Origin of the sequence: Sinorhizobium garamanticum (assembly GCF_029892065.1) — a bacterium.
Taxonomy (GTDB): Bacteria; Pseudomonadota; Alphaproteobacteria; order Rhizobiales; family Rhizobiaceae; genus Sinorhizobium; species Sinorhizobium garamanticum.
Genome location: NZ_CP120373.1, coordinates 391,153 through 448,823, shown reverse-complemented (window position 1 = coordinate 448,823; position 57,671 = coordinate 391,153). Strand labels below are relative to the sequence as shown.

Here is a 57,671-nt window from a genome sequence, read left to right as displayed (position 1 = left end):
TCGTCTACTCCATCGCCGTTCAGTCGATTGCGCCGCTTCAGGCCAGCGCGCGAAATCGCCAGAACTTCACGCGCGATGTCGAAGAGGGAGGTCGTGCCGAGCTTCGCGGAAAGCGCCTGGGCGGGCACGGCATCGCGCAACGCCTGAACGTTCTCGTAGCTCCAGCTACGGGTCAGTCCCTCGGCCGCGGCAAGCGCCTCGTCATCATAGAGCAGGCCGACCCAGAAGGCCGGCAGCGCGCAGATCCGGCGCCAGGGGCCGCCATCGGCGCCGCGCATCTCGAGGAAGCGCTTCAGCCGGACATCGGGGAAGAGCGTCGAGAGGTGATTTGCCCAGTCGCCCATATTGGGCTGCCATTCGGCGATCTCGCCCTTGAGCGCACCGGCCATGAATTGCCGGAACGTCACGTGGGTACAGTCATGGTAGTGCCCATCGCGTACGACGAAATACATCGGTACGTCGAGCGCCCATTCGACATAATCGGCAAAGCCGAATTCCGGCCTGAAGGCAGCTGGCAGCAGACCGGCGCGCTGATTATCGGTATCGCGCCAGATGTCGCCCCGCCAGGAAAGCAGGCCGTTGGGCTTGCCGTCGGTGAAGGGAGAGCTTGCGAAAAGGGCAGTCGCGAGTGGCTGCAGTTTCATCGATACCTGCATCTTGCGCCGCATGTCCTCCTCGGAGGAGAAGTCGAGATTCACCTGGATGGTGCAGGTGCGATACATCATGTCGAGGCCCTTGGTACCGACCTTCGGCATGTAGCGCGTCATGATGCCATATCGCGATTTCGGCATGCGCGGCGTCTCGGCAAATGTCCATTTCGGACTGCCGCCGATGCCGAGGAAGCGAATGCCGAGTGGTTCGGCAATTTCCCGAAGAACGGCCAGGTGCTGGTTGGATTCCTTGCAGGTCTGATGCAGGTTCTCGAGCGGCGCGCCGGAGAGCTCGAACTGCCCGCCAGGTTCCAGAGAAATGGCGCCATTGCCAGAATGCTCGGCGAGTCCGATGATGTTGCCCTCGTCGAGGATCGCTTCCCAGCCGCTTTTCTCGGCCATCCCGTTCAGAAGCGCCTGAATGCTGGCTTCGCCGAAATAGGGCACGGGACTGTTGTCCGCCTTGAAGAAGGCGAATTTCTCGTGCTCCGTACCGATCCGAAACTTCTCCTTCGGCTTCGATCCGGACTCCAGGTAGGCGGTCAGTTCAGCGACAGAGGTAACCGGCGTCTGGTCGGTGGTATCTCGGGCCATATGCGTCTTCTTTGTTTGAGCGGCGCCCGCCGGGCAGCAGGGGCAATGATGGGTGCTTGAACCGTAATTACGTGCGGCGCAAGTGAATTTCTTTCAAGATCTCCTCAAAAAAACTCCGTGCTGCGGGATTCCTTAAATCGGAGTCGACTTAAGGGCAAATCATGCAGCAATTCAAAGAGCTACAGCGTGCTTTGCGCATCTGGTTGGACGCGCGGCGCTACTGCATGCTTTCTTAAATCGTAGTCGATTTAAGGGTGAAAACATGCAGCAAATTCAAAGTGCTACAGCGTCCTTTGCGCGTCTGATTGGACACGCGGCGCTGTAGAGAGCGTGCGAGAGGGCGACGGATCATCGCCAGTCGCCGACCGCCGCCTGGATGACGGCCATTGCCGCGACGGCCGCCGTATCCGCCCGCAGGATCCGCGGTCCGAGCGGGATCGCCGTCACGAAGTCGAGGCTGCGCAGCAGCGTCCGCTCGGCTTCGGAAAAGCCGCCTTCGGGGCCGATCAGCAGGGCGAGCTTGCGCTCGGTAATTGCTTGCAGGATCGGCAGCGGATTCTGGCTTTCGTTGCCTTCGTCGCAGTAGACGATGCGGCGATCACGCGGCCAGGTCTGAAGAAGATCTTCGAGTTTTCTCGGGGTGTCGACCGGAGGAATGCCAAGCACGCCGCATTGTTCGGCCGCTTCGATCACATTCGCACGCACCCGGTCGAGGCTGCCGATCTTGCCTTGAACGTGCTGCGTCATCACCGGCTGCAGTCGGCCGGCCCCCATTTCGACGGCCTTCTGGACCAGATAGTCGAGCCGGCCGACTTTGAGCGGCGCGAAGAGATAGACGAGGTCGCAAGGAGCGGGCTGCGGACGCGTCTGTTCGACCGCGGTAAGCAGGAGACGCTTCTTGGACGGCAGCGAAAGCTCCGCCCGCCATTCGCCGTCGCGACCATTGAAGACTAGCAGCGACGCGCCTTCGTCGAAGCGCAACACATTGACGAGGTAGTTGTACTGTTCCTTGCTGGCCTCGTGTATCGAACCGGCATGAAGCGGGCTTTCCAAGAACAGGCGCTGCATACGGAAATTGGCACGCAATTCGGTCACCTTCAGAGGAAAAAGCCGGAAAGGATGAGATAGACGAATGCGGAGAGCAGGGCGGACGCCGGCACGGTGATGACCCAGGCCGCAATGATGGTCAGGAAATGGGAGCGGCGCACCAGCCGGCGTCGACGCACCTCGGCGAAGTTGGCTTCCGCCGCGCCCATGAAATCTTCCTGCCCCGTCTTTCGTCGAACGTACTCGAGCCGGCGCCTGGAGCGGCGCGTGTACCACTCGCGGAAGAAGCCGACGCCGAAGACCGCGCCGACCGCCGTGTGCGTAGAACTGATCGGCAGGCCGAGTGCGGATGCAAGCAACACGGTGACTGCTGTGGCAAGCGCAACGCAGAAGGCGCGCATGGGATTGAGACGGGTGATGTCTTCGCCGACGACCCGGATCAGAAGCGGCCCGTAGAGCAGCAGGCCGAGCGAGATACCGAGCGCGCCGATCAGCAGCACCCAAAAGGGCGCCCTCGCGCTTTCGGTTGATACGGCGCCATCGACAGCGGACACGATCGCGGACAGCGGACCAATCGCGTTGGAAACGTCATTGGCACCGTGCGCAAAGGAAAGCAGCGCCGCTGAAAATATCAACGGCATGCGGAACAGCTTGCGCAGCGACTGATTGCGGTTGTCGAGACCCTCCGACTGGCGGTGGATCCACGGCTTGCTCGACACATAGCAGACGATGCCCATGAACAGGCCGATCAGAAGACAGGTCGAAAGCGAAATGACGGCCACATGAACGAGCGCGAAAACCGCCACGTAGGCGGTGAAGGCGCCCGCCGTCACACCCAGGACGATCGGCATCCAGCGTCGCGCGGCCTCGATCTTGTCCTCGCGATAGATGATGAATTCCTTGAGGAAGGCCAGGAAAATCGCTGCGATGGCGCCGCCAAGCAGCGGCGATATCGACCAGCTTGCCGTAATGCCGGCGAGCGCCCACCATTTGACACTGGAAAGACCGGCGGCGGTCATGCCGGCGCCGGCGATGCCGCCGATGATCGAGTGGGTGGTAGATACCGGCGCGCGCGAATAGGTGGCGATGTTGATCCAGGCTGCGGACGAGATCAGCGCGGACATCATCACCCACACGAGCGTGTGAGGATCGACGAGCCCGCCGTCGACGATGCCCGCCTCGATCGTAAGCGTGACCTTCCGCCCCGCGATCAAAGCACCGGCGATTTCGAAGACGGCGGCGATCGCCAAGGCCGTCGCCATCGTCATCGCCTTTGCGCCGACGGCGGCGCCGACGTTGTTCGTCACGTCGTTGGCGCCGATGTTCATGGCCATGTAGCCGGCCATCGCCGCTGCCGCGACGACGATGGCGGCACCCGACGAGCCGACCACATAGATTGCCGCGAACGCCATGCTGAGAAGGAGGAAGAGCAGCGCCAGGCCGGGGGCCGCCAACCTGCGCCTCACGTGATGTGACGCTTCCTCGGCAAGACTGAGCTTGTCGAGGTCCTTGTCCAGGGTCAGCTTTTCCAGGCGCGGACGCGGCACGGGTCGATCTCCATTGTCATAATCGCCAGTAGCGGTACGGGCGAGCGCGTTCAAGCGGAATTGAAGGGAGAACGGCCGCAATGGCCGATGGCCGGTTTTTCAAGTACGGCCGATGCCGTCCGCCGACGTCCTGCGTCAGCCGTTTGCGCTCTTGGGAAGGGATGTAGGCGCCGCCATCCGTTCGCCGAACGCCAGTATGAGGCTCTTCAGCGAGGGTTCGGCAACACGGCTTGCCGCTTCCTTGTAGTCGACCCATTCAAGGCGCCGCGTGCCCTTTTCGGGGAAGTTCTTGCAGAAGTCATCGAATTCGAGCGCGTGCACCTGGACCTTGCAGGAGATCTTGAGCCCGTGGTTCATGCGCTTCTGGTAGACATAGGCGCCGATTGCGGCCCTCTGCGCCTTGCCTTTCACTCCGGCCTCTTCATAGGCCTCGCGTTCCGCGACCTCATGGGCCCGCTTGCCTTGCATCGGCCAGCCCTTGGGAATGACCCAGCGGCCGGTATCGCGGCTGGTGATCAGGAGGATCTCCAGCGCACCCGTCTTCTTGCGGATCCGGTAGCAGAGCGCAGCATATTGCATGCGCGCCGGGCGACGCAGCATCAGATGCACATCAGCAGCTAACCGGTTCAAAAAGTTCAAGGGGATCAATACTCCTTATGCGAATCAACAGGCATTAGCAGTTTCGCAAGTATGACTCGTCCAGCTTGCCTGTAAATGACGTTTGTACACCCCATAACCGGCGAGATGACGGCGAAGTTCCGACACGTCATCACTCGTTGCGACTATACATAACGCAAAGGCCCCGGTCCCGTTCCCGGCGAATGCGTTTCCATGAAATTCTGATGACAGGCCTACAGCGCCGCGCGTCTAATCAGACGCGCAAAGGTCGCTGTAGAACTTTGAATTGCTGCATGATTTTGTCCTTAAATCGACTCCGATTTGAGGACTCATGCAGTAGAGCGCCGCACGTTCAAATGAACGCACAAAGGACGCTCCTATCCGCTTTCAGTGATGCCACTTGAAAGCGGGATGCTCTAGGATCGGGCGCGGTCCCGCTGCTGAAGCCGCAGCCGGGCGATGCGCGCCCATTCGCCCGTGCGCTCTGCTTCGTATGCCGCAGCGGCGACGAAATCGATATGGCTTTGCGCCGCAATCTTGGCGGCCTCCGGGTCGCGGGCCATGATGGCGTCGTAGATTGCCTCGTGCTGCGCGAGAAGCCGGTCGCGCGCGCCGGGAGCGCCGAACACCGAAGTGCGGTGGAAGAATATCCCTTGGGTCAGAAGCCGGTAGCAGGCGCGCAGCGTATGCAGCAGGATGATGTTGTGCGCACTCTCGCCAATCGCGTTGTGCAGCTCAATGTCGGCCGCGAGCTCCTCGTCGAAATCGCCGTTGCGGTGGGCCGCCCGCATCCGCTCGATGACGCGCGTGAGGATGTCGCGGTCGAAATCGGTGGCGCGGCTTGCCGCCAGCCCCGCCGTCAGGCCCTCGAGTTCCCGCCGGTATTCCAGGTAGTCCTGCGTCGCCTTGTGGTGGCGCCCGATGAGCTCGATCAGCGGTTTCGAGAAGATCTGGCCGACCACGTCGGCGACGAATGTGCCGCCGCCATGCCGGCTTTCCAAGAGTCCACGTGCCTCCAGCTCCTTGAGGGCTTCGCGCAGGATCGGTCTCGATACGTCGAAACGCTTCGACAGTTCCCGCTCGCCCGGCAACCGGTCACCGTCGCGCAAAACGCCTTCGAGGATCAGAAGCTCGATCTGCTGCACGACCTCGTCCGCCGTGCGGCTGTGGCTGATGCGCGCATAGAGGTCGAGCTGGTCTTCAGTCACGGCAATTTCTCCTGATGGAGCAAGACGCTTCCCGCCTTCTCCTCCATGCCGGCTGCAATCTAGCAGGCTGGGAAAAGTGGTCAAATTGATTGTCCACTTTGTCACGGTCGGGACTGACAAAAGTCAAACTGCGTCAATGCGTCCTGTTCAATTTGCCCGACTGGTTGATAAGAAGGTGGTGATGAACGCGTGAGGGGGATGAAGCGCTTCATGGCAAAGGGCAGTTTCGCATTTCCGTCCGCGCCGCTGCGAGCGCAGGTTCTCGGTGAGGTTCACTCGCGGCCCTATGCACTGGTGACGACGCCTCGTGTCATCTTTCAGCTTGCCTTCATGACTGACGGCGGCGCGATCGTCGACCACGCAGTATTGTCCGAGCTGTCGCGCTCACGCGGCATCGCGCCGCCCGGCCGTGATGCCAATCACCATGCCCTTCCTTGGGGGAAAGGCACGTTGCGCTGGGAACGCCACACGGAATTCTCCACCTATTTCTTTGACGCCCCGGCGCCCGACCATTTCGGCGGCGAGGTGCCCATCCACCCGTTCGGTGACGGGTTTTCGCCGCCGGGCACATTGATTTCCGGTATTCGGCTCGAAATCCGGCCGGACGCGCCGGAGACGCGTGAGGCGATCAAGGTCTTCGACCCGACCAGCCTCTGCTGCAGCGAAACCAAGAACGGCCAGGCCGTACTGGTGACGGATTTTCGCCAGAACGGCGACGGGCTGACGCAGATTCTCGTCATTGACCGTGGTCTGACGGAGGCGGGCACGGGCGCGCTCGTGCAGCGCCTGCTCGATATCGAAACCTATCGCACCCTCGCCATGCTCGGCTTGCCGCTGGCGCAATCGCTGTCGCCTGAAATCCGCCGGACGGAGGACGGCCTGACCGGGGTTACCCAGCGGATGAAGGAAAACGTCCGCGAAGAGGCCGACGATATGCTCTCCGAAATCACCCGGCTTGCCGCCGACGTCGAGGCCGGTGCCGCCCTCAGCCTCTATCGTTTCGGTGCCAGCCGCGCCTATTACGGTATCGTGCAGGAGCGCATCCGCACGCTGTCCGAGACGGCCGTGCCCGGCTACGAGACGATCGGCACGTTTCTCGAACGCCGGTTGGCGCCGGCGATGCGAACCTGCCAGTCGGTCGAGGAGCGCCAGGCGAACCTCTCGCGCAAGCTCGCGCGCGCCACGGCGCTTCTCAGAAGCTGGATCGATGTTGAGCTGGAAAAGCAGAACAGCGCCCTGCTGAATTCGATGGACCGTCGGGCCAAGCTGCAGTTGCGCCTCCAACAGACCGTCGAAGGCCTGTCGGTTGCCGCCATTTCCTATTATGTCGTCGGGCTGTTCGGCTATCTCGCCAAGGCCGTGAGCTACGAACTGCCGGTCGATCCCAACCTTTTGACCGGCCTTGCGGTCCCTTTTGCCGTCATAGGCGTCTGGCTCGTCGTCCGGCGCATCCGTCGCCACCACGAAGAGAGCGTGCAGAAATAACATTCGGGTCGCCGCGCGGCTATTGCTCCCAATAGGGCACCGGCCCGTAAAGTGCCGCAAGATAATCGATAAAGAGACGGACCTTGGCCGGCAGGAATTGACGGCTTGGATAAACGGCCGAGAGCGCCAGGTTGCGGGAACCTTCCCATTGCGGCAGCACCTGGACCAACTGTCCGGCGCGCAGTTCCTTGCCGACGTCCCACGTCGAGCGCAGGGCGATGCCGGCCCCGGCGATCACCGCCTCGCGGATGATCTCCGATGAGTTGGTGACGAGAGGTCCCTCCGGGCGATAGGTCAGGCTGCCGCCGGGACCTTCCAGCTTCCAGTTGTCGTTGTTGTGGGCCGGTAGGCATACATGGTTCGCGAGATCGTCGATCTCACGCGGGAGACCGTGGCGGGCGACATAGCTCGGCGCGGCGCAGAGGAGGCGGCGGACAGGCGCAAGCTTGCGCGCGACGAGGCTCGAATCGGTGAGTTCGCCGATCCGGACGGCAAGATCGAAGCCATCAGCGACAATGTCGGCGAAATCGTCGCTGAGAACAATGTGGAGTTTCAGGTCCGGATGATCCTTCATGAAGCCGGTCAGATGTGGTGCGATGTGCATGCGCCCGAAGGACGTTGGCGCGCTGATCCTCAGCGTGCCCTGCGCCTGCGACGAGCGGCCGGATGCGTAGGCTTCCGCATCCTCGATACCGGCGAGGATGCCGAGGACGCGGTCGTAAAAGCCCTGTCCGGCCTCCGTCAGCGAAATTTGCCGCGTGGTGCGCTGGAGAAGCCGCGTGCCGAGTCTATCCTCCAGCCGCTTGACGCGCTTGGAGATCACCGCGGGAGACAGGCTGAGGAGGCGTCCTGCGGCCGACATGCTGCCGGATGAGACGACCCGCGCAAAGATCTCGAGATCGCCGAGATTTGTCATCAATCTTGACCATTATTGCCAAAACGAAAAGGTCACTAGCATTTGCCGCGTGCCGATCCTACTGCAAGTTTCCTTAAATCGTCGCCGGTTTAAGAAAAACATGCAGCAATTCAAAGTGCTACAGCGTCCTTTGCGCGTATGATAAGACGCGCTGCGCTGTAGTGCATTCCGCTTTCACAAAGCGAATGAGATGCTCTAGATTCGTATTGCTTTACACGTGCATTTGAACGCGTGGTGCGCTGGTGGTAAACAAAAAATACCACTTGGTTGCGGTTTGTTTGGGAGGATCCTATGCCGGAGATGATCGGGTTTCTAAAACCGAAACAAGCCGTTCTGGATCGCCGGCAGGAAATTGTTGCCGATCTCAAGGACCTCTTGCCCGAGGGCTGCCTGATCAGCAAGGAGCGAGAGCTGAAGCCCTTCGAGACCGATGCGTTCCTCGCCTATCGGCGGTTGCCCCTTGCCGTCGCTCTGCCGGAAACGACCGAACAGGTGGCTGCCGTGCTCAAATATTGCAGCCGCTACGGCGTTCCCGTCGTGCCGCGCGGCGCCGGCACGTCGCTCTCGGGCGGCGCCATCCCGCAGGAGGATGCCGTCGTCATCGGTCTTTCGAAAATGTCGCGCATCCTCGACATCGACCTCTTCAACAGAACGGCCACGGTTCAGGCGGGCGTCACCAACCTCAATATCTCCGAGGCGGTCTCCGCCGATGGCTTCTTCTATGCGCCCGACCCGAGCTCGCAGCTTGCCTGCACCATCGGCGGCAATATCGGCATGAACTCCGGCGGCGCCCATTGCCTGAAATACGGAGTCACCACCAATAACCTCTTGGGCGTGAAGATGGTGCTTTTCGACGGCACCGTGGTCGAACTCGGCGGCAAGGCCCTGGACGCGGCCGGATACGATCTGCTTGGGCTCGTCTGCGGTTCGGAAGGCCAGCTCGGCATCGTCACGGAAGCAACGGTGCGATTGATCGCCAAACCGGAAGGTGCGCGGCCGGTGCTCTTCGGCTTCGCCTCGTCCGAGGCGGCCGGTGCCTGCGTCGCCGATGTCATCGGAGCGGGCATCATTCCAGTTGCGATCGAATTCATGGACAAGCCGGCGATCGAGATTTGCGAAGCCTTCGCGCATGCCGGTTATCCGCTCGACGTCGAGGCTTTGCTGATCGTCGAGGTCGAGGGATCCGAGGCGGAGATGGACGCGATGCTTCAACGCATCGTCGAGGTCGCCCGCCGCCATGGCGTCACCACGATCCGGGAGAGCCAATCCGCGTTGGAGGCGGCGCTGATCTGGAAGGGGCGGAAATCGGCTTTTGGCGCAACGGGCCGAATTGCGGACTATATCTGCATGGATGGTACCGTGCCGCTAAGCCAGCTTTCGTATGTGTTGCGCAAGACCGGCGAGATCGTCGCCGGCTATGGCCTGCGGGTGGCGAATGTCTTCCATGCCGGCGACGGCAACATGCATCCGCTCATCCTCTACAACATAAACGATCCGGAGGATGCGGCGCGAGCCGAAGCGGCCGGCAACGATATCCTCAAGCTCTGCGTCGATGCCGGCGGCTGCCTGACGGGCGAACATGGCGTCGGCATAGAGAAGCGCGATCTGATGTTGCACCAGTACAGCCGGACCGATCTCAACCAGCAGATGGCCGCGCGCGCGGCCTTCGATCCCGAGTGGATTCTCAATCCGTCGAAAGTCTTTCCGCTCGAAGGGCGGCCGGCAGCATGATCGTCCATTTCGAGCCGGCCAGCGAGGAGGGGATCGCCTCCGTGGTGCGCTCCGCTGCAGCAGAGCGCGTCACTCTGGCAATCGTCGGCGGTGGCACGCGCGCGGGCCTCGGCAATCCGGTGCGGGCCGACCGGACGCTCTCGACGCGTCGCCTCTCCGGCATCGTCACTTACAATCCGGCAGAAATGACCATGAGCGCACTCGCCGGAACGCCGCTTGCCGAGGTGGAAGCCGCGCTTCGAGCCAAAGGCCAGATGCTTTCCTTCGAACCGATGGATCATAGGCCGATCTTCGCCACGTCGGGCGAACCGACGATCGGTGGGGTGTTCGCGGCGAATGTTTCTGGACCGCGGCGCTACGTCGCCGGTGCCGCGCGCGACAGCCTGCTCGGCGTGCGCTTCGTCAATGGCGCCGGCGAGATGATCAAGGCCGGCGGCCGGGTCATGAAGAACGTCACCGGGCTCGACCTCGTCAAGCTCATGGCGGGCTCCTACGGCACGCTCGGGATCCTGACGGAAGTCACCTTCAAGGTGCTGCCCGTTCCGCCGGCGGCCGCGACGGTGGTCGTTTCGGGCCTCAACGACGCGGAAGCTGCCGCGGTCATGGCCGAGACGATGGCGCAGCCGGTGGAAGCTTCGGGCGCGGCGCATCTGCCAGAGAGTGTGCGCGGACGATTCCTGGATGGCGCACTTCCCGACGGCGCCGCAACCGTGCTGAGGCTGGAAGGCTTGGCAGATTCCGTCGACCTGCGTGCTGAGAAACTCACCGCGGCGCTTTCCCGCTTCGGGCCGGTCTCACGCCTCGACGCCGAGGCGACGCATCTATTGTGGGCGGAAATTCGCGACGTGAAACCCTACGCCGATGGTACGAGGCGGCCATTGTGGCGGGTTTCGGTCGCGCCGTCCGCTGGGCACCAGCTCATCGCTGCGCTGCGTCTTCAAACAGGTGTCGATGCTTTTTATGATTGGCAGGGCGGGCTCGTCTGGCTGCGGATGGAGGCGGATGCCGAGGCGGCACTCGTGCGTCGCTATGTCGGCGCGCTCGGTGGGGGCCACGCAAGCCTCGTGAGGGCTGGCGACGACGTGCGGGCCGGCGTTCCGGCCTTCGAACCGCAGGCACCGGCCGTCGCGCAACTGACGGAGCGCATCCGCGCTCGGTTCGATCCAGCGCGGATTTTCAATCCGGGGCGGATGGCAGCAAGGCCTACTGCATGATTCCTTAAATCGGAATCGATTTGAGGACAAAATCACGCAGAAACTCAAAGCTCTACAGCGATCTTTGCGCGTCTGATTAGATGCGTGGCGCTGTAGGCGCCACCGCGATCCGTTCGAAACATGCCAAGGGGGAACTCGATGAGCGATACCGGTCCACGGACACCGCTTTCCCGCCAGACCGATCGCTGGCTGGAGCCGGGCAAGGTCAATATTCAGATCATCTACGTGCTCTACCTGATCGCATTTGTCATCGGTATCACCGCGCTCATCGGGATCGTGCTCGCCTATCTCAACCGCGACAAGGCGGAGCCATGGGCAAGGACCCATTATATATGGGCGATCCGTACCTTCTGGATCGCCTTGCTTTTCTGCATCGTTTCGGCGCTGCTCACTGTTATGATCATTGGCGTTCTAGGCTTTGTCGTCACGGCGGTGTGGATTGTCGTCAGATGCGTAATCGGTCTCCAGAGGGCGGCCCGGGAGGAGCCGATCACCAATCCCGAGAGCTGGCTGGTCTAGCTTGGGAACCCAGGGCGAAATGCGGCGCGCTGATGTCTTCGCCTGCATTCCGCCCTACAGCGCCGCGCGTCTTATCCGACGCGCAAGGGACGCTGTAGCACTTTGAATTGCTGCATGTTTTTATCCTTAAATCGAGTACGATTTAAGGAAACATGCAGTAGGTTATAGGAATGGTTCGACGGCCATGGATCGGTCCGATCCGAATCGTCGCGGCCTACAGCGCCGCGCGTCTTATCAGACGCGCAAAAGGACGCTGTAGCACTTTGAATTGCTGCACGTTTTGTCCTTAAATCGGCTACGATTTAAGGAAACATGCAGTAGGCTCGCAAGGCCTGCCAATTGGAGTATTCGGTTGCAGACCAATTTCTCACCCGCGCAACTCGCCGATCCGCATGTCGCCGAATCCGAAAAGATCCTGCACAGATGCGTTCACTGCGGTTTCTGCACGGCCACCTGTCCCACCTACGTTGTCCTCGGCGACGAACTCGACAGTCCCCGCGGGCGGATCTACCTGATCAAGGACATGCTCGAAAACGGCCGGGCGGCGGACCGGGAAACCGTTACGCATATCGACCGCTGTCTTTCCTGTCTTTCCTGTCTCACCACCTGTCCGTCGGGCGTCGACTACATGCATCTGGTCGACCATGCCCGCATCCACATCGAGAAGACCTACAAAAGACCGTTGAAGGATCGCTTCGCGCGCTCCGTTCTCGCCGCGGTGCTACCCTATCCCAGACGGTTCCGCTTCGCGTTGCGCGCGGCCGGCGTTGCCCGCCCGTTGGCGGGGCTGGCGAAGCGGATCGCGTGGCTGAAGACCTTTGGTGTCATGCTCGACCTTGCTCCGAAGGCGGTGCCGCCAGTGTCTGCAGGGACAAGGCCCGCCACTTACGCGACGAAGGGCGAGCGCCGCGGCCGGGTCGCGATCCTGACCGGCTGTGCGCAGCCGGTCTTGAAGCCCGAGATCAACGAAGCGGCGATCCGGCTGCTGACCGGACAGGGGATCGAGGTTGTCGTCTCCGCCGGCGAGGGCTGCTGCGGCGCGCTGGTCCACCACATGGGACGGGAGGAGCAGGCGCTCAAGGCTGCGCGCCGTAACGTCGATATCTGGCTGAAGGCAGCCGAAGAAGACGGTCTCGACGCGATCATCATTACCGCCTCAGGCTGCGGCACCACGATCAAGGATTACGGCCATATGCTGAGGCTGGATCCGGGATATGCGGAAAAGGCCGCGAAAGTGTCCGCATTGGCAAAAGACGTCACCGAATACCTGGCTGGGCTCGAACTGCCGCAGCGGGAGGCGCGGGGGATGACGGTTGCCTATCATTCCGCCTGCTCGATGCAGCATGGCCAGAAGATTACGACAGTGCCGAAGGAGCTCTTGAAACGAGCGGGTTTCACAGTTCGCGAGCCGGCGGAGGGTCATCTTTGCTGCGGATCGGCCGGCACCTACAACATCCTGCAGTCGGAGATATCGGCGAAACTCAAGGCGCGCAAAGTCCGAAACATCGAAGCGACGAAACCGGACGTGATTGCGACGGGCAATATCGGTTGCATCACCCAGATCGCGACCGGGACGACGCTTCCGATCGTGCATACCGTCGAACTGCTGGATTGGGCCTATGGAGGGCCGAAGCCCGCGGGGTTGTGAAGCCTGAAGAGTGATCGCGTCTGCCCCTCATCCAGCCTGCCGGCCACCTTCTCCCCGCAGGCGGGGCGAAGGGGACTTGCGGCGTCCGCTCAAAACCCCCTCTCCCCGCGTGCGGGGAGAGGGCTGGGGAGAGGGGGCAAACTACCCGCCTATCCCATCAGCCGCCGAAGATCTGGCGGAAAATGTCGACGCCGCGGTCATCATAGTGGACATCGCCGGGTTTGCTGCCAGGCCCGATGACGATTACTTTCGTACCGATGCCGGCACGATCGTAAAGGTGCTCGACATCCTCGTTCATCATCCGGATGCATCCCGACGACATGTTCTGGCCAATGGTCCAGGGCTGGTTCGTTCCGTGGATGCGGAAGATGGTGTCGCGGCCACCCTTGTAGAGATAAAGGGCGCGAGCGCCGAGCGGATTGTCGATGCCGCCTTCCTGGGTGATCGGCAGGATGCGGCCCTTCGCCCGTTCGCGCACGCGCATTTCCGCCGGCGGCGTCCAGGCTGGCCACTCGGCCTTGCGGCCGACCTTGACGACGCCGGACCAGCCGAAGCCTTCGCGGCCGACGCCGATGCCGTAGCGCGTCGCGCGGTTCGGGCCGTCGATGTAATAGAGATACTTGTTGTTCGTATCGACGATAATGGTACCGGGAGCCTCATTCGTCCGGAAACGGACCTTGGTGCGCCAATATTTTTGCGGCGGCCGCTTTTGATGGGCGACCAACAGAACGTCGGAACGCTTGGCGGCGGGCTCCGGTGCGTTCGCCGGCGTGAACGCCGATGCATTTGTCACGGCAAACAGCACCGTCGCCGCGGCAGCGAACGCCACCACCTTCTTGGCATGAAATTTCATTAATGATTCCCTCTCAACCCTTGATCGCGTGCAGGTTCGGTAAATTACCTGCAAGGTCAAGCCTGCGCCATATCAGATAGAGCACAGCCGATGGCGTAACTTGTATCTATCGGAACAGCTGTTGCGTTTGCACCACTGTTCCCCAGTGCAAACGCAAACCGCGCGCGGGTTATTCAGCGCACAAGCGCATTTATATCACGATAACCTTGGTGCCGACATTCACCCGTTCATAGAGATCGACGACATCCTCGTTGCGCATGCGGATGCAGCCGGACGAAACGCCGTAGCCGATCGTCCAGGGCGCGTTGGTGCCGTGAATGCGGTAGAGCGTCGAGCCGAGATACATGGCCCGGGCGCCGAGCGGATTTGCCGGGCCGCCGTCCATGCGGGCCGGCAGATAGTGTCCCTTCGCAGCTTCCCGCGCGATCATTTCCTGTGGCGGCGTCCAGCTCGGCCACTCTGCCTTCCGCGTAATCCGGTGCGCGCCGGCCCATTCGAAGCCCGGCTTGCCGACACCCACGCCATAGCGACGGGCCTCACCTTTGCCGGTGACGAGATAGAGAAAACGATTGTTGGTGTCGATCACGATCGTGCCGGGTTTTTCCGGACCGTCATAGGCCACGGTTTGCGGCAGGAACTGCGGATCGAGCTTCGTCTTTACCGGCTTTTGCGCGCGCACTGCCGCAACCGGCTGAACCAGTGCCGGCCCGGACCTGCGGTTTACCTGGCGTCTTTCGAACTGTTTCCGGGTGGCCGCCGGCATCTGCGGACGGTAAGCGACCGGACGCGCCTGTTGGCCGCCGAGCCGCGTCACCCCAAGCTGCATCAACCAAGGGGCCGTCAGGTCCGGGCTGACGATGACCGGCGGACGATTGTGATACCGGTCGCGCGCTCCGGCCTCAGCGGCAACGACACACAGGAGGGATAGGGCAAGAAAAAGGGATTTCTTCATCATGGGGCGGACTCGCTACATTACGCCAAAATTTTCAAAGAAGGGCTCCATGGGCGGAAAAGGCACCTTTGCGGGCCAGGAGCGCTTGACAATGGCCTGATCGTGGCACCGCGTTGCCACCGAAAGGTAAACGGCCGTTCATTAAAAGGCCGGCGGGTGGATAAAGCTCCGGGTAGGGTTATCGGCCACTTTATGAAAGTGGTTTCAGAGTGGTAAACAGAACAAAAGAGCAACTGAAGCGAGAAAGAGACAATGGCCGCGAAAGGCTTGATTACCGGAGATGATGGACGTGATCGTTGCGCCTGGCACGGCAATCTCGAAGACTACCGGCGCTACCATGACGAGGAGTGGGGCCGCCCGGTCACGGACGATCACCGGCTGTTCGAGAAGATCTGCCTGGAAGGCTTTCAGTCCGGCCTGTCGTGGTTGACAATCTTGCGGAAGCGCGAAGCGTTTCGCGCTGCATTCGCCGGTTTCGATTTCGACCGGGTTGCCGAATTCGGCGAGGCCGATATCGAGCGTTGCCTCGCCGACACCGGTATTGTGCGCCACCGCGGCAAGATCGTCTCGACCATCAACAACGCGCGGCGGGCCAAGGAACTGCGCGCGGAGTTCGGATCGCTTGCCTCCTATTTCTGGTCCCACGAGCCGGATGAGAGCGAGCGTCCGCAGATTGTGAGCTACGAAGCCTTGATCGCTAATCCGACGACCGCCACGTCGACTCGCATTTCGAAGGACCTGAAGAAACGTGGCTGGACCTTTGTCGGACCGACGACGATCTACGCTTTCATGCAGGCCATGGGCCTCGTCAACGACCATATCGAAGGCTGTTTTTGCCGCGCGAACATCGAGGATATGCGGCAACAATTCAAAAGGCCGGCGCGCGGGTCCGCGTGAACCGACGCGCCGGCCGAAAAATCTCTCCCGCGGGCGTCCTGCTTTGTTCAAGAGTAGAATGCCTTGATGGGACAGAAGGTCTCGTTCGTTAGCCGCCGTTCTTGGCGAGCCATTCCTTCATCATCTTGATCTCGCCTTCCTGGGCCTTGATGATGTTTTCCGCCAGCTTGCGGATCTCTTCATCCGTGCCGTGCTCCAGCTCGATCTTGGCCATGTCGATCGCTCCCTGGTGGTGGGCGATCATGCCGCGCACGAAGTCGAGGTCGGTTTTGCCGGTGAAGACGATGTCCATGTCTTTGTGCATCTTGGCGTTTGCCACGGCGAAGGCCTTGGTGGAAGGCGATGTGTCGCCCGCAGGGTCTGCCGCTTGCTTTGAGCCATGCGTATGGCCGCTTTCCTGTGCGAACGAAGGGGCGGTGGCAAGTGCTGCCAACATCAAGGCGGCGGCGATGGTTTTCAGGGACATGATGTTTTCCTTTCGAAATCTATCCGTCATTCGCGCGTGCTTATCGCGATGTGTGGGACTGGTCCGTTTCCGGGCGGAGGCACCGAAAAGCGGAGAGATGTTTCAGACGTTCGGAACGTTCCTCGCGGGTTCGAACAACCGCGGCGTCCTAGATCGAAAGGAAGGGCTTGGGAGGCGGAACCGGCGGTCTCACCTTCACGTCGTCGGGCGCCGTGTAGTGCCGCAATGAAAGGCGGCTGGACGGGGTTACCGGCGGCGTCACCTTGGACTGTGCGGGACTGATTGCCAGACACGCCGCGCAAAGCACGGGATGCAGCAGCTTTGTTGGAAGGTCGCAGCGCTCCCTCGTCTCGCAACGCTCGTCATGGCCTGAAGCATGATGCTCCTCGGCAACGGCCGCCAGATGATGATGTTCCATGCCTGTGGCGGCGACATCCCGCGCCTGTGTCGCGGCTGGCAGGGCGCCGACCACGGGCGCGGACAGGAACAGCAGTACGAGGGCGAGGCGGCGCAGCATGCATGTAAGATAGGTTAAGTTGGCGCGGGTGGAAGAGGTGTTGGCGGCCGCGTCGCGTCGCCTACGGTTCCGCGTGCCGGGGAAAAGCAAATACGCCCTGCAGCGTGCCGTCTCCAACGTCACCGGCAAGCGTCGAATTTCCGACGCAACAGAGCGGCGAGGACTGTCCAGATGGACCACGCACGAGCGTGGAAAAGCAGAAGGAGGATGGCGCCCCGGTCGCCTGCTCCAGAATGTTCAGAATTATCGATCTGTCGTCTCCGTCGTGGGCGCGCAACAGGTCGACGATGCCGCAGGGGTTCCGCGACGTGCCGAGAAGTGCGAGCGTTCGCGGTCCCAGAAGGAAGGTGCCGCTGGCAAGGTGGCAGCGCCACGGCTCGACGAGATAATCCTCTCGCTCCAGATCGCGCGTCCAGCCTTCATGCGCCAGCAGATAGGCGGGCTTGATGGCGCCGTCACCGGAATTCACAAATTTCAGCATGCCGCCAAAATCTCCGCTGAACCCTTGCGTCGTTGACGGGCTCTTCCTCCGCGTCGACTTAACCTATAGGAGAGTGCCGCAATAAGTACAATCACGGATTTGTTATTGACGGGCCGTGCAGTGCGACAGAGCGCCGGAGAGCGCGGGCACGCATCAAGAGGATCTCTCGTTTCCGGTATGTGCGCCCTTTATGCCCGCTGCCCTTGCCGCCCTTGACGTGATCCGGTAGGGAAAGCACCGACCGAATTTGACAGTCCGGAACACTCTTTATGAACGAAAAACAGAAGAAACCGCAGAAGCTCAAGGCGCGCCTGCCGCGCGGCTTTGTCGATCGTTCGGCGGCGGATATCCGCGCCGTCGACGAAATGCTCGCGAAGATCCAGGAGGTCTACGAGCGCTACGGTTTCGATCCGGTGGAAACGCCGTTGTTCGAATATACCGACGCGCTGGGAAAGTTCCTTCCCGACAGCGATCGGCCGAACGAGGGCGTCTTCTCGCTGACGGACGACGACGACCAGTGGATGAGCCTGCGCTACGACCTGACCGCACCGCTTGCGCGGCACGTGGCGGAGAACTTCAACGAGATCCAGCTTCCCTACCGGACTTATCGGGCGGGCTACGTCTTCCGCAACGAGAAGCCGGGCCCCGGCCGCTTCCGCCAGTTCATGCAGTTCGACGCGGATACGGTCGGCGCGGCGGGCGTCCAGGCCGATGCCGAGATGTGCATGATGATGGCCGACACCATGGAAGCGCTCGGCATTCAGCGCGGCGACTATGTCATCCGTGTCAACAATCGCAAGGTTCTCGACGGTGTGCTCGAGGCGATCGGTCTCGGTGGCGACGAGCACGCGAATGCGCGTCTGGCGGTTCTGCGTGCAATCGACAAGCTCGACAAGTTCGGCCCGGAAGGCGTGCGACTGCTGCTGGGCGAAGGCCGCAAGGATGAAAGCGGCGACTTCACCAAGGGTGCGGGCCTGAACGACGAGCAGATCCGCAAGATCCTGTTTTTCGTCGGCATCGCCGACTATGCAAAGAGCGCTGCGGAGCTCGCCGAGCTCGTTGCCGGAACCGCCAAGGGCGGGGAGGGCGTCGGGGAACTCAATACGATCCGCAGCCTCGTGCTCAGCGCGGGCTATGAAGCGGACCGCATCAAGATCGACCCCTCGGTCGTGCGCGGCCTTGAATACTACACTGGCCCGGTCTTCGAGGCCGAATTGCAGTTTGCGGTGACGAACGAGAAGGGCGAGAAGGTCGTCTTCGGCTCCGTCGGCGGTGGCGGCCGCTATGATGGCCTCGTCTCGCGCTTCATGGGGCAGCCGGTCCCGGCAACCGGCTTCTCGATCGGCGTGTCGCGACTGATGACGGCGCTGAAAAACCTTGGCAAGCTCGGGACCGAGGAGGTGATCGCGCCGGTGGTCGTCTGCGTCATGGACCGTGACATCGAAAGCATGGGCCGTTATCAGCGCTTCGTCCAGGAACTGCGCCACTCCGGCATCCGGGCCGAGATGTACCAGGGCAACAAGAAGAATTTCGGCGATCAGCTCAAATATGCCGACCGCCGCGGTTCCCCGCTGGCGATCATCCAGGGCGGCGATGAACGCGCCTCGGGGGTCGTGCAGATCAAGGACCTGATCGAGGGCAAGCGTCTCTCGGGTGAAATCCAGGACAATGTTGCCTGGCGCGAGGCGCGCGTTGCCCAGATTTCTGTGCCGGAAAGCGATCTGATCGAGAAAGTCCGTGAGATGCTGGCGGCACAGGCTGAGGACCGAACGAAGGCGAACTGACGGCGATGCCTCTGATCAACCTCCCCGCCTTTGCTGGCGACCTGCTTGCCGATTTCGAGCGGATGGAGACGCTGCGTGTCGATACGCCGGTGATCCAGCCGGCCGAGCCCTTTCTCGATATGGCAGGCGAAGACCTGCGGCGGCGCATTTTCCTGACGCAGAGCGAGACGGGCGAGAGCCTTTGCCTTCGTCCTGAATTCACGATTCCGGTTTGCCTTCGCCATATCGAAACGGCGACCGGTACGCCGCAGCGCTATGCCTACCTCGGTGAAGTGTTCCGCCAGCGGCGCGAAGGTTCGAGCGAGTTCTATCAGGCCGGCATCGAGGATCTCGGCGAGCCGGACACCGCGCGGGCGGACGCGAGAGCCGTCGGCGACGCGATGCAGGTTCTTGCGAACAGATTGCCGGGACGGCGGCTGAAGGTGACGCTGGGCGACCAATCGGTGTTCGAAGCGGTGATTGCCGCCTGCGGGCTGCCTGCCGGCTGGCAGAAGCGGCTGATCCATGCCTTCGGCGACCCGAAGCAGCTGCAGAAACTTCTGGCAGAGCTCGCCGATCCGAAATCGGCGGGCGTCTTCGGCCATGAGGTCGAGCGGCTCGCCATCACGGGCATGCTGGAGGACGAGGGCCGGCTCGTTGCCCATATCGGCCAGATCATGGAGGCAACCGGCTACTCCACCAATGCCAGCCGGTCGCCGCGCGACATCGCTCGCCGTCTCAAGGAAAAAATGGAGCTGGTAAACACGCGGCTGGACAAGGCCACGCTCGCCGTCATGCGCGAATTCCTGACGCTGGACTTGCCGCTTGCCGATGCGCCAGCCGCACTTTTCCGCTTCGCCGCGAAGTCCGGGTTGAAAATCGAAGCCGCATTGTCGCTCTTCGATGAACGCGTCGTTGCCCTTTCTCGCGCAGGCGCCGACATAAGTCTCATCCGCTATCGCGCCGCCTTCGGTCGTCCGCTCGACTATTATACCGGCCTCGTCTTCGAGATAGAGGCCGACGGGACGGCGGCCGTTCTCGCCGGTGGCGGACGCTTCGACCGGCTGCTGACGCTTCTGGGCGCCCGCGAACATATTCCGGCGGTCGGCTTCTCCCTCTGGCTTGACCGGATCGAGCAGGCGGTTTCTGCCGCAGGGGGCGCGAAATGACGATCACGATTGCACTGCCTTCGAAGGGGCGGATGAAGGACGATGCTTCGGTGATCTTCGAACGGGCCGGGATGAAGATCGTCGCGGTCGGCAACGACCGCTCCTACCGCGGCCGCGTCGAGGGCTGGGACGACGTCGAGATCGCCTTTCTCTCGGCCTCGGAAATCTCCCGCGAGATCGGCAGCGGCTCTGTCGATTTCGGCGTCACCGGCGAAGATCTCGTTCGCGAGGGCCTGGCCGATGCGGATGCGCGCGTAGAATTCTGCGCGCGGCTAGGCTTCGGCCATGCCGATGTCGTCGTGGCCGTGCCGGAAATCTGGTATGACGTCGACACCATGGCGGACCTCGGCGACGTTGCTGCCGATTTCCGTGCCCGTCATGGCCGCAGGCTGGCGATCGCCACCAAATACTGGCGCTTGACCCAGCAGTTCTTCTCCGGAAGCCATGGCATCCAGCTCTATCGCATTGTCGAAAGCCTGGGCGCGACCGAAGGCGCACCGGCGTCCGGTTCCGCCGACATCATCGTCGACATCACCTCGACCGGCTCGACGCTGAAGGCTAACCACCTCAAGATCCTCTCGGACGGTGTAATCCTGCGGTCGGAAGCCTGCCTCGTCAGGGCTAGGAAGGCTGCCCATGCGGGCGATCCTGTCGTCGACCGGATCATGGCAGCGGTGCGCGCAGCGCTGTGAAAGCCCGCGGCAGGCCTGAGGTGGCACGCAGGAAATTTTGCCACGGGTGCTGACAAATGGAATCGTGACGACCTATGTAGGGGCGGCACATCCCACCTTGGCCCACCCACCTCGAGGCATCCTTATGGCTGATCTTTCCTCTTTCCCGATCACGACCCGCTGGCCGGCGACCAACCCGGACATCATCCAGCTCTATTCGCTGCCGACCCCGAACGGCGTGAAGATCTCTATTGCCCTGGAAGAACTGGGCCTGCCCTATGAGCCGCATCGCATTGCGTTCGATGCCAACGAACAGAAGTCGCCCGAATTCCTGTCGCTCAACCCGAACGGCCGCATCCCGGCGATCATCGACCCGAACGGACCAGGCGGAAAGCCGATCGGTCTTTTCGAATCCGGTGCGATCCTGGTTTATCTGGCAGAAAAGACGGGAAAGCTCATCCCGACGGATGCCGCCGGCCGCTACGAGACGCTTTGCTGGGTGATGTTCCAAATGGGCGGCGTTGGCCCGATGCTCGGTCAGTTCGGGCATTTCTTCAAGTTCGCGGCCGAAAGGGTTGCCAACAACTCCTATCCCGTTGAGCGCTACCGGGACGAATCGAAGCGCCTTCTCGGCGTTCTCGAGACGCGACTGAAAGGCCGGCAATGGCTGATGGGCGACGAATACACGATCGCCGACATTGCCACTTACCCGTGGGTGGAAGGCGCGCGCAGATTCTATGGCGGTGCCGAAGTGCTCGACTACGAGGGCTTCCCGAACGTCATGGCCTGGGTCGATCGCGGTCTCGCCCGACCGGCTGCGCAAAAGGGGATGGAAATCCCGCGGAAGCCCTGATCCTGCGGGCGGTGTTGCCGTTCCGTCCGAGTTGACGAAGCTCGGGCGGAGAGGGTACGGCTGGCGGAACGCGAGCATCAAGAGACGGGTGGAGCAGGTGTCGGGAAGACTTGTTGTTGTCGGCGGCGGTCAGGCCGCGTTCGCCTTGGTTGCCAAACTTCGCGCTTTGAAGGACGAGCGGCCGGTGGCGATCGTGTCTTCGGAGTCAAGCCTTCCCTACCAACGGCCGCCTCTTTCCAAAAAATATCTGCTTCGCGAAATGACGCTCGATCGGCTGCTCTATCGGCCAGAGGCCTGGTATTCGGAGCACGACATCGACATTCGCCTTTCGACGACCGTCACACGCCTCGATCGCCGGCAAAAACAGGTCAATTTGAGCGACGGATCGGTGCTCGACTACGAGACGCTTGCCTTCGCGACCGGGGCGACGCCGCGCCGATTGCCCGCCTCTATCGGTGGCGATCTTGCTGGCGTCTATGTCGTGCGCGATTTCAAGGATGCCGACCTGCTCGCCGAGGAAATGCAGCCCGGGCGCCGGGCATTGGTGGTGGGTGGGGGCTATATCGGTCTCGAGGCCGCGGCGGTCGCCCGGACGTGCGGCATGGAAGTAACCGTCATCGAAATGGCGGATCGCATCCTGCAGCGCGTGGCCTCGGCCGCGACGTCTGCGATCGTCCGCGAGATTCATCGCTCCCGCGGCGTCGATATCCGCGAAGGCATGGGGCTCCACCGCCTGGTTGGCGACAACGGGCGCGTTACAGCCGCGGAGCTCGCGGACGGCTCGACGATCCCCGTCGACGTGGTGATCGTCGGCATCGGCATTATCGCCAACGATGCTCTGGCGCATGAGGCAGGCCTGGAGACCGCCAACGGCATCATTGTCGACAGCTACGGCCGAACGTCCGATCCCGCGATCTTTGCCATGGGCGACTGCGCGGTCCTGCCGTGGCAAGGCATGCGGATCCGCCTGGAATCGGTTCAGAACGCCGTTGACCAGGCGGAGGCAATTGCTGCCATCCTCACGGGTAGCTCCGAGCCCTACGATCCGAAGCCCTGGTTCTGGTCGGACCAGTACGACGTGAAGCTCCAGATCGCCGGCTTCGGTCTCGGCCATGACGAAACACTTGTCCGTCCGGGCCAGCGTGAAGGCAGCATATCGGTCTGGTATTTCCGCCAGGGCAAGTTCATCGCCGTCGATGCGATCAACGATGCCAAGGCCTATGTGACGGGAAAGAAGCTGCTCGAGGCGGGGGCGACACCGGATCGAGCGAAACTTGCCGATCCTGACACCGATCTCAAGTCGCTGCTCGTATAGGCGGCGGCATCGCTCGGATTTCGGAATCCGTTAACGAAGAAAGCACTGTTCCGTTTCGGAGCGGTGGCCTTCAACCGATCTTCACGCTTCCTTAAAGGACGAAACGTCAACAGATACGACCGAGGCGGCGCGGGTGACCTGCGTCCGCGCACTGCTTTATTTAGGCGATCTGTGATGTTCAAGATCCTGACATGCCTCGTGGTGGAACACGATCCGCGAATGGTCGTACTGGCGGCGTTGATTTGCTTCCTGTCGAGTTTCGGCGCGATTACCTTGCTTCAGCATGCGCGCGCTGCGGTCGGCAGACCACGCGCAGTCTGGGTCGCCGCTGCCGGCATCGCCAGCGGCTTCGGGATATGGGCGACCCACTTCATCGCCATGCTTGCCTATGATCCGGGTGTTGTGGTCGGCTATCAGATGAACCTCACGACACTGTCGCTGGCGGTCGCAATTGTCCTGACGACATCGGCCCTCGGCATCGCAACCTATGTGACGGGACGTGGCGGCTGGTTGTTCGGCGGGCTGGTGCTTTGTGCCGGCGTCGCCTCGATGCATTTCCTCGGCATGGCGGCGCTTGACGTCGCCGGCTCCATCCGCTGGGACGGGATGCTCGTCGTCCTTTCGATCCTTGCCGGATCGCTGTTCGATGTGGCCGCGCTCTTTGCGGTCGCCCGCAGTGATCAGCCGCTGCGGGCCAAGTTGCTTGCGACGTCCGCAATGACGCTCGGCATCGTGGTGTTGCATTTTACCGCGATGGGAGCGGTGACGATCGAAGCCGGCCCGGTCGCCCAAGCGGGCGCAGGCATGATGCAGCCGCATCTCTTGGCCTTCGTCATTGCCGGAACGGCATTCTTCCTGCTGTCGATCGTTCTGATTGCCGCTGGTTTCGCCCGTCAGGCGGAAGTCCTGGCTGCCGCCTCGCAGAAGGAGTTTTCCCGCTTCGTCCGGAGCGTCAAGGACTACGCAATCTGCATGCTCGACATTGATGGTCACGTGACCAGTTGGAACGCCGGCGCCGAGGCGAACAAGGGGTACATTGCCGACGAGATCATCGGCAAGAATTTTGCCTGCTTCTACGCACCGGATGAAAGGCAGGCCAACCTGCCGCAAAAGGCGCTGCGCCTCGCCCTTCTCGACGGAAAATACGAGGCGGAAGGCTGGCGCTATCGCAAGGACGGCACGCGCTTCTGGGCGCATATGGTGATCGAACCGATCATCGATGAAGCCGGACGGCACGCCGGCTTCATCAAGATTGCCAAGGACATCTCCAAGGAAAAGGCGAATGCCGATCGTATCGCCGAAGTCAGCAAGAATCTCGACATCGCGCTGGAGAACATGACGCAGGGCATATGCCTGTTCGACAAGGCCGACCGCCTGCTGATCTCGAACGGGCGTTGCCTGGAGATCTTCAATCTCTCGGAATCGATGGCCGGCAGGGGACTGACATTCCGGCAAATTCTAGCGCGGGCCTTTGCCAGCGCCTATCCTGATCCGGCAGTCGCCAAGGCCAAGGCTGATGCGGCCTATCAGAAACACCGCATCGACATTGTTGGCACGGGCGGAGCCGATCTTGTCGAGAAGCTGCCGAACGGGCGTTCGATCCTGACGAAGCACCGCATGTTGCCGGACGGCGGCTGGGTTTCCACCTATGAGGACATCACCGAGCGACTGGACTCCGAGGAGCAGATTTCGTTCCTCGCCCGACACGACAGCCTGACGGGTTTGCCCAATCGGTTGCAGTTCAACAGCTACCTCGAGGAGGAGCTCGATGCCGCTGCCTGGTTCTCGCGCAAGGTGGCCGTCATCGGCATAGACCTGAACAAGTTCAAGGAAGTCAACGATTTGCATGGGCACGCTGCAGGCGACTTCGTGCTGGTCACGATCGCGCAGCGGATGAAGGCGCTTCTTCAGGAGGGCGAGTTCGTTGCCCGTTTCGGCGGCGACGAATTTGCGGCGGTGAAGCGTTTCGAGCAGCTTGCTGAACTCCATGATTTCCTGCGGCGCATTGAAAATTGCCTGCATGAGGAAATGCGCTTCGGCGATTTCGAGCTGAAATCCGGCGGTAGCATGGGTGTCGCGATCTATCCGCAGGACGCCGAAACCGCCGACATGCTGATCAACAATGCCGATCTCGCCATGTATCGCGCCAAGGCGGCATTGAACCAGGCGGTCTGCTTCTACGAGGTCTCGATGGACGAGGCGGCGCGCAAGCGCCGGGCTCTCGCCAACGACCTATGGGATGCGATCAAGAAGAGGCAATTGGCGCTTCACTATCAGGTGCAGAAGTCGGTGATGACCGGCGACGTCACCGGCTATGAAGTGCTGCTGCGCTGGCACCATCCCGAGCGCGGCATGGTCCCGCCGAACGAATTCATCCCGCTGGCCGAAGAATGCGGGGCGATCCTGCCGATCGGTGAATGGGTCCTGCGCGAGGCCTGTCGCGAGGCGGCCGGATGGGACAGCCAACATAAGATTGCTGTCAATATTTCGCCCGTGCAGTTGGCCAATGGCGACATCGTCAGCCTTGTCCAGCAGGTGCTCATGGAGACCGGACTCAGCCCGAAGCGGCTCGAATTGGAAATCACCGAGTCCACCATTATCGACGACAAGGAGCGCGCGCTGCTGACGCTCCGCCGGATCAAGGAACTTGGCGTCACCATCGCCATCGATGACTTCGGCACCGGTTACTCGTCGCTCGAGACATTGCGGTCGTTTCCCTTCGACAAGATCAAGCTCGACAAGAGCTTCATGTGGGAGGTCGAAGGCAGCCCCCAAGCCAAGGCGATTGTCCGGGCCATCCTCGCCCTTGGACAAAGCCTTTCCGTGCCGGTCCTGGCCGAGGGCGTCGAAACGCAGAAACAGCTCGACATCCTTCAAGCGGAGGGTTGTGACGAGGCACAGGGATACCTGCTTGGGCGACCTGCGCCCATCGGCGCAGTCGCGGGCACTCGGGTACAAGCCGCCGTCGCTTGACGCGCCTGCGGCGGTGGGGCCAGAGACCCAAGGCCAGAGACCCAAGGAAAGTGCGTGACGTCAGGAGTTGCGCAGTTTCATGGAGCTAGGTCACTGCCGATGAAACCATGAAATGGCCTATTGCCTAACCATCGCCTGCGCACCCTCGATCAGAAAGCGCGGGAAGAAGAAGACGCCCAGCATCGAGCCTGAATAGCGCTCTTCCAGGCCGGACGACTCGCCGATGCAGAAGAGGGGCTGCCTCTGCCCCGTTTCGAGGATGATCGTCGTGGAAAAGCAGAAGGTTGAGGAGGACGTTGCCGCCTGCTCGAAGAGTTCGAGCACGTGATTGCGATCGGCCGGATCGTAACAGCGGACGAAATTGAGCAATCCGCACTCGTTTTCACGCAGGCCGTGAATCGCTGCGGCGTTGTCACCGAGGACGAAGAGGCCTGTGGTGAGATCGCCGGACCAGGCCTCGGAAACGCAGAATTGCGCAGGTATTTCCTGATGCGGCAGGCCGTGAATGCCGGAAGATAGGGGAGTTGTTCTTGCGATCTTAAACACGGCTTGCCCCAGTAGCGAACGTCCGCATCTAATTCCGGACAGACGCATTCCAAAAAAGACCGCTCGCTGCTGCTTATCCGAGGGCCAAGCCACTCGTGGGCATACTGATCTCTTGTCGATAGGTCCGACGCAGAAATGACAGCCCGCCAAGCGAAGTCATTTCGCAAGAAGGTCGGCTATACTGGCGATCAAATATCTATACGCTTTTGTGTATTATGTTCTCTGCGAGGACCAGGTACACAAGCCAGCATCGAAACTCGAGCAAATGCTCGTTCAGTTTGTGTCTGCTTTCCGGTCTCGCGTGAATCTGGCGTTCACTTGGGGCGTTGTTATAGTTCGTTTTTTTCCAACTTCAACGGTTTTTTGCACCAATTTGAGGCGGCGCTTACTTTTACGTGCGCCTTGTTTCGGGATTCGGTCTCTTGGTTTGACAAAAAGCAAAGAGGGCGGCTCGAAGGCCGCCCTCAGATCCGGATGGATCTCTCTGTGCTAAGGCCTTCGCCTTATCACATCATGTCCATGCCGCCCCGTTCAGCGCTCTTGACGCGCTGAACTCTCTTAAAGAGCATGGGCGAAGCTTTACGGACCTGCTGTGTTAAGGCTGTTGCCTTATCACATCATGTCCATGCCGCCCATGCCGCCCATGCCGCCAGGCATTGCCGGAGCGTCCTTCTTCGGCAGCTCGGCGATCATGGCTTCGGTGGTGACGAGGAGGCCAGCAACCGAGGCTGCGTCCTGCAGGGCGGTGCGAACGACCTTGACCGGGTCGATGATGCCCATGGCGATCATGTCGCCATATTCACCGGTCTGCGCGTTGTAGCCGAAGTCGTCGGTGTTCTTCTCGAGGATCTTGCCGACAACGATGGAGGCTTCATCACCAGCGTTTTCAGCGATCTGGCGGGCCGGAGCCTGCAGAGCGCGGCGAACGATGTTGATGCCGGCGTCCTGATCGTCGTTTTCACCCTTGACGGTGATCTTGACGGAAGAGCGCAGCAGGGCAACGCCGCCGCCCGGTACGATGCCTTCCTGAACGGCAGCGCGCGTCGCGTTGAGAGCGTCGTCGATGCGGTCCTTCTTTTCCTTCACTTCGACTTCGGTCGAACCGCCGACGCGGATGACGGCAACACCGCCAGCGAGCTTTGCAAGACGTTCCTGCAGCTTTTCGCGGTCGTAGTCGGACGTGGTTTCTTCGATCTGGGCCTTGATCTGGGCAACGCGGCCTTCGATGTCCGACTTCTGGCCGGCACCGTCGACGATCGTCGTGTTTTCCTTGGAGATCGAGACCTTCTTCGCACGGCCGAGCATGTCGAGCGTGACGTTTTCGAGCTTGATGCCGAGGTCTTCGGAGATCACCGTGCCGCCCGTCAGGATGGCGATGTCTTCGAGCATGGCCTTGCGGCGGTCACCGAAGCCAGGAGCCTTGACGGCAGCGATCTTCAGGCCGCCGCGCAGCTTGTTGACGACGAGCGTTGCAAGCGCTTCGCCCTCGACGTCTTCAGCGATGATGAGGAGCGGCTTGCCGTTCTGGACGACAGCTTCAAGAACCGGGAGCATGGCCTGGAGGTTCGAGAGCTTCTTCTCGTGCAGGAGAACGAAGACATCATCGAGATCGGCGATCATCTTTTCCGGGTTGGTGACGAAGTAGGGCGACAGGTAGCCGCGGTCGAACTGCATGCCTTCGACGACTTCGAGTTCGGTCTCGGCGGTCTTGGCTTCCTCAACCGTGATAACGCCTTCGTTGCCGACCTTCTGCATCGCTTCTGCGATGTCGAGGCCTACCTGCTTTTCACCGTTAGCCGAAATCGTACCGACCTGGGCAACCTCTTCCGAGGTGTTGATCTTCTTGGCCTTGGCCTGGAGATCCTTGACGACTTCCGTGACAGCGAGATCGATGCCGCGCTTCAGGTCCATCGGGTTCATGCCGGCAGCAACTGCCTTGGCGCCTTCGCGAACGATCGCCTGGGCGAGAACCGTTGCGGTCGTCGTGCCGTCGCCGGCGATGTCGTTGGTCTTCGAAGCGACTTCGCGGACCATCTGGGCGCCCATGTTCTCGAACTTGTCTTCGAGTTCGATTTCCTTGGCGACGGAAACGCCATCCTTGGTGATGCGCGGAGCGCCGAAGGACTTGTCGATGATGACGTTACGGCCCTTCGGGCCAAGTGTTACCTTGACGGCATCAGCGAGGATGTCGACGCCGCGAAGCATCTTCTCGCGCGCGGTACGGCCAAATTTGATCTCTTTAGCAGCCATGTGAGAAAACTCCCGGGCTCATTGCCCATTGGTTGTCATGAATGTGGGAAGTGGGTCGACCAGTCAGCCGATGATGCCCATGATGTCGGCTTCCTTCATGATCAGAAGGTCTTCGCCGTTGATCTTGACTTCGGTGCCGGACCACTTGCCGAACAGGACACGGTCGCCAGCCTTGACATCGAGCGGAACAACCTTGCCGCTTTCGTCACGGGCACCCGAACCGACAGCCACGATTTCGCCTTCTTGCGGCTTTTCCTTAGCGGTGTCCGGAATGATGATGCCGCCCTTGGTCTTTTCCTCAGACTCGACGCGGCGGACGACAACGCGGTCGTGCAGCGGACGGAAGTTGGTGCTTGCCATTGTCTAATCCCTCGATCAAATGACATTGCGGATCGTTCATCGACCCGGTGGATGGGTGTTAGCACTCATATCTTGCGAGTGCTAGCGTCGCCGAAATAGGACCGTGCGCTGAACGAGTCAAGGATCGGTCGACAGATTTTTTGTCGGCTGCGATCGTTGACAGGCCGCGAGCTTTTTTGTTTAACAACGGCATGGGGCGAGCGAATGCCCCACGAGGCGTCATGCCGGAATTTCGCGTCCAATAGCAATCATCTAAAGGACGTAAACGATGGCCTCGTTCAATTCCATTTCCACAGACAAACTTGCCAAACTTCTCGGAACCGAGAAGGCACCGGTGATCATCGACGTACGCGATGACGACGACTTCGCCGCCGATCCCTATCTTGTGCCCGCCTCCTTCCATCGCTCTCATGCCGGCGTCCGGCAGTGGGCGGAGCTTTATCGCGGGCAACACGTCGTCGCGCTCTGTCAGCATGGCGGCAAGCTCAGCGAGGGTGTTGCCGCGTGGATGCGGCACGCCGGCGGCACTGCCGAAATACTGGAGGGCGGTATCGATGCATGGCGCGAGGCAGAGCTGCCACTCGTTCCGGTCGCGAGCCTGCCGAACGCCGATCCGTCGGGCGGCTCGGTGTGGGTCACCCGATCCCGGCCGAAGATCGATCGTATCGCCTGCCCCTGGTTGATCCGCCGTTTCATCGATCCGCGTGCCACCTTTCTCTACGTCACGGCGGCCGAGGTCGAGGCGGTGGGCGAGCGTTTCGGCGCGACGCCCTTCGATATCGAAGGGGTCTTCTGGAGCCATCGCGGGGAGGACTGCACCTTCGATACGATGGTCAAGGAGTTCCGACTTTCCTTCCCAGCCCTCGAACATGTCGCGCGGATCGTGCGGGCAGCGGATACCGACAGGTGCGACCTCGAACCGGAGGCAGCCGGCCTTCTGGCAGTCTCCCTGGGGCTCTCCCGGATGTATTCCGACGACCTCGAGCAACTCGAGGCGGGCATGACCCTTTACGATGCGCTTTACCGTTGGGCGCGCGACGCCACGCAGGAGAAGCATGATTGGGTCTCGCACGGCGGCAAGGGGAAGCGGACGTGAACGAGAAAACATCGGCGGGCCTCGCGCCCGCCCACCCTACCTTTGCCGAGGCGGCGAAGGTCTGGGCCAAGATCGGTCTGTTGAGCTTTGGGGGACCAGCAGGACAGATCGCCCTCATGCATCGCGAACTGGTAGAGGAACGCCGCTGGGGCCTCTCTCGGTCCCGTATCCGAATTGGACGACGCTTGATCCCTCCGCGCTCGGTCTGACGATCGCCGCTGCCGCCTTGCTGTTGTGGTGGAAGCGCGGCATTTTCCAGACCTTGGCCATCTGCGCCGCTGCCGGCTGGCTCCTCAGGTCATTCTGACGTCGCCGGCAACATTGCGCGGCTGAATTCTTGGGAAGGGCCGCGTTTTTCTAAACGCGAGACTTGTATTCTTTGCCCTTCCTTGCGATGTGAGCCGAGAAGCCGAGTTTGCGGGAAGCCGATATGGCCGTAAGGATCAACAGTTTTCGGGAAATCGCCAGCCGATACGACGTGGTGCTCTGCGATGTCTGGGGCGTTCTCCACAATGGCATACAGGCTTTCGCTTCGGCTTGCGAGGCCCTCGCAGAGGCGCGGGCAAGCGGCCTGACTGTCGTCCTCATTACCAATTCGCCGCGGCCGTATCCCGGCGTCAAGGTGCAGATCCGCGGCCTCGGTGTTCCCGACGAAGCCTACGATCGCATCGTTACGTCAGGCGACGTCACCCGGGCGTTGATCTCGGCAGCGGCGAAACGCATCTTCTTCATCGGGGCCGATCGCGATCTTCCACTGCTCGAAGGTCTCGGCACCGAGATCGTTTCTGCGGAGGATGCAGAGACGATCGTCTGCGCCGGTTTTTATGACGATGAAACGGAAACGCCCGAACATTACCGCGCGACATTGACGGGGCTCGCCAAGCGGAAGATCCCGTTCATCTGCGCCAACCCCGACCTCGTCGTGGAGCGCGGGCATCGGCTGATCCCCTGCGCCGGTGCCATCGCTAAGCTTTACGAAGAACTGGGCGGCGAAGCACGCATTGCCGGCAAGCCCTATATCGCGATCTACCGCGCCGCCCTGACCGAGGCAAAGGCGGCGCGCGGCGCATTCGACCTGTCCCGCGTCATCGCGATCGGCGACGGCATGCCGACCGATGTCAAGGGCGCGCAGGACGCTGGCTTCGACCTCCTCTATATCAGCGCCGGCATTCATGCGCAGGAATACATGCATGAAAGCCGCACCGACGAGGCGAAACTTGCAGCTTTCCTGAAAAGGGAAGGGGCCGCGCCGAAGTGGTGGATGCCGCGGCTCGGCTGACAGGAAGACGGACATGACGGTTTTTCATCGCAACGAAACCCGTGATCCGCTTCCGGAGCGCCTGCGCGGCGGCGTCATCGCGATCGGCAATTTCGATGGCGTTCACCGCGGCCATCAGTCGGTGTTGAACCGTGCGCTGGAGGAAGCGGCGAAACGCGGCGTTCCCGCGCTCGTCCTGACTTTCGAGCCGCATCCACGCACGGTCTTTAGGCCGGACACGCCGGTCTTTCGTCTGACGCCAGCACCGCTCAAGGCCCGTATCCTCGAAGGCATGGGCTTTGGGGCCGTCATCGAATATCCCTTCGACCGGACCTTCTCCCAGCTTTCGGCATCCGATTTCATCCATCGCATACTGCGCGAATGGCTGCATGCATCCCATGTGGTCACCGGCTTCGACTTCCATTTCGGCAAAGGGCGCGAAGGCGGCCCGGCATTCCTGATGGCGGCCGGCGAGCGGGAGGGTTTTGGCGTCACGCTCGTCGATGCCTTCCGCGATGAAAACGCCTCGGTGATCTCGTCAAGCTTCATTCGCTCCCTGCTCGCCGAAGGGGATGTCGCGCATGCGGCAGGACTCCTCGGTTACCGCTACATCGTCGAGGCGGAAGTGATCGGCGGCAAGAAGCTCGGACGCGCGCTCGGCTTTCCGACCGCCAACATGAGGCTGCCGCCGGAAGCAGAGCTCAAGAATGGTATCTACGCCGTGCGGTTTCGCCGCGCGGATGGCTCTCTTTACGACGGCGTCGCAAGCTACGGCCGCCGCCCGACCGTCGACTGCGATGGCGAACCTCTACTCGAGACTTTCGTCTTCGATTACTCCGGCGAGCTTTACGGTGAAGTCTGCAGCGTCTCCTTCTTCGGTCATCTCCGCGATGAGCTCAAGTTCGATGGACTGGAGCCGCTGATGGCGCAGATCAAGCGCGACGAGGAGGAGGCGCGCCTGCTCCTTTCCGGCGTCCAGCCCTTGAGCGAGATCGACCGGAGACTTAATTTCGCCTGAGCGCTGCTGGGAGGACGCTCGTCCCTTCCGCTGCCAAAGAATTCGCCCGTGCGACGTTGGCGGACCTTTTCAAAAGGTTGAAAACGCCTTAAAGAACCGGCCACTATGACCCGGCACCGTCGATTGATAATCGATCAGCGAATTATTGGCCCGGCCCTCCGCGCGCGCTAGGCAGCGCCGGGAGGACCGGGATTTCGGCGTTTCCAACGCCCCCATCATCTTCGAAAGACCGAACCCTTCCGCATGCGTGACGATATCCGCGCGGAAAAGACGATTGCAAAGACCATGACAGAAACCGCTGAAAAGATCGATTATTCTTCCACCCTCTTTCTGCCGCAGACGGAGTTTCCGATGCGCGCCGGTCTGCCGCAGAAGGAGCCGGAGACGGTTGCCCGCTGGCAGAAGATGGGCCTCTACAAGAAGCTCCGGGCGTCGGCTGCCAGCCGCGAGAAGTTCGTGCTGCATGACGGCCCGCCCTACGCGAACGGTAATATCCATATCGGCCATGCGCTCAACAAGATCCTCAAGGACGTGATCAACCGCTCGTTCCAGATGCGTGGCTTCGACGCCAACTACGTCCCCGGCTGGGACTGCCACGGCCTGCCGATCGAGTGGAAGATCGAGGAAAAGTACCGCGAGAAGGGCAAGAACAAGGACGAGGTTCCGGTCAACGAGTTCCGCAAGGAGTGCCGTGACTTCGCCAGCGGCTGGATCGAGGTCCAGACCGAGGAGTTCAAGCGCCTTGGCATCGAAGGCGATTTCGAGCGGCCCTACACGACGATGAACTTCCACGCGGAAGCGCGCATCGCCGGCGAATTGATGAAGATCGCCAAGGCCGGCCAGCTCTATCGTGGCTCGAAGCCGGTCATGTGGTCGGTCGTCGAGCGCACGGCGCTCGCCGAGGCCGAGGTCGAGTATGCCGATGTCGAGAGCGACATGATCTGGGTAAAGTTCCCGATCACCGACGGTCCGGCCGCACTTGCCGGCGCCTTCGTCGTGATCTGGACCACGACGCCCTGGACCATCCCCGGCAACCGGGCGATCGCCTATTCGTCCCGTTACGCCTATGGCCTCTATGAGGTCGCGACCGCTGAAAATGACTACGGCCCGCAGCCGGGCGAAAAGCTGATCTTCGCCAAGCGCCTTGCCGACGAGTCGGCTGCCAAGGCGAAGGTGACGTTCAACTTCGTCCGCGATGTCGAAGCGGATGAACTCGGTGCGATCACTTGCGCTCATCCGCTCCATGGTCTCGGCGGCGGCTATGCCTTCCACGTGCCGCTCCTAGACGGCGATCACGTGACCGACGATGCCGGCACCGGCTTCGTTCACACGGCCCCCGGCCACGGCCGTGAAGACTTTGACGCCTGGATGGATAGCGCGCGGGCACTCGAAGCGCGCGGCATCTCCTCTGCGATCCCGTTCACGGTCGACGATGCCGGCTATTTCACTGCCGATGCACCCGGCTTCGGCCCGGATGCCGAAGGTGGCGCCGGTCGCGTCATCGACGACAAGGGCAAGAAGGGCGACGCCAATGATCGCGTCATCAAGGCGCTGATCGCCCGCCACACGCTTTTCGCTCGTGGCCGCTTGAAGCACTCCTATCCGCATTCCTGGCGGTCGAAGAAGCCGGTCATCTTCCGCAACACACCGCAATGGTTCGTCTACATGGACAAGGACTTCGGCGACGGCACGACGCTGCGCTCGCGCGCCTTGACGGCGATCGACGGCACCCGCTTCGTGCCCGGCGCCGGCCAGAACCGCCTGCGTGCGATGATCGAGCAGCGGCCGGACTGGGTGCTCTCGCGCCAGCGCGCCTGGGGTGTGCCGATCGCGATCTTCGTCGACGACCAGGGCGAAATCCTCATCGATGACGCCGTTAACGCGCGCATCCTCGAAGCCTTCGAAAAGGAGGGCGCCGACGCCTGGTTCGCCGAAGGCGCCAAGGAGCGTTTCCTCGGCAACGATCACGACCATGCTAAGTGGCATCAGGTCATGGACATTCTCGACGTCTGGTTCGATTCCGGTTCGACCCATACCTTCACGCTGGAGGATCGTCCCGACTTGAAGTGGCCGGCCGATGTTTACCTCGAGGGCTCCGACCAGCACCGCGGCTGGTTCCACTCGTCGCTGCTCGAAAGCTGCGCGACGCACGGCCGCGCGCCCTATAACGCCGTCGTCACCCATGGCTTCACCATGGATGAGAAGGGCGAGAAGATGTCGAAGTCGAAGGGCAACACCGTCACCCCGCTGGAGGTGATGAAGGATGCCGGTGCCGACATCCTGCGGCTGTGGGTAATGACGACGGATTATTGGGAGGACCAGCGTCTCGGCAAGACGATCATCCAGACCAACATCGACGCCTACCGCAAGCTCCGGAACACCATTCGCTGGATGCTCGGCACGCTCGCCCATGACAAGGGCGAAGTGATCGCGCTTTCCGACATGCCGGAACTCGAACAGTTGATGCTGCACCGTTTGGCCGAATTGGATCGGCTGGTGCGCGACGGCTACGATGCCTTCGACTTCAAGCGGATCGCCCGCGCGCTTATCGATTTCTCGAATGTCGAACTGTCGGCCTTCTACTTCGATATCCGCAAGGACGCACTCTACTGCGACGCACCGTCCTCGGTCCGCCGCCGCGCGGCGCTGCACGTCATCCGCACGCTGTTCGATTGCTTGGTGACCTGGCTCGCCCCGATGCTGCCCTTCACGGCCGAGGAAGCCTGGCTCTCCCGCAACCCGGAAGCCATCTCGGTGCATCTGGAGCAGTTCCCGACCGTACCGGCGGAGTGGCGCAACGACGCGCTCGCCGAGAAGTGGCGCAAGATCCGCGAAGTCCGCAAGGTCGTGACCGGTGCACTCGAAATCGAGCGCAAGGACAAGCGCATCGGCTCGTCGCTGGAAGCGGCACCCGTCGTCCACGTTGCGGACGCGGATTTGCGCCAGGCGCTCGAAGGCCAGGACTTTGCCGAAATCTGCATCACCTCTGCGATCGAGGTCGTCGGCTCCGAGGGGCCGGCCGATGCCTTCGCGTTGCCGGACGTCGCCAAGGTCAGCGTCGTGCCGAGGTTGGCCGAGGGGCAGAAATGCGCTCGCTCCTGGCGAATCACCACGGATGTCGGGTCCGATCCGCTCTATCCGGATGTTTCCGCCCGTGATGCTGCTGCCCTGAGAGAGCTCCGATTCAAGCTTTGACGGATCGTTTTGCCGGGTGAATTGCGCTTGCCGCGTTCATCCGGTACAACCTGCCCGAAATTTGGCGGATTTTTCAGCCAAGGGGCGCTGAGTGGCCGCGGCATGTGGGGTGCGGCTGGCTAGAAGGAAATTCATGGAAATGACGCGAGAGTTGCGAGTTGTCGCCAGCATTGCCGCGATCGTGGCGGGCGGTTTGGTGCTTTCGGGCTGCATCGGCGGTCCAACCTACGGTACGGACAAGACGGCAGGCGAACATCTGCTCGACGACCTCGGCAGTGCCGTGAGCCTCGCCCCGCCGAAGCGCGATCCGGTCAAGTATCAACCCCGCCCGGCCCTCGTGCTGCCGCCAGATGGACAGAAGACAGCTCTGATCGAGCCGCAGCAGTCGTTGGCAAGCCGCGAGACCAATCCGGAATGGGTCGAGTCGCCGGAGGAAGTCCGCCAGCGCCTGCGTGAAGAGGCCGACGCTAACAAGAACGACCCTAACTATGTCTCGCCGCTGGCGAAGGCGAGCGCCAATGGCCGCCGTCTTTCGGCCAAGGAGCAGCAGGAGGCCTATCGCGAGGCCCGCAAGATCGAGAAGGGGGCGTATTCGGACAAGCGTCGCTTCTTGAGCGATCCGCCGATCGACTATCGCCGTCTTCCGGACGGTGCCGAAACGGATCTCGGCGAGCCGGAAAAGGTAAAGGAGCGCCGCCGCAAGAAGGAGGCGCAGATCGCCAACTCCGGCACCAAGTGGTACTGGCCGTTCTAAGCCATGAAGACCAGCATTCGCAACGCCGTTCCGGAAGACGCGGAGACGATTCTGCGCTTCATCACGGAACTCGCGATCTACGAAAAGGCGGGGCATGAGGTCGAAGCGACGGTCGAGCACTTGCAAGCTTCGCTCTTCGGTCCGGATGCCGTCGCTCATGCGGTTATCTGTGAGGTCGACGGCGCGCCCGCCGGCTTCGCCATCTGGTTTTACAGCTTTTCCACCTGGCAAGCGCGCAAGGGTCTTTACCTCGAAGACCTCTATGTCACGCCTGAATACCGCGGCTCAGGCGCCGGCAAACTGCTTCTGAAACATCTCGCGCGTATCGCCATTGCGGAAGGATGCGGCCGCTTCGAATGGAGCGTTCTCGATTGGAACGAGCCGGCCATCCGAGTTTACGAGGCAGTCGGCGCCGAGCCCATGTCAGAATGGAAGCGCTACCGGCTCGCGGGGGCGGCGCTGAAGGCACTTGCCGACGGCTGACCGCTGCACCGGTCAGCGCTTGCCGGCAAAGAAATCGCGAAGGATATCGGCGGCTTCCCGTTCGGCAAGGCCGGAATACACATCCGGGACGTGATGGCAGGTGGGCGACGCATAGAACCTGACGCCGCTGTCCACGGCGCCGCCCTTTGGGTCTTCCGCACCGTAATAAAGGCGGCGTATTCGGGCGAAGGATATCGCCGCCGCGCACATGGTGCAGGGTTCCAGCGTGACGTAGAGATCCGCGCCTGTCAGCCGTTCGTCGCCAACGCTGGCGGCGGCTTGGCGGATCGCCTCGATCTCGGCATGGGCGGTGACGTCGTTCAGTTCGCGTGTACGGTTTCCGGCGGCGGCGACGATCTTGCCGTCGAGCACGACGACAGCGCCGATCGGCACTTCGCCGCGGGCTGCTGCTTTCCGGGCCTCTTCCAGGGCCGCATCCATGAAGCGCGTCGTATCGGTCATCGCTCGATCAATAATTTCTCTTAACCCACGGCGCTTGACCTGATAGGACAGCCGCAAAAGGCAGGCAACACAAATGACATCCAAAGACAAGTCCACACGGCCCGGCGGCAAGACCAACGGACGGGAAAAGAAACCTCGTTCCGGTGACAAGAAGGCGGGCGCCACCCCATCCGCCAAGGTCCGGCCGGCTGCGACGACGCCCGGTGCGGATGAGCCGCAGCGCATCTCGAAGATCCTCTCGCGCGCCGGCGTTGCCTCCCGCCGCGACGTCGAGCGAATGATCATGGAGGGGCGCGTCAAGCTCAACGGCGTCGTGCTCGACACGCCTGTCGTCAACGCAACGCTGGCCGACAGCATCGAGGTCGACGGTCATCCGATCCGCGGCATCGAGCGCACGCGTCTCTGGCTTTATCACAAGCCCGCGGGGCTGGTGACGACCAATGCCGATCCGGAAGGCCGGCCGACGGTTTTCGAGAACCTCCCGGAGGGGCTGCCGCGCGTACTTTCGATCGGCCGCCTCGACATCAACACCGAAGGCCTGCTGCTCTTGACCAATGACGGGGGGCTCGCTCGCGTGCTCGAGCTGCCATCCACCGGCTGGCTGCGCCGATATCGCGTGCGTGCACACGGCGAGATCGATCAGGAAGCGCTCGATCGGCTGAAGGACGGCATCGCCGTCGACGGCGTGCTCTACGGAGCAATCGAGGCGACGCTCGATAGGGTTCAGGGATCGAACGTCTGGATCACCATGGGCCTGCGCGAAGGCAAGAACCGCGAGATCAAGAACGTACTCGGCGCGCTCGGCCTTGATGTGAACCGACTGATCCGCATCTCCTATGGTCCTTTCCAGTTGGGCGACCTGCCGGAAGGCCATGTTCAGGAAATTCGCGGCCGCACGCTGAGGGATCAGCTCGGTCCGCGCCTGATCGAGGACGCGAAGGCGAATTTCGACGCGCCTCTCTACAATGATCAGCCCGCGGCCGAGAAGGATCATCACGACGAGGTCGCCGAGGATGCCGGCAAGACGGAACGCGCCGGACGGCGAGAAAAGCCGGAGGACAAGCGCGAGCGTGCGCTTGCGCGCCTCGACACGCGGCGCGACGAAGGCCGCTCGCGCGATCGGGGTGAGCGTAGCGATCGTTCCGGCGGCCGACCTGCCGACCGTCCGGCTCGGGTTCCGGCGAAGCGCAGCCGCACCGCCAATGTATGGATGGCGCCGGGTGCACGCCCGATAGCCGAAAAGAAGTCGAAGTCGGCGGATGATCAAGCGGCGACGCCTGTCCGCCGCGAGCGTCCGGAAGGTGCGCCGAAGACAAAACGCTACGGCCGCACCAAGGATGGCCTGGCGATGAAAGCCTCCGGCAAGTTCGACCCCGACCGCAAGGCAAGCGCGGCAAAGGGCTCTACCAGGCCCGAGCGCGCTCTGCGGCCGTCGGTGAAGCGCGATGTCGAGGATGGGGAGTGGATCGGAGCGAGCGCACCGGTTCGCCGCAAGGATGACAGGCGCGACGGTGGTTTCGACCGACGCCGGCCTGACGCAGCAGAGCGGAAATCGCGCGATCACGGCGATCGGCCGCCGCGGCGCGAAAGCAGTGAACGCGCGCGCGCGGAGCGCCCCGCACGCGCCGGGGGCGAAGATCGCGCATTCTCCGGAAAGCCGCGGGCAAGCCGTAGCGAAGGCGATCGGCCTCAAGGTCGCGAGGGCGGCAACCGCCCCTTCGGCGACCGCCCGCGCGGAAAGTCGGCCGGAAAGCCCAGTGTGGGGAAATCGCCGAGCCAGCGCTCCGGCGGCCCCCGCGGCGGCAAGCCAGGTGGTGGTAAACCAGGCGGCCGCCCTGGCGGCGGCAAGCCCCGGGGCAAGGGGAAGTAACCGGCCGTGCGGATCGTCGGGGGAGAGTTTCGCGGCCGCGCCCTGGCCACGCCCAAGTCCAACGATATCCGTCCGACCACCGATCGGACGCGCGAGAGCCTGTTCAATATCCTGAGCCACGCTTATCCGGAAGTGCTCGATAGCACGCGCGTACTCGATCTCTTTGCCGGTACTGGAGCTGTCGGGTTCGAAGCCCTGTCGCGCGGCTGCCGGCAAGCGCTCTTCGTTGAGCAGGGCGTGGAGGCCAGGGGTCTGCTCCGGGTCAATATCGAGACGCTCGGGCTTCAGGGGCGCGCCAAGATATTCCGTCGCGACGCCACCGATCTCGGGCCGGTCGGGACGATGGAACCGTTTCATCTGGTTTTCGCAGATCCGCCCTATGCCAAGGGGCTCGGCGAGCGTGCACTTGCAGCGGCCGCGGCGGGGAAGTGGCTCGTCCCCGGCGCTCTGGCAATTCTGGAGGAACGGGCCGACATCGAGCCGCGGCTGCCGGTAGAGTTCGAACCGCTTGATGTGCGCGTCTTTGGCGACACGCGGATGCATTTCTACCGATTCCGCGGCGAGTGACTACTGCAGCGTCCCTTGCGCGTCCGATTGGACGCGCGGCGCTGCAGGCCCGCATGCGGCGACCAATCGAGTGCCCGTCGGATGAACGGAGACGAGCGTGATGAGGAAGGATACCCTGTCTGAAGTCGCGAAACCGTCCGCGAGGCGAAGCCCCTCGGTCGCGCTGGCGCTCGGAGGCGGGGGCGCGCGGGGACTTGCGCATATCCACGTCATCGAGGCCCTCGACGAGATGGGCATTCGGCCCGTGGCGATCGCCGGCTCGTCGATCGGTGCGCTCATGGGCGCCGGCATGGCGGCCGGAATGCGCGGGGAGGAGATCCGGCACCATGTGCTGTCGACCGTCGGCCATCGCGGCGAAGTGCTCAACCGGCTGTGGCGGCTGAGGCCGACGACTCTTTCCGAGGCGGTGTCGAACGGGCTCCATTTCGGCCGGTTCAACATCGAGCGTGTCCTGAAGGCCTTTCTGCCCGAAGCGATTCCCAGCCGCTTTTCCGATCTGTTGATCCCGCTGAAGGTCATGGTGACGGACTACTACGGTCAGACGGAACGCGTTTGTGAAAGCGGTGACCTGCGTAAGGCGCTTGCCGCCTCCGCTGCCCTGCCGGCCGTGTTCATGCCGGTGAAGATCGATGGCCGCGTTATGATCGACGGCGGCATCTACAATCCGATCCCATTCGATCACTTACGCGGCCTGGCGGATATCCTCGTCGCTATTGATGTCGTCGGTGGTCCGGACGGCGACGGGCGAACGATACCGAGCCGTATCGACAGCCTGTTCGGCACGAGCCAATTGATGATGCAATCGATCATTGCGATGAAAATGAAAGACGGCGCGCCCGACATACTGATGCGCCCCGATGTCGGGCGTTTCCGTGTTCTCGATTTCCTGCGCGCCCGCGAGGTCCTGGCCGCGACGGCGGATACCAGGGAGCAGTTCAAGCGTGCGCTTTCCGAGCGGATCGAGAGCTGGAAGGATATCGGCTGAGGCCTGCTCTTCGAAATTGCGGAATTCCGGACGGACCGTTACACACTTTTCCTGGAATTGCTCGTTAGCGAGGTCTCTGTCAGTCGGTCTGCGCCAAGGTCTCGTCCTTCTGCTGGCGATCTTCGGCCGGAAGGCTCGGCAGGATCCGCTCCTCCGTGTCGGCCGTGTGATTCACCTCGCGCTTCGGCTTGACCAACGGCTCCGGCCGGACGGGTCGCGAGTGCAGCATATCGCGGCCCGCGGTGATTCCCTCGGCCTCCTGCAGAACGAGCCGCGCTTCGTCACGACGGCGGATATCGTCCATGATGGCGATTGCTTCGTCGTCGCCCACGCCCAGCGCTTCCAGCGTCTTGCGACCGAAGAGCAGGCCGGATTCGAAGGTCTCGCGCAACTCGTAGTCGACGCCCTTCGCGCGCAATTCCAGCGTGTGCAGCCGGTCGTAGGAACGGGCGAAGATGCGGGCGTTCGGGTACTCGGCCTGGACGAGATTGATGATCCTGTCCGTCGTTTCCTTCTTCTGCGTGCAGACCGCGACGATCTTGGCGCGCTCGATGCCGGCGGCTCTAAGCACGTCGAGCCGGGTGCCGTCGCCGAAATAGATGCGGAAGCCAAAGGTTGCGGCCTGGCGCACACGCGCGGCGGAGTGATCGATGATAGTCACGTCGCGGCCGCCGGCGAGCAGGATCTGTGCGGCAATCTGTGCGAAACGCGAGAAGCCGATCATCAGCACATCGGCGCCAGCGCCTTCGAAGTCCTCCTCAATCTCGTCCGCCATCTCGTCCTGCTCGTGCATCAGGCGCTTCGAGAGCATGGCTGCAACAGGTGTCAGCGCCATCGACAGCGTCACGATGGCGACGAGCAGCGACGAGGTTCCCTGTGAAAAAACCCCCGCCGCGGCCGCCGCCGTGAAAAGCACGAAGCCGAATTCGCCGCCCTGGGGCAGAAGCAGGCCGATGCGCAGCGCGTCGTTATGGCGCGAGCCGGTCATCCGGCAAAGCCAGTAGAGCGCGAGGCTCTTGACCAGCATCAGCAACGGCACCGCGACGATGATCAAGAGATAGTTTTCGACGATGACGTCGAGTTCCAGCGATAGGCCGACGGCCATGAAGAACAGCGCCTGCAGGATGCCGCGAAAGGGCTCGATGTCGGCTTCGAGTTCGTGGCGATAGGACGATTCCGCCAAAAGCACGCCAGCGAGAAAGGCACCCATGGCCATGGAAAGGCCGGCAAGCTGCATCAATGTCGCCGCGCCCATAACGACGAGAAGGGCGGCCGCGATCATGACATCCCGCGCTCCAGTGCGGGCGATCACCTGGAAGAGCGGATTGAGCAGATAACGACCGGCGAAGAAGAGGATGGCGACGGCGCTGACCGCAATCGCGAAGTCCTGAAACGGCGTCGTCGCGTCTTCCGGTGCCTGCGCTGCCATTAACGGGATCAGGGCGAGCAGCGGAACGATCGCCAGATCCTGCAGCAGCAGGATGGAGAAGGCGCGCTGGCCGTAGCGCGTATTGGTATCGTTGCTTTCGTCGAGGATCTGCATTGCAAAGGCCGTCGACGACAGCGCAAGCCCGAAACCGGCAATGATGCTGCCCCGCCATTCGAGAAGGCCGGCGAACGAGATCAGCAGGGACAAAGCGAGACCGGTCACGACAACCTGTGCCGCACCCAGCCCGAAGATATCGCGCCGCATTTGCCACAGGCGCGATGGCTTCAATTCAAGACCGATGACGAAGAGCAGGAACACGACTCCGAGTTCCGAAACGTGCAGGATCTCCTCGCCCTCGGTAATTGATTGCGCGACCGGGCCGATCAGGATACCGGCTGCGAGATAGCCGAGAATCGTGCCGAGCCCCAGGCGCTTGAAGATCGGTGCCGCAAGCACGGCGCCGCCGAGCAGCATTAGCGCCTGGGTATAGAGAAACGATGTCGTTTGCATGCTCGATGCTCTCGCTGTCACGGCTGCCGCAGGCCCCGCACGCAGGGCTTTCTGCCGAATATCATTTGGATGCTGGGACGGGAATCACGAAGATACCCTTGATGCATGGTTCAGTGCACAATAAATGGGGCAGGAATGAAAGGCCAAATCATGTCTGAGATGATCGATTCCGCTGCTCTGGAGAAGCAAGCCGCCGAGCTCGTCGAACTCGCGCGCCGGGCAGGCGCGGACGCGGCGGATGCGGTCGTCGTACGCGGCCGCTCCCGATCCGTTTCTGTCCGCCTTGGCAAGGTCGAAGCGACGGAGGCCTCCGAAAGCGATGATTTTTCGCTCAGGGTTTTCGTCGGGCGCCGGGTTGCAAGCGTCTCGGCCAATCCTGGTTTCGATCTGAAGGTGCTTGCCGAGCGCGCGGTCGCTATGGCCAAGGCTTCACCCGAGGATCCGTACGCGTCGCTTGCGGATTCCGACCGGCTTGCGACCTCCTACCTGGATCTCGATCTGTTTGATGGCAGCGAAGTGTCGACCGAAATGCTGACGGAGGCTGCGCTTGCCGCCGAGGAGGCGGCCCTTGCCGTGTCCGGCGTCACCAACTCAAGCGGTGCCGGTGCCTCGGCCGGTATGGGCGGACTCGTTCTGGCCACCTCGCATGGCTTCTCGGGATCCTACATGGCAACCCGCTTCGGCCGCTCCGTCAGCGCCATCGCCGGCGAGGGCACGAAGATGGAGCGCGACTACGATTTCGACAGTAGCCTCTATTTCGATGATTTGCGAACGGCCGAGGACATTGGCCGTGTCGCAGGCGAACGGGCGGTCGCACGCCTGAACCCGCGCCAGGTCCCGACCGCAAAGAACGTCACCGTCGTCTTCGACCCGCGCATTGCGCGCGGTTTCGTCGGTCATCTGGCCGGTGCGATCAACGGCGCATCAGTGGCACGCAAGACGAGCTTCCTGCGCGACATGATGGGCAAGCAGATCATGAAGGCCGGCATTGAGGTGACCGATGATCCGCTGATCGTCCGCGGCGCCTCGTCACGCCCCTTCGATGGCGAGGGGGTGAGCGGTTCGAAACTGTCGATGGTCGAGGACGGCGTGCTGCAGCACTGGTTCCTGTCGACCTCGGCGGCCAAGGAACTGGGGCTTGAAACCAATGGACGCGGCGTTCGCGGCGGCCCCACGGTCAATCCCGCCTCGACCAATCTCGCCCTCGAACCCGGAACGATCTCGCGCGACGATCTGATAAAGAGCGTCGGAACGGGTTTTTACGTCACCGAGCTCATCGGCCAGGGCGTGAACATGGTGACGGGGGAATATAGCCGCGGCGCTTCAGGTTTCTGGATCGAGAACGGCGAAATCACCTTCCCCGTGTCCGAGGTAACGATTGCTTCCAATCTCAAGCAGATGTTCATGGCCCTGACGCCTGCCGATGATATCGACAGGAAATTCGGCATCGCCGCGCCGACCCTTGCCATCGAAGGCATGACGCTCGCCGGAACCTGATCGCTACCGCATGTCCTTAAATCGATCCCGATTTAAGGACATGCAGCAATTCAAAGTGCTGCAGCAACTTTTGCGCGTCTGATAAGACGCGCGGCGCTGTGGCGGCGTGTCCCGCCAACATTGAGGCGCGCGGGTCGGTCTCGCGCGTATGGAGTTGAATGTCAGAAACAGCCCGACCGCTCGCGCCTGCCTGGAGCGAGGACCTTGAGCTGATCCTCGCTGCGGCGATCGCCGCAGGCGACACGGCGCTCGGATATTTTCGCAAGACCTTTGACGTCCGCTGGAAGAACGAGGGCCGTTCTCCGGTGAGCGAAGCGGACCTCGCCGCCAACGACATCCTCAAGACAAGGTTGCTTGGTGCGCGACCCGACTATGGCTGGCTTTCCGAGGAGACCGATGATGACGAAAGCCGTCTCTCCCGGGAGAGCGTGTTCGTGGTCGATCCCATCGATGGAACGCGTGCCTTCATCGCCGGCCGTGATCTTTGGTGTGTGAGCGTCGCCGTCGTCCATCGGGGCCAGCCCGTTGCGGCCGCGCTCTATGCGCCGGCGCTCGGCGAGATCTTTCAGGCGACCCGCGACGGCGCGGCGCTAAAGAACGGCGCCGCGATCGCTGTGCGCGTGCCCGAGCGTCAGGAGACGCTAAAGGTCGCGATGGCCGAGGATCTGGTCGGCAAGCTGGCGTCGCCCTATCGCGAAGAAATCGTGCGCGTTCCGCATGTGCCGTCGCTTGCCTACCGGTTGGCTATGATCGCGGATGGACGGATCGACGGAACGATCGTGAAAAGGAACTCGCACGACTGGGATCTTGCCGCCGCCGACCTCATCCTTGCGCGGGCGGGCGGTGCGCTCTGCGGGCTCGACGGCCTGCCTTTGACCTATAATCGCCCCATTGTCACGCACGGCATTCTTGGCGCAGCTTCGAAGCCGGCGCTGCCGGCCTTGTTGGCTGCCTCCCGCCCGCTGGAGCCCCATTGACCTTTGGAGGCGAATGCCGCAAATCAACACCCTTCAAGAAAAAATGGAACTACGATGGCTCAAGACTCCGTGAAAAAGCAACGTTTGCATCTTGTCTTCGGCGGCGAACTGACGACGCTTAAGAATGTCGAATTTCGCGACCTGGACAAGCTGGATATCGTTGGCATCTTTCCCGATTACGAAAGCGCTCATGCCGCCTGGAAGGCCAAGGCGCAGATGACGGTCGACAACGCCCATATGCGCTATTTCATCGTTCATATGCATCGTCTGCTCGACCCGGAAAATGATTGATGTCGGTGTCGTTGGGACACACGCAACGCGCCTCCGCTCAGGCTGTGCATGACATCTGTGTCAGGTTGCACATAGGCGAAGGCGCGGTTTCATGAGCAGTCTTCGTGCACGGCTCGCGCTTTCCAGCTATCGCTGGATCGGGACGGCGATCTATCCCCTGGTCTGGTCCTACCTCGCCATACGCGCGGCGAAAGGCAAGGAGGATCCTACACGCCGCCGCGAGCGATACGGCTACGCGAGTGCGCCGCGCCCGCAAGGGCCGCTTGTCTGGTTCCACGCAGCCAGCGTCGGGGAAACCGCGGCCGTCACACCGCTGATCAAGGAAATCCGCCGCCGCGGCATTGCCGTGGTGCTGACCACAGGTACGACGACGTCGGCGCGAGTGGCCGCTGAGCGACTGGGCTCTGCCGTCGTTCACCAATATGTGCCGCTCGATTTCAAGCCGGCTGTAAGCCGCTTCCTCGATTATTGGGAGCCGGACCTGGCGATCATTGCGGAGTCGGAGATCTGGCCGATGACGATCGTCGAACTCGGCAGCCGGCACATTCCGCAGGTCCTGGTAAACGGCCGTCTATCGGACCGGACCTTCGCGCGATGGAAAAAACGGCCCTCGCTCGCCGAGGCGCTCTTCGAGAATCTGGCGCTCGTGATCGCGCAATCCGACGTGGACGCCGAACGCTTTCGCACACTCGGCGCGCTCCCGGTCATGGTCTCCGGCAATCTCAAGGTCGACACCGACGCCCCGCCTCATGATCCGAAGGCGCTCAAGGAGTATCGCCAGCAGATCGGCACGCGTAAGACCTGGGCGGCGATCTCGACCTTCGAGGGCGAGGAGAATGCCGCGGCGACCGTTCATGGTGCGCTGAAGGACAGGACGGGTCTCCTGACGATCATCGTGCCACGCCACCCGGAGCGATGCGAAGCGATCGAGGCAGCACTGGTCGCCAAGGGATTGAAGGTCGCGCGGCGGACGCGCAACGACCCGCTGACGCCCGACGTCGACATTTTCCTCGGCGACACGATCGGCGAAATGGGTCTCTATCTGCGCCTGACCGAGGTGGCCTTCGTCGGTCGCTCGCTCTTTGCCGAAGGCGGGCAGAATCCGCTGGAGCCGGCCATGCTCGGCTGTGCGGTGCTTTCCGGCGGCAATGTCCAGAATTTCCGCGACACCTATCAGATGCTTGCCAAGAACGGCAGCGCCAAGATCGTGCGCGATGTCGAGATGCTGGCCAAGGGCGTCAACTATCTGCTCGGCAACGACGACATGCGTCGCTCGATGATCGACGCCGGTCTCGAAAGCGTGCAACAGATGCGTGGCGCGCTGACAGCGACGATCAAGGGGCTCGAGCCCTATATCAACCCGCTGGTCGTGAAGGCGCGGCTGGAGCCGCGCGTCGAAGGCTGAAGCGTCAATTTGCGGATCGGATCATGGTTGCATCGAAAACCATCGTCGGCATCTTGTTCGACAAGGACGGGACGCTTCTCGACTACGTGAAGAGCTGGGTTCCGGTGAACTACGAATTGGCGCGCATCGCCGCGAAGGGCGACGAGGCGCTCGCGAGGGTGCTGCTTCAGGCGGGTGGAATGGACCCGGACAGCGGCTATGTTGCACCCGACAGCCTGCTCGCCGCCGGCAATACGGTGGAAATCGCCACCGCCATGGTTGGCGCCGGCGCGCCCTTTTCGGTCGAGGAATTGACGACGCTCTTCGACAGCCTTTTTGCGCAGTCCGCCGACTATGCCGTTCCGGTGACCGATCTCGGCGTCTTCTTTGCCGGTCTTCACGCGAAAGGCTATCGTCTCGGTGTCGCCTCGAGCGACAACGAACGGTCGATCCGGGAAACCGCCAGGCGCTTCGGCTTCGATAGTTACCTGCACTACGTTGCCGGCTATGACAGCGGCCATGGCGTCAAGCCGGAGCCGGGCATGGTGTTGGCATTCTGCGCTGCGACGGGGCTGGAGCCGCATCAGGTGGCGGTCGTCGGCGACAACAATCACGACATGCATATGGGGCGTAGTGCCGGCGTCGGTCTGACGGTCGCGGTTCTGACAGGCACCGGCTCGCGCCAATCGCTTGCCGCGGCCTCGGACCATTGCCTGGCCGACATAACGGAGCTGGAGGCGGTGCTGTAGGTCTACAGCGCCGCGCGTCTAGTTAGACGCGCAAAGGCCGCTGTAGCACTTTGAATTGCTGCATGTTTTTATTCTTAAATCGGCTACGATTTGAGAAAACATGCAGTAGGCACCGGCCGTCTTGCCTTTTTTCCAGTTCTGACGTCTTTTGTCCGTCGCGTCGTTCAGTCCAGCGCGGCGGCGCGGAGCTACTGCACGTTTCCTTATGTCGAAGCCGATTTGAGGATTAAACAGGCAGCAATTCAAAGTGCTACAGCGACCTTTGCGCGCCTTTTGGACGCGCGGCGCTGTAGGGGCAGCGTTCCTGGCCGGTTTGGGGGCAGGCAGGTCGTGGAGGCAGATTAGGCAGGATGGTTTCAGAAGCGCCACCGTTCTGGTGGACCAAGGCCGATTGGCGCGCCTATGCGCTTTGGCCGTTTTCCTGGGTTTACGGCCGCATCGCCGGAATGCGCATGGATCGAGCCCGCCGCGCATCGGCGCCGGTGCCGCTCATCTGCGTCGGCAACTTCACAGTCGGTGGAGCCGGAAAGACGCCGACCGCTATCGCGCTTGCACGCGCCGCCAAGGCGAAGGGGCTGAAGCCGGGCTTCTTGAGCCGCGGCTATGGCGGCTCGCTGGACGTCACAACGATCGTCGATCCGCATCACCACCGTGCCCGCGACGTCGGCGACGAGCCGCTGTTGCTCGCCCGCGAAGCCTTGACCGTCGTCTGCCGCCGCCGTGTCGAGGGTGCACGCAAACTCGCTGCCGAAGGCGCGGACATCATCATCATGGACGACGGCTTCCAGAGCGCGCGGCTTGCGTTCGACTTCGCCTTGCTTGTGGTCGATTCCGGGCGAGGCATCGGCAATGGTCACCTAGTCCCCTCGGGACCGGTTCGCGCACCAATCGGCGACCAGCTTCGCCACGCCACAGCGCTCCTCAAGATCGGCAGCGGATCAGCGGCCGACCCTCTGGTCCGCCGGGCCGCACGGGCGGGCAAGCCCGTCTACGCCGCGGAAACCATCCGGATCGACGACGGTCAGCTCACAGGTGTCAAGGTTCTTGCCTGGGCCGGTATCGCCGATCCGGAGAAGTTTTTCCGGACCGTGCGCGAGACGGGTGCGATCATCGAGGAGACGCGGAGCTTTCCCGATCATCACCACTTCTCCGACGATGAAATTACCGACCTGCTCGATCGCGCCGCGAGCCAGGGCTATACGCTGGTCACCACATCGAAGGACATGGTCCGCCTCGAACCCGGACATGGCCGGGCAGGAGAACTGGCGGCCAAGAGCAAGGTGATCGAAATCGACGTGCGCTTCGACGATCCGTCGGTGCCCGGCAAAATCATCGACCGGACGCTTGCCGCCGCGCGGGCGCGTAAGCTGCGGGAGGCCAAAGCAGTCACGCTGCGACGGGGTCGTTAACGAATTCAACGCCGCTGGTTGGGAAGCGCACCGGCGCGCTTTTCCGCTTCGAGGGAGGCGGCGGCGTCGACATAGGGCTCCTGCCGGGCGACGCTCCAGTAGCGCAATTCGTCCACGGGGATCGCTTTGCCTGTCATGGCACAGACGACATGTGATCCGGCAAGCACGATCTGGAAGTCGCCATCGAGATAGCGGATCTTCGCCTCGCGCGAGGAACTTCCTTCAAAGCGGTTCATCATTGCCTGTGTCTGCCTTTTGAATTCGATTGCTTTCTTGGTCTATCCCAGTGCCCGGCAAAACTCCAGTGTCGGCAAAGACACTACAGCGCCGCGCGTCTTATCAGACGCGCAAAGGTCGCTGGCGGAAAGTCGATCGCTCGTCAGCTGCGACCGAAGAGCCGTTCGATATCCGAGAGCTTCAGCTCGATATAGGTTGGCCGGCCATGATTGCACTGGCCCGAGCCAGGTGTCGCTTCCATCTGGCGAAGCAGTGCGTTCATCTCCTCCGTCCGCATCCGGCGGCCCGAGCGGACCGAGCCGTGGCAAGCCATTGTCGCGGCGAGATATTCAAGCCGCCCCGCAAGGCCGTTCGCCGTATCCCATTCCGCAAGCTCGTCGGCGAGGTGGCGCACCAGGCCGGCAGCATCCATTTCGCCAAGCATTGCCGGTGTCTCGCGCACGGCGATCGCCCCCGGCCCGAAGCGTTCGATCGCGAGGCCGAGGCGGGCGAATTCCTCCGCATGCGCCATCAGCCGGTCGCAGTCGTCCTCGGGAAGATCGACGATCTCTGGGATGAGCAGGGTCTGCGCCGGCACTGGGCGGGAATGCAGCGCCGACCGCATCGTCTCGAAGACGAGGCGTTCGTGCGCGGCGTGCTGGTCGACGATGACGAGGCCATCGTCCGTCTGCGCGACGATGTAGTTCTCGTGGAGCTGCGCACGCGCAGCGCCAAGCGGAAAGGATGGAGCAGTTACGTCAGAAACGCGCGGTTCTTCGGGTGGAACTGCCGAGCGTGCCGAAGGCTGTGAGAATTCCGCAAAGGCACGCTGCGTTGTCTCTGCGAAGCCGTTCGCAGTCTGGTCGAAATGCATCGGCCGATAGGGCGAGGCCGCAGGCGTCCAGGGTTGCGGCGGCCTCTGCATCTCCGGCCTGAAAGCGCGCATCATCCCGCTGGCCCCGGTTGTCGCCGCGCGGTCTCCGTCGCGCGCGAGCGCCTCGCGGATCGCGCCGATGAGCAGTCCCCGGATCAGGCCCGGATCGCGAAACCGGACGTCCGACTTCGCCGGATGGACATTGACATCGACGAGTGCCGGGTCGAGTTCGATCGACAGGACGGCAACCGGGTAGCGCCCGTGCGGGATGGTCTCGGCATAGGCGGCGCGGATGGCAGACAGAATGAGCTTGTCCTGCACGGGGCGGCCGTTGACGAAGACATATTGTTGAAGCGAGTTGCCGCGATTGAAGGTCGGCACGCCGGCAAAGCCAGTAAGCCGGGCGTCCTCCCGTTCGGCGTCGATTTCAATCGCATTGTCGCGGAAATCCTTGCCGAGCACTTGCGCCATTCGCGCCAGCCGGTCTTCGCCGGTGGCCGGAAACTCCAGGGTCGAGCGGTCGGAGCCCGAGAGCACGAAGCGCACTTTGGGGAAGGCGATCGCCATGCGACGGACGACTTCGGAAATCGCGGCAGCCTCGGCCTTTTCCGATTTCATGAATTTCAGCCGCGCGGGGGTCGCGAAGAAGAGATCGCGCACCTCGACAACGGTGCCGACATTGGCAGGTGACGGACGCACGGCTTCGGTCTTCCCGCCTGCGATTGCGATCGCCGCGCCCTCATTGGCGCCGATCGTTCGCGTCGTGATCGAAAGGCGCGCGACCGATCCGATCGAAGGCAGGGCCTCGCCGCGAAAGCCAAGGGTGCGGATATCGGTGAGGCTGTTGCTGATCTTGGAGGTGCAATGGCGCTGTACCGCCAGGGCGAGATCGGCGGGCGACATGCCGCTGCCGTTGTCCGTCACCCTGAGCAGCGTCTTGCCACCTCCGGCGGTCGCAATCTCGATCCTTGTCGCGCCCGCGTCGAGCGCATTTTCGATCAGTTCCTTGGCAGCACTGGCGGGCCGCTCGATGACCTCACCGGCGGCAATCTGGTTAATGAGCGTTTCTGAGAGTTGCTTGATGATCATGACTCATTTTCCCGGATTCGCCGCGCGAGGGAAAGGGGGTGTCTGCGGTTGATCTGCCACGGAGAAAGCGGTCCTGCGGCGATGGGCCCCCGGAAAAATGAGACCGTGATTTAATTCCCCCTTAACGTTCTGCTGCGATTTTCCACAACAACCTGAATGAGCACGGGTTTTGTCTTTGGAGCTCTGCGGCGTTGCTGGACGCCGTCACGCATTCCGCCCGAAGAGAGGCCTTCCGAGGCCAGCCAGCATGTCCCGGAATGAAACCGCCGCGCCGGCGCCGCGGGTCTTTTCAGACACGCAAGGGCCGCTGTGAAACTTAAGATTGCTGCATCCGGTTCAAGGAAATGCAGACGGCGAAATGAGGACAGCGTGATGAGCGATGTGGCGTCGGGCGGCGCAGACATCAACAGGATCATTCTCGAGTCGAGTTGCGACGCGCTTGGCCTCGCTTTGCTCGTCTGCGGTCGAGACGATACGATCCTGTTCGCCAGCCCCTCGATCCTGCAGTTCTTTCCGGTTCCTGCCCGCCTGTTGACGCCCGGCACTCGGCTCCGCGACTTCCTGGGTGCCGTCTACGATACCGGTGTGCGTCCCGGGACTTTGCCCGAAAACAGCCGCCGCCGAGCGAACAGGGAAGACTGGATCGCCGAACACATGGCGCTTCATTGGCGCGAGCGCTACGAGAGTGTCGAGCGGGCCGGCCGCACACGCTGGGTCTCATTGCGCAAGCGCCGGCTGTCGAGCGGTATCGGCATGTTGTGCGTCACTGATGTTTCAGAACAGAAAAAGCGCGATGAACAGCTTCAGACCGACCTCGAACGCGTGGAATTGACGGAAGAAATCCTCGACGCGCAGCCCAATCCGATCTGCGTCAAAGATCGAAACCTCAACTACATCGCCGTCAACAAGGCGTTCTGCACGATCCATGAGCTTTCTCAGGAGGCGATTCTCGGGCGCTCCGCGTGGGACCTTGTCGATGCCGAACTGGCGGAGCGGTTCGAACAGTCGGATCGATCGGTGCTCGAAACCGGCAAGCCACACTCGGAGGCGGAACACATCGTTCGCGCCGACGGCAGCGATCTCTGGGTGGTCACCCGCAAATATCGCATCGGCATGCCTGGCCGTCATTTTGTGGTGACCTGCATGAACGACGTCACCGATATCGCGGCCTGGTATCACGGTACGAGCGACAACACGGGCAGCAGCGGCCTTCAGATCCTCGACTACAGCATCTTTGCGCCGGCCCAGAATTTCTACGATCCCTTCCGTGCGTTGAATGTTCAGCAGTTGGTCGAGGCGGGATCGATGATCGAGACCTTGCCAGCGCGCGGACTGCGCGTGCTGCTTGCGACAGGCGATCGAGACGCGGAGGAACGGCTTGTGGCTCGTCTGCGCGGTTCCGGCCTCGACGCCTGTGCCGTGCGCAACATCAACGAGCTCGAGGCGTTCGCATCCGCTGCCGAAAATTCCGGGGTAAAGCTCGATATCCTGGTGCTCGACGGTGCATTCCCGGACGTCGAGCGGGTCCTGGCCGGCTGGCATGCGAGCCCCACCCTCAAGGTCTCCGCCGATATCGATGCCGGCAACCTACTTGCGGGGATCTTTCGCGTTTGCGCCGAGCGTCCGCAGCCGCGGTCGTCGCTTTCGCAGGCGGACTGGGGGATCTCCTTCGAGGGCGACGCAGCGCCTGAAACGCATGTGCCAGATATCGAGGTGCTGGTCGCCGAGGACAATCAGATCAATCAGTTCGTCTTCGCCCAGATACTGGAGGGGCTCGGGGTTTCGCACAGGATCGCCGCGAATGGCAAGGAGGCAGTGGAGCTCTGGCACGAACTTCAGCCGGCCCTGGTCCTCATGGACATATCGATGCCGATCATGAATGGCTTCGACGCCGCAGTCGCTATCCGTGACGCCGAAAAAGGGACGGGGCGGCGGACACCGATCATCGCGGTGACGGCGCAGGCGCTCGACATCGACCTTAGGCAATGCGAAGCGTCTGGAATGGATGACCACATCATGAAGCCGGTCAGCCCGGACATGATCGAGGCAGTGCTCAGAAAATACATGCCGGTGGGGAACATGCGTGCAGCCGGCTAACGCTTGATTCTTGTCAATTCACTAGAATTGGGGAGGCTGGCGGTAGATTTGATAGCGAGCCGCTATGGGATTGTTAACTCCCGATTGTCATCGTCTGCGTTGAACTGCCAGAAAGTGTAGAGCCTCGCAGCAATGTATGCGCTTCGTCCAGCCGCCCAGCCCCTAGCTCCCCCGATGCGAGAGAACCGTCTCCACCGGCGAGAGCCGCCGCGTCACGGCTGTTTCGCAATGCTTGCGCTACTGCATGTTTCCTTAAATCGTAGCCGTTTTAAGGATAAAAACATGCAGCAATTCAAAGTGCTACAGCGTCTTTGCGCGTCTGATAGGACGCGCGGCGCTGTAGTCGGCGGCGGGAGCTTGCGGCTATGATGTGGAGGCAGGTCGCGGGTCATGAAGTCATCGAGGTGCCACACTCGATGACGCTTCTTGATGAACTGACCGGTTTGGGCAATGGCCGGCATTTGCGCCGAACGGTCTGTGAACTTGCCGCGGAACGCGCGAGCGACCCGGCGCCGTTCACCATTGGCCTTGCCAATCTCGATGGATTCAAGCCGATCAACGACCTGTTCGGGCCGGAGGCCGGCGATCAGATCCTCCGCCAGGTCGCGCACCGTCTGAAAGCCTGCGTTCCGGAAGGTGCGACCGTGACGCGCACCACGGACGACGAGTTTGCCTTCGTCCTGCCGCTGATCTTTGAGCGCAAGGGCGCGGAAAAGCTGGGTCGGGTGCTGAAGGAAGTGCTGTCGGCTCCCTTCGATCTTGGCGACCGCAACGTGCGGCTCTCTGCCTCCTTCGGCTTCGCGGTCTACCCCTTCGCGGGCGATAGCTTTGAAGACCTGCTGAAGAGCGCCGACACCGCACTTTATCGGTCGAAGCGGCGCGGGCGTGGCCAGATCACGGTCTATTCGCAGGAGATCGCCCAGGAAATGAAGCGCGCCACGCAGATCGAACAGGCGTTGCGCAACGCGATCATCGCCGACCAGGTCGATGTGCATTTCCAGCCCATCGTCGATCTTCGCAGCGATACGGTCGTCGGCTTCGAAGCACTGGCAAGATGGTGCGATGCGGATCTCGGTTACGTCTCGCCCTCGATCTTCGTGCCGCTTGCCGAAGAGCGCGGTTTCATCGAGTCGCTGGCGGAAACGTTGCTGCGCAAGGCGGCACAGGCTGCGCTGTCCTGGCCGAAGGAACTCTTTCTTTCCTTCAACCTGTCCTCGGCACAGTTGATGGATCCGGCGACCAGCTCGCGCCTGCTGTCGATCATCAGCCAGGTCGGGCTCGATCCCCGTCGCCTGGAACTCGAGATTACCGAGACAGCGGTCATGGCGGATGCGGATGTGGCGCAGAAGATCGTTTCCGAACTGCGAGCGGCGGGCGTGCGCGTGTCGCTCGACGATTTTGGCACAGGGCAATCGAGCCTCGGCCGCTTGCGCGATTTTTCCTTCGACAAGGTGAAGATCGATCGCGCCTTCGTTTCCCGCATCTCCGCCGATCGGGCATCGGAGCATATCATCAAGGCCATCGTTTCGATGTGCGAGGGACTGGAGCTCGAGGTCGTCGCCGAAGGCATCGAGGATTTCGCCGAAGCTCTGAAGTTGAAGGCGCTCGGCTGCGGCATGGGGCAGGGCTATTTCTACGGCAAGCCGGCGGACGCCGTTGCGACGATGCGTTATCTTTCGGATCGCTATGTCGCGGCATCCCGCTGACGGTTGCCTTCATCGGCTCCTACAGCGCCGCGCGTCTTATCAGACGCGCAAGGACGCTGTAGCACTTTGAATTGCTGCATGTTTTTGTCCTTTAATCGGCAACGATTAAAGGCAACATGCAGTAGAGCATCCCGCTTTCAATGGCATTGAAAGCGGATAAGATGCTCTAGGATCAAAGTGTTAGAGCGACCTTTGCGCGTTCACTTAAACGCGCGGCGCTCTGGTCGCTTCGGAACGGTCACGCGATCCCTCATCCAAAAGCCAATCCCTGATGCGCCGAGCCTGACTGTTGAGCTCGCGCGATCGCGGCCAGACAACGTAGAATGCGTGTCCGGTCTTCAAGACGTGTCCGCCCACCGGAACAAGCGCACCGGAGCGGACCTGCCGCTCGATCAAGTGCTTCCAGCCGAGTGCGATCCCTTCGCCGGCAAGCACCGCCTGGATCACGAGCACGTAGTCGTTGATCGCAAGCCGTCGTCCCTGGACCGGATAGGAAAGGCCCGCACTCGCGAACCACTCCGTCCAGTCGCAGGCCCGTCGGACGGGCTCCTCGAGATGGATGAGATTGTGTCGCAACAGGTCAGCCGGCGTCTCCGGCAGACCGTGCGCCTCGATATAGGCGGGCGTCGCGACGGCATTGACCACTTCCTCGGCCAGAAGAGCGGCATGATAGCGTGGCCAGTGACTGGGATCACCGCCACGGATGCCGAGGGGGATCGGCTCTTCGTCGAGGTCGAGATCGCGCACGCTGGTCTGGATGCGAAGATCGATTTCCGGCAAGTCTTCGCGCAGCCGGTTCAGCCGTGGAAGCATCCACATCGAGGCGAAAGCGGTCGAAGCCGCGAGGGTAACATTCGTCTCGCGGCCCTTCGAGCGAATGTCTTCGGCTGATTTCTGGATCCGCGACAGGCCGACCGAGACGTCCGCATGGAATTTCTCGCCGGCCTCCGTCAATTCGACTGCCCGGTGCGCACGGTGAAACAGCGGCACGCCAAGTTGGTCTTCGAGACCCCGGATAGCGTAGGATACGGCTGCTTGCGTCATCCCGAGCTCGTTAGCGGCACGGGTGAAGTTCTGATGGCGGCCGGCCGCCTCGAAAACGATGAGGCTGGCAGCGGACGGAAGGAGGCGGCGCAGATTTTCCATAAGTGGAGCTTATAGCATGCGTCAAATTTTTCCACCGTTACAACGATCTCGATCGTCACTAGCATCATCAAAAATGATGGGAGGTTGCAATGGAATCGACGTCGGCAGCAACGGTTGGGGCGCCTCGCAGAACACGCGGCGCGAGAGCGCAGCGACGGGAAGGGGGCGGCAATCTCGGCGTTCCCTATATCGTCCGCAACATACCGACCTACGATATTCTTGGCGAGGAAAGCCTGCAGCGCATCGAGCGGACCGCGGATCGCATCCTTGCCGAAGTCGGGATCGAGTTTCGCGACGATGCCGTGGCACTTGATCACTGGAAGCGCGCCGGCGCCAAGATCGACGGAGTTCGCGTCACCTTTGAACCCGGGATGCTGAACGAGGTCGTTCGGTCGGCGCCGGCGCAATTCACCCAGTACGCCCGCAATCCCGCCCGTAGCGTCGAGATAGGTGGCCGCAACGTCGTCTTTTCCCCGGCCTACGGTTCTCCCTTCGTCATGGATCTGGACAAGGGCAGGCGCTACGGCACGATCGAGGACTTCCGCAACCTGATCAAGCTCGCCCAATCGAGTCCTTGGCTGCACCATTCCGGCGGAACGATCTGCGAGCCGGTCGACGTGCCTGTCAACAAGCGCCACTTCGATATGGTCTACAGCCACATCAAATACTCCGACCGCGCTTTCATGGGCTCGATCACGGCCGAGGAGCGTGCCGAGGATTCGATTGAAATGGCGCGCATTCTCTTCGGCACCGATTTCGTCGATAAGAACTGCGTCATCCTCGGCAACGTCAACGTCAATTCGCCGCTCGTCTGGGACGGGACGATGACGAAATCGTTGCGCGCCTATGCGCGCGCCAATCAGGCGGCGGTCATCGTGCCGTTCATCCTGGGCGGGGCCATGGGGCCCGTCACCAATGCCGGCGCCATCGCCCAGTCCTATGCCGAAACGCTCGCCGGCTGTGCGCTGACGCAACTCGAACGAAAGGGCGCGCCGGTGATCTTCGGCAACTTCCTTTCGTCGATGTCGCTTCGCTCCGGCTCGCCCACTTTCGGGACGCCGGAACCGGCGATCGGCAGCATGGTTGTCGGTCAGCTCGCCCGCCGGCTGGGCTTGCCGCTGCGCTGTGCCGGCAACTTTTCCAATTCGAAGCGGCCGGATGCGCAGGCGATGCAGGAAGGCGTCATGTCGATGATGTCCGCAGTCCATTGCGGCGCCAATTTCATCCTGCATTCGGCCGGATTCGTCGATGGGCTGCTCGCCATGTCCTACGAGAAGTTCGTGATGGACACCGATTTCTGCGGGGCGCTCCATTCCTATCTCGCCGGCGTTGTCGTCGACGACAACGCGCTTGCGATGGATGCGTT

The 57,671-nt window shown here is 62.1% G+C and carries 49 protein-coding genes and 1 pseudogene (2 of these 50 only partly in view); 31 read left to right on the top strand and 19 right to left on the bottom strand.

Annotation, left to right across the window (positions count from 1 at the left end):
* The 5 genes from PZN02_RS02155 to PZN02_RS02135 form a co-directional block, all read right to left on the bottom strand.
* Positions 1–1,244, bottom strand: the 5' portion of a protein-coding gene (locus PZN02_RS02155; protein WP_280660002.1) for a glutamate--cysteine ligase. Its footprint begins 130 nt before the window's first position; 1,244 of the gene's 1,374 nt are visible here — the first part of the coding sequence; its start codon is at positions 1,242–1,244; its stop codon lies beyond the left edge, outside the window.
* Positions 1,245–1,592: 348 nt separating this feature from the next.
* Positions 1,593–2,330: a 16S rRNA (uracil(1498)-N(3))-methyltransferase gene (locus PZN02_RS02150; protein WP_280660001.1), complete on the bottom strand. Its 738-nt coding sequence runs from the start codon at positions 2,328–2,330 to the stop codon at positions 1,593–1,595.
* 11 nt (positions 2,331–2,341) lie between these two features.
* Positions 2,342–3,838 carry an inorganic phosphate transporter gene (locus tag PZN02_RS02145; RefSeq protein WP_280660000.1) on the bottom strand — a complete coding sequence of 499 codons (1,497 nt, stop codon included), beginning with the start codon at positions 3,836–3,838 and terminating at the stop codon, positions 2,342–2,344.
* A 135-nt stretch (positions 3,839–3,973) separates the two neighbouring features.
* Positions 3,974–4,477, bottom strand: a complete 504-nt coding sequence (locus tag PZN02_RS02140; RefSeq protein WP_280659999.1) for an NUDIX hydrolase — start codon at positions 4,475–4,477, stop codon at positions 3,974–3,976.
* Positions 4,478–4,872: 395 nt separating this feature from the next.
* Positions 4,873–5,664 (bottom strand): FadR/GntR family transcriptional regulator, encoded by a 792-nt coding sequence (locus PZN02_RS02135; protein WP_280659998.1) that lies wholly within the window; start codon positions 5,662–5,664, stop codon positions 4,873–4,875.
* Between the two features lie 210 nt (positions 5,665–5,874).
* Here PZN02_RS02135 and PZN02_RS02130 point away from each other — a divergent pair, with 210 nt between their 5' ends.
* The gene (locus tag PZN02_RS02130) at positions 5,875–7,149 is read left to right on the top strand and encodes a DUF3422 family protein (RefSeq protein ID WP_280659997.1); all 1,275 of its coding nucleotides are present in this window, start codon (positions 5,875–5,877) and stop codon (positions 7,147–7,149) included.
* A gap of 19 nt (positions 7,150–7,168) precedes the next feature.
* Here PZN02_RS02130 and PZN02_RS02125 read toward each other — a convergent pair whose 3' ends face one another.
* Complete coding sequence (locus tag PZN02_RS02125; RefSeq protein ID WP_280659996.1) at positions 7,169–8,065, bottom strand: LysR family transcriptional regulator; 897 nt, start codon at positions 8,063–8,065, stop codon at positions 7,169–7,171.
* A 291-nt stretch (positions 8,066–8,356) separates the two neighbouring features.
* On the opposite strand from PZN02_RS02125, the gene PZN02_RS02120 reads away from it, so the two are divergent.
* The 4 genes from PZN02_RS02120 to glcF all read left to right on the top strand — a co-directional run bounded on the left by PZN02_RS02120 (position 8,357) and on the right by glcF (position 13,177).
* On the top strand, positions 8,357–9,796 hold the full coding sequence (locus tag PZN02_RS02120; protein ID WP_280659995.1) for an FAD-linked oxidase C-terminal domain-containing protein: 1,440 nt from the start codon (positions 8,357–8,359) through the stop codon (positions 9,794–9,796).
* A complete protein-coding gene (gene glcE / locus PZN02_RS02115; protein ID WP_280659994.1) occupies positions 9,793–11,010 on the top strand; it encodes a glycolate oxidase subunit GlcE in 1,218 nt (405 codons plus the stop codon). Before PZN02_RS02120 ends, glcE begins: the two co-directional genes overlap by 4 nt.
* Before the next feature lie 138 nt (positions 11,011–11,148).
* A complete protein-coding gene (locus tag PZN02_RS02110) occupies positions 11,149–11,529 on the top strand; it encodes a DUF4870 family protein (protein ID WP_280659993.1) in 381 nt (126 codons plus the stop codon).
* A 352-nt stretch (positions 11,530–11,881) separates the two neighbouring features.
* Complete coding sequence (gene glcF / locus PZN02_RS02105; protein ID WP_280659992.1) at positions 11,882–13,177, top strand: glycolate oxidase subunit GlcF; 1,296 nt, start codon at positions 11,882–11,884, stop codon at positions 13,175–13,177.
* A 157-nt stretch (positions 13,178–13,334) separates the two neighbouring features.
* On the opposite strand, the gene PZN02_RS02100 is transcribed toward glcF, so the two are convergent.
* Positions 13,335–14,030 carry a L,D-transpeptidase gene (locus tag PZN02_RS02100; RefSeq protein WP_280659991.1) on the bottom strand — a complete coding sequence of 232 codons (696 nt, stop codon included), beginning with the start codon at positions 14,028–14,030 and terminating at the stop codon, positions 13,335–13,337.
* A 190-nt stretch (positions 14,031–14,220) separates the two neighbouring features.
* Entirely contained in the window at positions 14,221–14,985 is a 765-nt protein-coding gene (locus tag PZN02_RS02095) for a L,D-transpeptidase (RefSeq protein ID WP_280659990.1), read from the bottom strand.
* 249 nt (positions 14,986–15,234) lie between these two features.
* On the opposite strand from PZN02_RS02095, the gene PZN02_RS02090 reads away from it, so the two are divergent.
* Positions 15,235–15,879 (top strand): DNA-3-methyladenine glycosylase I, encoded by a 645-nt coding sequence (locus PZN02_RS02090; protein ID WP_280659989.1) that lies wholly within the window; start codon positions 15,235–15,237, stop codon positions 15,877–15,879.
* Positions 15,880–15,967: 88 nt separating this feature from the next.
* Here PZN02_RS02090 and copM read toward each other — a convergent pair whose 3' ends face one another.
* From copM to PZN02_RS02075, 3 genes are all read right to left on the bottom strand, one after another.
* Positions 15,968–16,345: a CopM family metallochaperone gene (copM, locus tag PZN02_RS02085; protein WP_280659988.1), complete on the bottom strand. Its 378-nt coding sequence runs from the start codon at positions 16,343–16,345 to the stop codon at positions 15,968–15,970.
* Between the two features lie 148 nt (positions 16,346–16,493).
* A complete protein-coding gene (locus tag PZN02_RS02080; protein WP_280659987.1) occupies positions 16,494–16,862 on the bottom strand; it encodes a hypothetical protein in 369 nt (122 codons plus the stop codon).
* A gap of 61 nt (positions 16,863–16,923) precedes the next feature.
* On the bottom strand, positions 16,924–17,343 hold the full coding sequence (locus PZN02_RS02075; protein ID WP_280659986.1) for a hypothetical protein: 420 nt from the start codon (positions 17,341–17,343) through the stop codon (positions 16,924–16,926).
* Between the two features lie 269 nt (positions 17,344–17,612).
* On the opposite strand from PZN02_RS02075, the gene hisS reads away from it, so the two are divergent.
* The 6 genes from hisS (at position 17,613) to PZN02_RS02045 (ending at position 26,087) form a co-directional block, all read left to right on the top strand.
* Positions 17,613–19,127: a histidine--tRNA ligase gene (hisS, locus tag PZN02_RS02070; RefSeq protein WP_280659985.1), complete on the top strand. Its 1,515-nt coding sequence runs from the start codon at positions 17,613–17,615 to the stop codon at positions 19,125–19,127.
* Positions 19,128–19,132: 5 nt separating this feature from the next.
* Positions 19,133–20,275 carry an ATP phosphoribosyltransferase regulatory subunit gene (locus PZN02_RS02065; protein WP_280659984.1) on the top strand — a complete coding sequence of 381 codons (1,143 nt, stop codon included), beginning with the start codon at positions 19,133–19,135 and terminating at the stop codon, positions 20,273–20,275.
* A complete protein-coding gene (gene hisG, locus PZN02_RS02060) occupies positions 20,272–20,967 on the top strand; it encodes an ATP phosphoribosyltransferase (protein WP_280659983.1) in 696 nt (231 codons plus the stop codon). The genes PZN02_RS02065 and hisG overlap by 4 nt, the downstream gene beginning before the upstream one ends.
* A 124-nt stretch (positions 20,968–21,091) precedes the next feature.
* The gene (locus PZN02_RS02055; RefSeq protein WP_280659982.1) at positions 21,092–21,799 is read left to right on the top strand and encodes a glutathione binding-like protein; all 708 of its coding nucleotides are present in this window, start codon (positions 21,092–21,094) and stop codon (positions 21,797–21,799) included.
* 97 nt (positions 21,800–21,896) lie between these two features.
* On the top strand, positions 21,897–23,114 hold the full coding sequence (locus PZN02_RS02050; protein WP_280659981.1) for an NAD(P)/FAD-dependent oxidoreductase: 1,218 nt from the start codon (positions 21,897–21,899) through the stop codon (positions 23,112–23,114).
* 174 nt (positions 23,115–23,288) lie between these two features.
* A complete protein-coding gene (locus PZN02_RS02045; protein WP_280659980.1) occupies positions 23,289–26,087 on the top strand; it encodes a bifunctional diguanylate cyclase/phosphodiesterase in 2,799 nt (932 codons plus the stop codon).
* Between the two features lie 117 nt (positions 26,088–26,204).
* Here the strand turns inward: PZN02_RS02045 and PZN02_RS02040 are convergent, their stop codons facing one another.
* From PZN02_RS02040 to groES, 3 genes are all read right to left on the bottom strand, one after another.
* Positions 26,205–26,633, bottom strand: coding sequence for a hypothetical protein (locus PZN02_RS02040; protein WP_280659979.1), 429 nt, complete (start codon positions 26,631–26,633; stop codon positions 26,205–26,207).
* Positions 26,634–27,245: 612 nt separating this feature from the next.
* Complete coding sequence (gene groL, locus PZN02_RS02035; RefSeq protein ID WP_280659978.1) at positions 27,246–28,883, bottom strand: chaperonin GroEL; 1,638 nt, start codon at positions 28,881–28,883, stop codon at positions 27,246–27,248.
* A 63-nt stretch (positions 28,884–28,946) separates the two neighbouring features.
* Entirely contained in the window at positions 28,947–29,243 is a 297-nt protein-coding gene (gene groES, locus PZN02_RS02030; protein WP_012706990.1) for a co-chaperone GroES, read from the bottom strand.
* 268 nt (positions 29,244–29,511) lie between these two features.
* Between groES and PZN02_RS02025 the strand changes: the two genes are divergently transcribed.
* The 7 genes and pseudogenes from PZN02_RS02025 (at position 29,512) to PZN02_RS01995 (ending at position 37,047) form a co-directional block, all read left to right on the top strand.
* Complete coding sequence (locus tag PZN02_RS02025) at positions 29,512–30,339, top strand: chromate resistance protein ChrB domain-containing protein (RefSeq protein WP_280659977.1); 828 nt, start codon at positions 29,512–29,514, stop codon at positions 30,337–30,339.
* Positions 30,336–30,488: pseudogene (locus PZN02_RS02020) on the top strand (chromate transporter); the annotation flags it as partial. The gene PZN02_RS02025 and the pseudogene PZN02_RS02020, both read left to right, overlap by 4 nt.
* A gap of 281 nt (positions 30,489–30,769) precedes the next feature.
* Positions 30,770–31,618: a TIGR01459 family HAD-type hydrolase gene (locus PZN02_RS02015; RefSeq protein ID WP_280659976.1), complete on the top strand. Its 849-nt coding sequence runs from the start codon at positions 30,770–30,772 to the stop codon at positions 31,616–31,618.
* Between the two features lie 13 nt (positions 31,619–31,631).
* A complete protein-coding gene (locus PZN02_RS02010; RefSeq protein ID WP_280659975.1) occupies positions 31,632–32,615 on the top strand; it encodes a bifunctional riboflavin kinase/FAD synthetase in 984 nt (327 codons plus the stop codon).
* Positions 32,616–32,900: 285 nt separating this feature from the next.
* Positions 32,901–35,810: an isoleucine--tRNA ligase gene (gene ileS, locus PZN02_RS02005; RefSeq protein ID WP_280661357.1), complete on the top strand. Its 2,910-nt coding sequence runs from the start codon at positions 32,901–32,903 to the stop codon at positions 35,808–35,810.
* A gap of 133 nt (positions 35,811–35,943) precedes the next feature.
* Positions 35,944–36,564: a hypothetical protein gene (locus PZN02_RS02000; protein ID WP_280659974.1), complete on the top strand. Its 621-nt coding sequence runs from the start codon at positions 35,944–35,946 to the stop codon at positions 36,562–36,564.
* Between the two features lie 3 nt (positions 36,565–36,567).
* Positions 36,568–37,047 carry a GNAT family N-acetyltransferase gene (locus PZN02_RS01995; protein ID WP_280659973.1) on the top strand — a complete coding sequence of 160 codons (480 nt, stop codon included), beginning with the start codon at positions 36,568–36,570 and terminating at the stop codon, positions 37,045–37,047.
* A gap of 12 nt (positions 37,048–37,059) precedes the next feature.
* Here the strand turns inward: PZN02_RS01995 and PZN02_RS01990 are convergent, their stop codons facing one another.
* Positions 37,060–37,509, bottom strand: coding sequence for a nucleoside deaminase (locus PZN02_RS01990; protein ID WP_280659972.1), 450 nt, complete (start codon positions 37,507–37,509; stop codon positions 37,060–37,062).
* 73 nt (positions 37,510–37,582) lie between these two features.
* On the opposite strand from PZN02_RS01990, the gene PZN02_RS01985 reads away from it, so the two are divergent.
* The 3 genes from PZN02_RS01985 (at position 37,583) to PZN02_RS01975 (ending at position 40,931) form a co-directional block, all read left to right on the top strand.
* The gene (locus PZN02_RS01985; protein WP_280659971.1) at positions 37,583–39,379 is read left to right on the top strand and encodes a pseudouridine synthase; all 1,797 of its coding nucleotides are present in this window, start codon (positions 37,583–37,585) and stop codon (positions 39,377–39,379) included.
* Positions 39,380–39,385: 6 nt separating this feature from the next.
* Positions 39,386–39,946: a 16S rRNA (guanine(966)-N(2))-methyltransferase RsmD gene (gene rsmD / locus PZN02_RS01980; protein WP_280659970.1), complete on the top strand. Its 561-nt coding sequence runs from the start codon at positions 39,386–39,388 to the stop codon at positions 39,944–39,946.
* Between the two features lie 100 nt (positions 39,947–40,046).
* Positions 40,047–40,931 (top strand): patatin-like phospholipase family protein, encoded by an 885-nt coding sequence (locus tag PZN02_RS01975; RefSeq protein WP_280659969.1) that lies wholly within the window; start codon positions 40,047–40,049, stop codon positions 40,929–40,931.
* Positions 40,932–41,010: 79 nt separating this feature from the next.
* Here the strand turns inward: PZN02_RS01975 and PZN02_RS01970 are convergent, their stop codons facing one another.
* Positions 41,011–42,870, bottom strand: a complete 1,860-nt coding sequence (locus PZN02_RS01970) for a monovalent cation:proton antiporter-2 (CPA2) family protein (RefSeq protein ID WP_280659968.1) — start codon at positions 42,868–42,870, stop codon at positions 41,011–41,013.
* A gap of 150 nt (positions 42,871–43,020) precedes the next feature.
* On the opposite strand from PZN02_RS01970, the gene PZN02_RS01965 reads away from it, so the two are divergent.
* The 6 genes from PZN02_RS01965 (at position 43,021) to lpxK (ending at position 49,177) form a co-directional block, all read left to right on the top strand.
* Positions 43,021–44,367 (top strand): TldD/PmbA family protein, encoded by a 1,347-nt coding sequence (locus PZN02_RS01965; RefSeq protein ID WP_280659967.1) that lies wholly within the window; start codon positions 43,021–43,023, stop codon positions 44,365–44,367.
* A 158-nt stretch (positions 44,368–44,525) separates the two neighbouring features.
* Positions 44,526–45,344 carry a 3'(2'),5'-bisphosphate nucleotidase CysQ gene (locus tag PZN02_RS01960; protein ID WP_280659966.1) on the top strand — a complete coding sequence of 273 codons (819 nt, stop codon included), beginning with the start codon at positions 44,526–44,528 and terminating at the stop codon, positions 45,342–45,344.
* 54 nt (positions 45,345–45,398) lie between these two features.
* The gene (locus PZN02_RS01955; RefSeq protein WP_280659965.1) at positions 45,399–45,635 is read left to right on the top strand and encodes a DUF4170 domain-containing protein; all 237 of its coding nucleotides are present in this window, start codon (positions 45,399–45,401) and stop codon (positions 45,633–45,635) included.
* 91 nt (positions 45,636–45,726) lie between these two features.
* Entirely contained in the window at positions 45,727–47,040 is a 1,314-nt protein-coding gene (waaA, locus tag PZN02_RS01950) for a lipid IV(A) 3-deoxy-D-manno-octulosonic acid transferase (RefSeq protein ID WP_280659964.1), read from the top strand.
* Positions 47,041–47,063: 23 nt separating this feature from the next.
* Positions 47,064–47,768: an HAD family hydrolase gene (locus tag PZN02_RS01945; protein WP_280659963.1), complete on the top strand. Its 705-nt coding sequence runs from the start codon at positions 47,064–47,066 to the stop codon at positions 47,766–47,768.
* A gap of 350 nt (positions 47,769–48,118) precedes the next feature.
* Complete coding sequence (gene lpxK / locus PZN02_RS01940; RefSeq protein WP_280659962.1) at positions 48,119–49,177, top strand: tetraacyldisaccharide 4'-kinase; 1,059 nt, start codon at positions 48,119–48,121, stop codon at positions 49,175–49,177.
* A gap of 5 nt (positions 49,178–49,182) precedes the next feature.
* Here the strand turns inward: lpxK and PZN02_RS01935 are convergent, their stop codons facing one another.
* Both PZN02_RS01935 and mutL read right to left on the bottom strand, forming a co-directional pair.
* On the bottom strand, positions 49,183–49,416 hold the full coding sequence (locus PZN02_RS01935) for a DUF2093 domain-containing protein (RefSeq protein ID WP_136507310.1): 234 nt from the start codon (positions 49,414–49,416) through the stop codon (positions 49,183–49,185).
* A gap of 140 nt (positions 49,417–49,556) precedes the next feature.
* Entirely contained in the window at positions 49,557–51,356 is a 1,800-nt protein-coding gene (gene mutL / locus PZN02_RS01930) for a DNA mismatch repair endonuclease MutL (RefSeq protein ID WP_280659961.1), read from the bottom strand.
* Between the two features lie 372 nt (positions 51,357–51,728).
* Between mutL and PZN02_RS01925 the strand changes: the two genes are divergently transcribed.
* Together PZN02_RS01925 and PZN02_RS01920 are read left to right on the top strand one after the other, a co-directional pair.
* The gene (locus PZN02_RS01925) at positions 51,729–53,453 is read left to right on the top strand and encodes a response regulator (protein ID WP_280659960.1); all 1,725 of its coding nucleotides are present in this window, start codon (positions 51,729–51,731) and stop codon (positions 53,451–53,453) included.
* A 368-nt stretch (positions 53,454–53,821) separates the two neighbouring features.
* A complete protein-coding gene (locus PZN02_RS01920; RefSeq protein ID WP_280661356.1) occupies positions 53,822–55,159 on the top strand; it encodes a putative bifunctional diguanylate cyclase/phosphodiesterase in 1,338 nt (445 codons plus the stop codon).
* Between the two features lie 204 nt (positions 55,160–55,363).
* On the opposite strand, the gene PZN02_RS01915 is transcribed toward PZN02_RS01920, so the two are convergent.
* A complete protein-coding gene (locus PZN02_RS01915; RefSeq protein WP_280659959.1) occupies positions 55,364–56,305 on the bottom strand; it encodes a LysR substrate-binding domain-containing protein in 942 nt (313 codons plus the stop codon).
* 89 nt (positions 56,306–56,394) lie between these two features.
* Between PZN02_RS01915 and PZN02_RS01910 the strand changes: the two genes are divergently transcribed.
* Positions 56,395–57,671, top strand: the 5' portion of a protein-coding gene (locus PZN02_RS01910) for a trimethylamine methyltransferase family protein (protein ID WP_280659958.1). 271 nt of this gene lie beyond the right edge of the window; the window shows 1,277 of its 1,548 coding nt (coding positions 1–1,277); the start codon lies at positions 56,395–56,397; its stop codon lies beyond the right edge, outside the window.

Bases quoted from the DNA above. Each gene is read 5' to 3' on its own strand.
- PZN02_RS01925 (WP_280659960.1), top strand. From the start codon at position 51,729: ATGAGCGATGTGGCGTCGGGCGGCGCAGACATCAACAGGATCATTCTC.
- PZN02_RS02065 (WP_280659984.1), top strand. From the start codon at position 19,133: ATGCCTCTGATCAACCTCCCCGCCTTTGCTGGCGACCTGCTTGCCGAT.
- PZN02_RS02025 (WP_280659977.1), top strand. From the start codon at position 29,512: ATGGCCTCGTTCAATTCCATTTCCACAGACAAACTTGCCAAACTTCTC.
- PZN02_RS02015 (WP_280659976.1), top strand. From the start codon at position 30,770: ATGGCCGTAAGGATCAACAGTTTTCGGGAAATCGCCAGCCGATACGAC.
- PZN02_RS01985 (WP_280659971.1), top strand. From the start codon at position 37,583: ATGACATCCAAAGACAAGTCCACACGGCCCGGCGGCAAGACCAACGGA.
- hisG (WP_280659983.1), top strand. From the start codon at position 20,272: ATGACGATCACGATTGCACTGCCTTCGAAGGGGCGGATGAAGGACGAT.
- PZN02_RS01995 (WP_280659973.1), top strand. From the start codon at position 36,568: ATGAAGACCAGCATTCGCAACGCCGTTCCGGAAGACGCGGAGACGATT.
- PZN02_RS02045 (WP_280659980.1), top strand. From the start codon at position 23,289: ATGTTCAAGATCCTGACATGCCTCGTGGTGGAACACGATCCGCGAATG.
- PZN02_RS02095 (WP_280659990.1), bottom strand. From the start codon at position 14,985: ATGATGAAGAAATCCCTTTTTCTTGCCCTATCCCTCCTGTGTGTCGTT.
- PZN02_RS02120 (WP_280659995.1), top strand. From the start codon at position 8,357: ATGCCGGAGATGATCGGGTTTCTAAAACCGAAACAAGCCGTTCTGGAT.
- PZN02_RS02055 (WP_280659982.1), top strand. From the start codon at position 21,092: ATGGCTGATCTTTCCTCTTTCCCGATCACGACCCGCTGGCCGGCGACC.
- hisS (WP_280659985.1), top strand. From the start codon at position 17,613: ATGAACGAAAAACAGAAGAAACCGCAGAAGCTCAAGGCGCGCCTGCCG.
- PZN02_RS02010 (WP_280659975.1), top strand. From the start codon at position 31,632: ATGACGGTTTTTCATCGCAACGAAACCCGTGATCCGCTTCCGGAGCGC.
- PZN02_RS01955 (WP_280659965.1), top strand. From the start codon at position 45,399: ATGGCTCAAGACTCCGTGAAAAAGCAACGTTTGCATCTTGTCTTCGGC.
- lpxK (WP_280659962.1), top strand. From the start codon at position 48,119: ATGGTTTCAGAAGCGCCACCGTTCTGGTGGACCAAGGCCGATTGGCGC.
- PZN02_RS02125 (WP_280659996.1), bottom strand. From the start codon at position 8,065: ATGACAAATCTCGGCGATCTCGAGATCTTTGCGCGGGTCGTCTCATCC.
- PZN02_RS01965 (WP_280659967.1), top strand. From the start codon at position 43,021: ATGTCTGAGATGATCGATTCCGCTGCTCTGGAGAAGCAAGCCGCCGAG.
- PZN02_RS02080 (WP_280659987.1), bottom strand. From the start codon at position 16,862: ATGCTGCGCCGCCTCGCCCTCGTACTGCTGTTCCTGTCCGCGCCCGTG.
- waaA (WP_280659964.1), top strand. From the start codon at position 45,727: ATGAGCAGTCTTCGTGCACGGCTCGCGCTTTCCAGCTATCGCTGGATC.
- PZN02_RS01915 (WP_280659959.1), bottom strand. From the start codon at position 56,305: ATGGAAAATCTGCGCCGCCTCCTTCCGTCCGCTGCCAGCCTCATCGTT.
- groL (WP_280659978.1), bottom strand. From the start codon at position 28,883: ATGGCTGCTAAAGAGATCAAATTTGGCCGTACCGCGCGCGAGAAGATG.
- PZN02_RS01960 (WP_280659966.1), top strand. From the start codon at position 44,526: ATGTCAGAAACAGCCCGACCGCTCGCGCCTGCCTGGAGCGAGGACCTT.
- PZN02_RS02000 (WP_280659974.1), top strand. From the start codon at position 35,944: ATGGAAATGACGCGAGAGTTGCGAGTTGTCGCCAGCATTGCCGCGATC.
- PZN02_RS01990 (WP_280659972.1), bottom strand. From the start codon at position 37,509: ATGACCGATACGACGCGCTTCATGGATGCGGCCCTGGAAGAGGCCCGG.
- copM (WP_280659988.1), bottom strand. From the start codon at position 16,345: ATGTCCCTGAAAACCATCGCCGCCGCCTTGATGTTGGCAGCACTTGCC.
- mutL (WP_280659961.1), bottom strand. From the start codon at position 51,356: ATGATCATCAAGCAACTCTCAGAAACGCTCATTAACCAGATTGCCGCC.
- PZN02_RS02090 (WP_280659989.1), top strand. From the start codon at position 15,235: ATGGCCGCGAAAGGCTTGATTACCGGAGATGATGGACGTGATCGTTGC.
- PZN02_RS01970 (WP_280659968.1), bottom strand. From the start codon at position 42,870: ATGCAAACGACATCGTTTCTCTATACCCAGGCGCTAATGCTGCTCGGC.
- groES (WP_012706990.1), bottom strand. From the start codon at position 29,243: ATGGCAAGCACCAACTTCCGTCCGCTGCACGACCGCGTTGTCGTCCGC.
- PZN02_RS01975 (WP_280659969.1), top strand. From the start codon at position 40,047: ATGAGGAAGGATACCCTGTCTGAAGTCGCGAAACCGTCCGCGAGGCGA.
- PZN02_RS02110 (WP_280659993.1), top strand. From the start codon at position 11,149: ATGAGCGATACCGGTCCACGGACACCGCTTTCCCGCCAGACCGATCGC.
- PZN02_RS01945 (WP_280659963.1), top strand. From the start codon at position 47,064: ATGGTTGCATCGAAAACCATCGTCGGCATCTTGTTCGACAAGGACGGG.
- PZN02_RS01920 (WP_280661356.1), top strand. From the start codon at position 53,822: ATGTGGAGGCAGGTCGCGGGTCATGAAGTCATCGAGGTGCCACACTCG.
- ileS (WP_280661357.1), top strand. From the start codon at position 32,901: ATGACAGAAACCGCTGAAAAGATCGATTATTCTTCCACCCTCTTTCTG.
- PZN02_RS02100 (WP_280659991.1), bottom strand. From the start codon at position 14,030: ATGAAATTTCATGCCAAGAAGGTGGTGGCGTTCGCTGCCGCGGCGACG.
- PZN02_RS02075 (WP_280659986.1), bottom strand. From the start codon at position 17,343: ATGCTGAAATTTGTGAATTCCGGTGACGGCGCCATCAAGCCCGCCTAT.
- PZN02_RS01935 (WP_136507310.1), bottom strand. From the start codon at position 49,416: ATGATGAACCGCTTTGAAGGAAGTTCCTCGCGCGAGGCGAAGATCCGC.
- glcE (WP_280659994.1), top strand. From the start codon at position 9,793: ATGATCGTCCATTTCGAGCCGGCCAGCGAGGAGGGGATCGCCTCCGTG.
- PZN02_RS02130 (WP_280659997.1), top strand. From the start codon at position 5,875: ATGGCAAAGGGCAGTTTCGCATTTCCGTCCGCGCCGCTGCGAGCGCAG.